Origin of the sequence: Nocardia abscessus NBRC 100374 (genome assembly GCF_000308455.1) — a bacterium.
GTDB lineage: Bacteria > Actinomycetota > Actinomycetes > Mycobacteriales > Mycobacteriaceae > Nocardia > Nocardia abscessus.
Genome location: NZ_BAFP01000044.1, coordinates 1 through 57,671, shown reverse-complemented (window position 1 = coordinate 57,671; position 57,671 = coordinate 1). Strand labels below are relative to the sequence as shown.

Genomic DNA, 57,671 nt, shown 5'->3' with positions numbered 1-57,671 from the left:
AGCGTCGCCATTAGCGTCGGATCCATGCCAGGGCTGTTATTGGGAGGCGCGACATTGGAGTTGGTAGGGGTAGGTGCCGGCTGAGTTCCGGAGGTGTTCTGCGGCGTCGGGGTCAGAGAGCTGAGATCCAGGCCTGATGGGCTTCCAGTACTACCGCTGGTACTGGTGTCCGAAATGGGCATGGTGCTGGTCGGGGATTCTGTGGGATCTGTAGTAGATCCCGGCAGGAGACCCTCCAACGTGGGGTTCGACTCCGGGGTGGGGAACATGTCCTCTGGCGTGGGGGTAGGAGTCGGCGTGGGAGTAGGAGTCGGCGTGGGAGTGGGCGTGGGGGTCGGCGTCGGCGTCGGCGTAGGAGTCGGCGTCGGCGTCTCGTCCTTACCCCCCGTGCCGTCCTTTTCCTTCTTGCCGTCGGAACCGTCACCGTCATTCTTGCCGTCGATGTCTTCGGCCTTTTTCTGGAACTCCTTGGTCGCTGCCGCGTACGCCGTGTCCCAATCCTCGGCGGCCACGTCGATGACACTGACGTAGTATCTCTGTTCCGCGTCCGGGGTCAGGAAATACTTGCCATAACCCTTACTATCCTTGTTGGTGTCCTTTTCGTATACCGTAACCTGCGTCTCATGGTTAGCAGGACCGCCGGAGCTCTCCGTGATCTTATAACCGGTATGCGTGGTGCCCGTCGGCTCGTAGTTGAGGCCCTTTACGAGCTCGTCCTTGATGGACACAAGCTTCTTGAAGGTCTCGTGGTTGACTACTTTGGTGTCGAAGGTGTCGAATTTAACGCCCTCGTTTTTAGTCTTGTAGTCATTCTGCCGCTTCTCCATCCGGCCGCTGAGATCCATATGCCCTTCTCGAACCTTGGACCAACCGCCCGCGCTCATGACACGATCGTCGTCGAGCACATTGGTGAAGTCGGGTGCCGAATCCGGATTTCGGATGCCGAGTGTGTCGAAGCCCTTCTGCATCGTGAATTCGGTGTCCTTGATCAGCGCTATCAGTTGCGCACTGGCACCCTTCGGTATCGGGAGAACGACCGACTCCGCGTGCTTACCCTTAGCCTCGCCTTCGCTCGGCAGATCACTTAAGTCCCAGTCTTCTTTCGCGAATTCCGGCGGCTTGCCAGTCTCCTCCGCCTCCCTCTTGGCCGCGAGATAGGCTTTCGGGTCGCCGGACTCGAGCGCGGCGATGAGATCTTTGTATTTGGGGTCGTCCTTGAGGTCGCCGGCATCTGCGACGAGCTGCTTCTTGACGTTGTCCTCGCCAAGCGGCCAGTCTTTCCACGAGGGGGTGAAAGTGAGTTTATCCCAGGCCTGCTGGAACTCGTCTGAATTCAATCCGGCCAGCGCGTCCAACGAGTTCTTGGCCTGATCGTCCTGGAAACCGATGCTATCCCAGGTCCCCGGCTCGTAGTCTTTTTTGATCTGACCAATGACGTCGTCTGCTTTGCCCATCAGGCGCTCCTCTGCTCGCCGGCGCCCTCAGGCCTCGCCCGGCTGGTCGGCAATTCGGCGATGGAGGGGGGAGCCCCGCCCAGGCCGACAGAACCGACAACGCGGGGCCCGGGTCCGACACTGGGGACTACCTCGCCATTCGGAACCGCGACACCTGGGCGGGTCGTCTCCGTCGCCACCACACGTGCCGCCGCCGGGAACAGCGGGTGCTCAGTGATCTGGCCGTAGCTGTAGAGCGTGTCGCGCAGAGTCTGCCGGTCGGGTTCGCCCGCGGCGAGCAACAACAGCAGTTCGTCGGCGCGGCGCTCGAAAACCATACCGCGCACCGCTTCGGTGCCGGGTACGTCCGTGCGGATCCCGACGGGTATACGGGACACATCGACCCTCCGCGACCGCGTTGCCGCTGCCATCATGCCATCGGCAGCGCGTAGTTGGTCCCACCAGCTCGCCGGGATGGGCAGGTCGGCGTGCAGCGCATCGAGGATCCGCTGCCGCCGGGCACGTTGTGTGGCGATCTCCGCGTCGACGCCGGACACGGCGGCACGAACCCGCGCATCCGCGTTTCGCGCCAGCTCGAGGCATTTGGCCCGAATCTCGGTTTCCGGCACCATCACCGCCTGTCGTAGCAGTTCACTGGAACCGCCGAGTGCGAGCCGGTCGACCAGCCCGACACCGGGGGAGGTGAAATCGACGGTGGACTCCGCGGCGGACACCGAGCCCTCGATGGCGACATCAGCCCCCAGGGCGGCACGCAGATCGTCAGGGATAGCCGCGGAGGACACCAAAGCGCTGAGGCGAACATTGCTGCGGCGCACCATCAAGCCGAACTCGGCGAGTATCCGGGCCGGGTCGGTAGTGCCTTCCAACGCCGCGATGGCCTTTCGAGCCGCGTTGCCGAGGACGGAGTCCCACGTCCACGGCACGGCGACCTCCGAAGGCAGGAACAGACCTGGTGGCAGCCAGCCACGGCCCTCAGTGGAGGTCAGCATGACGATCGGCCCCAAGGGGGTGCGCCCCACCACTACCGCCCATTCCACGCCGGGCGCCGAATCGGCCACGGCGGCAAGGGTTGCGGCGAGGAGGGTATGAGCGAGCACCCAGTCGTCGTCGACACGCTTACCCACCACGAACGACAGTGGCGCCTGCTTGTCCTTGGCCACGTGGGCAGCTGCCGCGAACGGGCCTGGCGCCAGTGGCTCAGGCGTCCTGGGGGCCAGGGCTACGGCGCCGGTGACGACCGGTGGCTGGAACGGGCCCGGCGTCGGTGGCATGGCCATGCCGCCGGTGCTGTCCACGTGGGGACCTGCGCCCGCGGCACCGTTCACGTCGAGATTCGCGACCGCGGCGCTGTTCGGGTCCGGGTTCGCACCCACGGGGGTGTTCGCTTCGAAGGCGGGAGCAACGGTGGCTCCGGGCTCGGCCGCGCCGACCGAGAATGGTGCCGCCCAGGTCGGTGCGGCGGCTCCGGGCTGACCAGCGTCGTAGGCTTGTGGTGTCGATGTCGATGGTGAGAGAGGTACCTGTGCGGAGCGGCCGGTCTCGTCCGGCGTGCCCGCGGCGTCGGGTAAGGCGGAAGGCCGACCAGGCTGGGCGCCGTCCATCATCGGCGTGTCCGGGCCGGTATCCGTCGGCGCCGCAGGAAACGTCGGCGTGCCGGGCGGCGGACCACCCGCAGGAGCTCTGGGGACGAAATCGCCTACTTGGGTGACCTGGCGCCCGTTGTCCTGATCGCCGTCCTCGAGTGCAGCCGCCGCCGCGAGCATTTCGTCTCGCGTGCGCTCATGCTTCTCGGCGAGGCGCTCCGCGTTGTCGTGGCGTCTCTGGTAATAGTCCTCCAGAGCGCCCCGCACCGGGTCTGCGATCGTGCCGTATTTGGATGGGAAGTCGGCGAGCCAGTCACGCGGGATTTCACCCCACTTCCGGATGTTAGCTGCGATCAGACCGTGTTGCTCGGCGACTCCACGCAGCTGATCCGGCTCGACATCCAGGTAATCGGGCATGCTCGGTCTATTCCTCCCGCCAGCTATCTCAAGTTGATTGTTCCGCCTTCCCAAAGTTGGGGACCTGCTCATCCGGCCTGGTCCCAGACTCCCGGTCCCGCATGACCTCCGAAAGCGGCCGCGCCAGATTGTCGGTGTCATTCATGGCGATGGTGTACTGCCGCCGCGCGTCCGCGGTGCTTTCGGTGATGGCTGCCATGATCTCGGCGGCCAGTTCTTGATCGCCGAACCGGGCGCAGGTTCCGGGCGCCAAGTAGAGGTCCCGCAGTCGTCCCCGGGCGTCGACCTCGGGAATGACCAAGCCGCTCGGAGACGGGCGACGCGCGACGATCTCGTCGGCTCGTTCGCGCACCTCGGCAATGCGGTGCCGCAACTCCCGCGTCATCGCGAGGGCGGCCCGTACATCAGGGTGGATGTCTCTCATAGATCCTCACTCATCCGGTGCCCGTGCAGCACGGACCAACGAGCCGCAACGCCGACACAGCCGTTGACGAGCCTCTCCCGTCCTAGAAGAATGCCGCTGACCCTGCACGATGCGTCGCCCTTCAGCACTGAACGACACCGCTCGACCCTACCTGTGCGCATTCCACAGGTAGCGAGCTGTTCCCCACGATGGGAAGAGGACATACTCGGTAGTCGCAGCCGAGACCATGAGTCCCCCCGAGGTTCCGATCGACGAGTTCGCCACCGATTTCGGCGGGCTACGGCGCGCCGTCCCACGGGCTGTGCACCGAATGCCTTCCGCCTTCCCGTCCGCACTGCTCGGCTCCGGTCGACAATTGACCCTGCGGGGCGCGGGTCATTCCTGTGACGGCCAGACTGTCACGGAGGGTGATCTGCTGGTCACCTATGTGCCGGGCACCGCAGACCGGCAAGTCCGAGACCTCGGTGACGGCTTGATCGAGGTTCCCGCCGGGATGAGCTGGTACGACTTGGAGCGATACCTGAACCGTCGAGGCAGAGCTTTCCCCGTGCTCACCGATTACCTGCACTTGTCGGTGGGCGGAACCATCTCCGTGGGAGGGGCCGGGATGAACTCTGCGCGGTACGGCATGCAGGTCGATCACGTGGAGCGGATCCAGCTGATCGACGGAACGGGAACCAGTCGCTGGTGTTCGCGAACCGACCATGCGGAGTTGTTCAGGTTCGCACTCGGTGGGCTCGGCACTGTCGGGCTGATCGAACGGGCAGTGCTGCGTACGGTGGCATACCATCGCTACACCCACGTGCACCGCACACAACATGCCACGCTGACCGAACTCATCGACCACACCGAACGGATCGCACAGCGCGACGATGTCGACGTTTTTTGCGCATACCCGCATCCCGGCGTGTCCTTCTCCATCACCGGCTGGAGCGGCAGCGTTCCGAAGCGATGCGGTGACAAGAATTGCAGAATCGTCTCCGATCTGCCGTTCATGGGCAGATACAACGCTACGCGGACGGCCGCCCCTCCCCCTGACCACGTGCGCCTGTGGACCGACTACGTCGTCCCCGCCGGACGACTCGCACCGATGCTCGCAGCCGTCGAGGCACAACGACAGCGAGCCCCACTGAGCCGTCACACGATGTTGTACCTCCTGATCCTGCGCCGCCCTTCCGACGCAACGGCATTCGCGTTCACCCCAGTCGGCAGTGCCCCCGTTTCGATCGGACTGGGCCTGTACACCTCGGTCCCCCGCGACCCAGCCACCACCGCTGCCACCCGTCGATTGTTTCGCGACCTCCTGGAGCTCTGTTGCGAGCTGGGCGGGCGTCCCTATCTTTACGGTGTCAACGACCTCGACGACCTGCTGGCCGCGCGACTCTATGGAACCGACCTGGATCGTCTCGCACAACTACGCTCCTCACACCAGTTGGAACATGTCAATGCCCACCTTCCGCTCGTTAGAGCTGCCCGACCTACCTGACGCCCCAACGGGCGGTTGAGACGTCGCGTGCAGTGGAAAGGCGTGTCCGAACCGCAACTCCGATTGCGCCGGTACCGGAGATGGAGGACGCCGTGTCGAGGCAGACATGGGCATACGCGCTGCCCCCAGGCGTGGGAATGCAAAGGGAATGGGGAAGCTGGTTCGGATGAGAAAGTCTCGATATGGGCAGGAATGTCGACCCGAAGGACGACGCCGACTTCGATGCATTCGACGTGGCTCCGAATCTTTTCGAACACAATCGGTCCGCCTCGACCACCGCAGGCGACCACGGTACGCAGACCACTCCCGTTGCCCCTGCCAATGCATCCGCCGCACCGGCTGCGCAGCACTCGAGGGCCGCCCTTCCCACCGGACAATCCGCCCAATGGTGACGACCGGAACCGCCGGAGGATTCTTGGTCGACTTGGCCGAGCGGTTGATGCCGCGTCACAACCCAGCATTCATCCGCGCCATGTTGGAACGCGCGTGTGCGGGACAGCTGGACGAACGAGCACCGGATGGATGCAGAGCAAGCACGTTGACAGCCACTGGTCTTCCGTTGGAAGCCAGTGTGTCCGGTGGCCGAGGAGAATTCGCGCCGGTCATTCGCTATGTCACCGAAACCGCGACGCAGGAGACGAGATTCGGCCCCCGCCTCGCCGCTCAACTCGCCGCGATCCGGGATCTCGCCACATGGTTGCCACACGGGGATGAGACGGTCGCCGACCTGATGCAGTCTTTCGTCACGATATTGTATCCCGAGCCCGCGAAAATTACGGCGCGCCACCGGTTCTCGATCTGGATCGGCGTCATTCATCATTCCGCAGCGCCACACCACGTAGCCCGCCTCAAGATATACGGCGATCCACTGATTGTGCCGGGGGCAGTGGACCGGTTGTCCAGCAAATGGCCCGGCTTCGCCGGATTGGCAGCCGTACCAGACAGTGAGAAGCTCATCAAGCCCGTCGGCGCCGCGATCGAGGTGGACGCGCACGGCGGCGTGCACCACAAGATCTATCTGAAAGCACGGTACAACGACGTCTCGGTGCCGATGAAACTAGTTCGCTACTTCGGCGATGCGGCATGGCAAGTGCTGTCCGAGCTGGTTCGGTGCGGCGCCGACGCGGCCGAGCTGCACCAGGATGACTTTTTCGTCTGCTGTGCACGCGGCGCAGGCGATCCTACCTTCAGTCTTCACATGGTCGCGAAGCAACGTAACGACCTGACCGGGCTCGTCCGCGAACTCGCGTCTCGGCACCACGGCACCACCCATGCCGTCGACGCCCTCTCTCTGGCAGCAAAATCGGTCGGGGCGACGTGGCGTTATACGGCAGTCGGACTGGGTTTCTCGGCCGAGCATGGCATCGACAAACTCAACGTCTACGGCACACCCACATGGAGTACCGCGTAGTCCGTGAGGCGTATCCACTTCCATCCGGTGCTTGCACCGAGGTGAGCCGGATCGAATAGGGTGCTCGCACCGGGTCGGGATGCGACCCCCAGAGTGCCTACCGCCGTCCTTCAGGTGGGATTCAGGTGGCCCGTGCCAGACTCCGCCGATGCGAACCGAATCAGTGCGTGTGACCGAGGTACGAGTGGGCGATGTCATCCGAGACCCCCGAGGCGGGGACCGCTGGAGGACGGTCGAGGAGTTCGGTTACGGCTCCTGTCCGAAGAACGACGGGTCAGGGCATTGCCGGGCAGTGTTCGCATTCATCGGCCCGGCGGTGGACCCTGCTGACGCTCGAGTCATCTCGGATACTCGTCCGGGCTTCGACCGGTTCCTCTTCCGCGAGGACGAACAAGTCATGCGGAGATTTATGGCGCAGCCCGAAAGCGGGTCGATTGCTGTGCTCGAACGCAGACAAGTCCACCTGCTTCGCGATCGTTGAAGGATCACGGAGCAGATGGACTCGTCGACTACCGCGGTTGGAGCACCTGGGCAGGTGCTCCATCACAGGAGCGAACCTACGACTTACACGTCGAAGTACAGCTCGAACTCGTACGGGTGCGGGCGGAGGTTGACCGGGGCGATTTCCTGGGTGCGCTTGATGTCGATCCAGGTCTCGATGAGGTCGGGGGTGAAGACGTTGCCTTCGGTGAGGTAGTCGTGGTCCTGCTCGAGGCGGTCGATGACCGACGCCAGGCTGGTGGGGGCCTGCGGGATGTTCTTGGCCTCCTCCGGCGGGAGCTCGTAGAGGTCCTTGTCGACCGGGGCCAGCGGCTCGATCTTCTTCTTGATGCCGTCCAGGCCGGCCATCAGCATGGCGGCGAAGGCCAGGTACGGGTTGCCCGAGGAGTCCGGTGCGCGGAACTCGATGCGCTTGGCCTTCGGGTTGTTGCCGGTGACCGGGATGCGGACCGCGGCGGAGCGGTTGCGCTGCGAGTACACCAGGTTGATGGGGGCCTCGTAGCCCGGCACCAGACGGTGGTAGGAGTTCACGGTCGGGTTGGTGAACGCCAGCAGCGAGGGCGCGTGGTGCAGGATGCCGCCGATGTAGTGGCGGGCGATATCGGACAGGCCACCGTAGCCGGCCTCGTCGTGGAACAGCGGCTTGCCGTCCTTCCACAGCGACTGGTGGGCGTGCATGCCCGAGCCGTTGTCACCGAAGAGCGGCTTCGGCATGAAGGTGACGGTCTTGCCCTCGGCCCACGCGGTGTTCTTCACGATGTACTTGAACAGCTGCAGGTCGTCGGCCGCACCGAGCAGGGTGTTGAACCGGTAGTTGATCTCGGCCTGACCGGCGGTGCCGACCTCGTGGTGGCCGCGCTCGAGCTCGAAGCCCGCGTTCTGCAGGTTGGTCGCGATCTTGTCGCGCAGGTCGACGTAGTGGTCGTACGGCGCGACGGGGAAGTAACCGCCCTTGTTGCGCACCTTGTAGCCACGGTTCAGAGTGCCGTCCGGGTTGAACTCGGCACCGGTGTTCCAGGAGCCGGAGACCGATTCGATCTCGTAGAAGGCGCCGTTCATGGCCGAGTCGTAGCGGATCGAGTCGAAGATGTAGAACTCCGCCTCGGCACCGAAGTACGCGGTGTCGGCGATACCGGTGGAGCGCAGGTACTCCTCCGCCTTGCGCGCGATGTTGCGCGGGTCGCGGCTGTAGGCCTCCCGGGTGAACGGGTCGTGCACGAAGAAGTTCAGGTTCAGCGTCTTGGCGGCGCGGAACGGGTCTACGCGCGCGGTGGAGAAGTCGGGCAGCAGCAGCATGTCCGACTCGTCGATGGACTGGAACCCACGAACGGAGGAGCCGTCGAACGCTAGCCCTTCCTCGGCGAGGTCGGTGGTGAAGGCCTTCCCGGGGATCGAGAAGTGCTGCTGCACACCGGGCAGGTCGCTGAACCGGATGTCGACGTACTCGATGTCCTCGTCAGCGATGAATTTGATGACCTCGTCGGCCGTGCTGAACGTCACTTGTTCTCCTTACGGATCGGTTCCCAGCCAGTGTCGCTTGCATGGGTTCGTCGCGACCAGACGCTATGGATGCCGTGTTTCCCTGCAGTCAAGGATGTGTTTCGCCGGTGTTACACGTGCGTCAGGCCGCGTGGTACTGACCACCCGGACTCGAATTGCATGGTAGTCCTGCCCCCGCCGCGGCGCGCGCCGACGCTGAACTCCGCTTATGCGGTACGGGACGCCGGTCCGGCCGCGCCTATTCTTGGGTGCATGGCACGCATCACCGGCTCCTGGCTCTCCGGACCCCCGGCCGACTCCGGCGGCCCGGCAACTCCCGAGTTCCCCGGTGAGCACCTCGGCCTCCCGCAGACGGGAGCGGGCTCGCTGGCCGGCATGGGCCGCCGGATCGCCGCCCTCTTCGTGGACTGGATGATCGCGCTCGGCATCGCGGCGCTCATCGCGCGTAGCACGTCTGCGTCGAGCCTGACGCTGCTGATCTGGTTCGTCATCGGCGTCGGCGCGGTAACCCTGTTCGGCTTCACCCCGGGGCAGTACTTCCTGCGGCTGCGGACGGTCCGCGTCGACGCGCCGGCGCCGGTCGGCTTCGTCCGCGCGCTGGCCAGACAGGTGCTGCTGTTGTTCGTGGTGCCCGCGCTGTTCACCGACGCCGACGGCCGCGGAATGCACGATCGTGCGACCGGTACCGCACTGGTGCATTCGCGCTGAGCCGCCCGGCATCGAGCCCACCGGCGCCGGGTCACACCACTAGGCTGCGCCGGTGTCGTTGAATCCGGTGATGCTCGTTGTCCGTTTTCTGCTCGAACTCGTTGCTATCGCTTCCTTCGGCGTCTTCGGCTGGCGCGCGTTCGAAGGGCCGTGGAAGTTTCTGCTGGTGGTGGCGCTGCCGGTACTCGCGGCAGTCGTGTGGGGCGCCTTCTCGGTGCCTGGCGACCCGAGCCGTAACGGGCAGCCGAAGGTCGCCGTGTCCGGCTCGGCGCGCCTGGTGATCGAACTCTCGGTACTCGGCGGCGGGGCGCTCGCGCTGCAGTCGGCTGGTCTGCCGAACTGGGGTTCGGCGCTCGCGGTGCTGGTGATCGTCTATCACGTGCTCGCCTACGATCGGGTCGTCTGGCTGCTCGGCCGCAATTGAGGCGGCGGCCGGACACGCGCGCCGTCGACCGTCGCGCCGGGATCTAGAGCATGTGCGAGGAGCCGGTCAGCGGCGGCGGATGGTTCGCTGCACGCCGCGCATCTTCGCGCCCGCGGGCATCGGACCCTTCGGCAGGGCGGGCCCGCCGCGCGCGCTGAGTGCGGCCAGCCGGCCTTCGATCAGGTCGATCCGCTTGGTGTCGATGTTGCGCGGCAGCTTGGTGAGGTAGCGCTGCAGGTCCTTGAGCGGAACCTGGCCTTCGTCGTTGCCGATGACGACGTCGTAGATCGGGGTGTCACCGATCAACCGGGCCGTGCGCTTCTTCTCCTGGGCGAGCAGCGACTTGACCCGCTGGGGGGAGCCTTCGGCGACCAGCACCACGCCGGGCAGGCCGATCACCCGGTGCACCGCGTCCAACTGCGTGGTCGCGGCGATGCCGTTGCTCACCCGCCACTTGCCCTGGAGGTTGTCCAGCACCCAGGCCGCGGCGCCTGCCTGGCCCTCGGCCTTGCGGTAGACGCTCTTCTGCACCCGCCGTCCGAAGATGATGAACGCCACCAGCGCGCCGAGCACCACGCCCAGCGGGACGAGGAACAAGGTCAGCCCGAAGATCAAGCCGATCACGACGAAGACGGCGGTGATGCCGACCAACGCGCCGATCATCAGTGGCAGCAGCAGCTTGTCTTCCTTGCGCTGCATCTGGAACGCCTGCCACAGCTGTTTGCGGCGTTCTCTCGACTGCTGCTTGCGGGCCGCTTTCGCCGCGGCCTTCGCTTCCTTGGTGGGCTTGCCTGCTGCCATGTCTCTCAGAATAGTGCCCAGGTAGTCGCGGCTATGCCGTGGGACAGCGGCCGGCGGCGGCGCTACCCGCGGCGGGCGATCGGGCCGAGCACGGTGAGATCCAGATCACCCGACGCCTCGGTCCAGCCCATCGCGCGCAACTCGACCGGCGCGGCCACACCGAGGGCGTCGCGCAAGCCCACGGCGACCGAGCGGGCGAACTCGACCATATTGTTCGGCGCGATGGGCCAGAAGAGGGTCCTGGTCCAGTTGTCCGCGTCGCGCCGCACCGCGGGCTCGAGCCAGCCCAGCGTCCGCAACTCCTGCGCGGCGGTCTCCGGGATCGGGTTGCTCAGGTAATGGTTCCCCGCCAGTTCAGCGGACAATTTGATGTCGTATTGGACGAATTGGACATAGCGATTTCCGGGTGCGGCGATGATGAGGGTCGCCCGGGACGGCAGCTCCGAAAGGCAGTGCGCCAGCGCTTGCACGAACTGTTCCCAGTCCGCGGTCGCCGGCTCGCTCATTCTTCCCCCGGGTATCGGCACTGGCCTGATCATACGCCGACCGGCCCGGGACGCCAGACGAAATTGATTGTGCCACCGTCCAGTTCAGCCCGGGTCATAGCCGTTTGCCATATCCGGCGTCTCATCCGTGCCGCACCGCCCCGACCTGCGGCGTCTCGGCCCGGTAATGCTCTTTCTGAACAGTCCCTGACTCGTCTTCGTCGCCGAAGCGATCCCGTGAATGCATTTCCTCGGATGACACGGCATCGCGACGTGCGTGAATTCCGCGAATCCCCTTTGATTCCGGCCAGTTCCGCTCGAGATACCGACATGCCCAAGCCCGAGGGCCGAGTGGGCGCGCTGTAGGGTCTGGGTTCGCGCTTCGAATCGCAGCATGGGTTTCATCTCGGCTTGATGAAGTCCGCATGAGTCGAGTGGGAGGGGTCTGGTGGGGAAGGGACGCAATTCGGTCGGTCCCGCGAACCTGGTTTGGGTACTCGTCGCCGGTGCGGGCGCGGTGTTCTTCGTCGCGGGGGTCGTCAGCCTCGGTGTGCGCCTCGGCATGCGATCGGGACTGGACGCGGCGGCGATTTTGGCGCTGCCGGTGAGCGTGGTGTTCGCAATGGTGTTGTGGACACAGGTGCTGGGTGCGGTCTGGCGTCTTCGGCGGGCGTACCTGCAGCGGTCGGGCACGACGGTTCCCGGGTCGGTGGTCGGTACCAGCTACCGGCGGTTGAACAGGGTCAACGGTTTCGATCAGCATCGGGTGCGGATCGAGGTGAGCTTCGGGCATCCGGAGACCGGTGTGGAGCACCGGTCGCGGAAGGAATTCGTGTTCTCGGAGTTCCGCCGGGGACGGGCGACCTCGTTGCAGGCCCGGTTTCCGGAGGGCGCCTCGGTGCCGATGCTGGTGCGCGGGCGGACCGCGGCGTTCGATCTGCCGGTGCGACCGGCCTGGGCAGATATCTGGTGACCGGCTGGACGCGAGGGAGCGGGGACACCTGACCCGAGGTGTCCGAGCGGGGCCGAAGGAACGCAGCTTTCAGAGGAGCGCAGTGCGCTGTTCAGTTCGCGGCCATCGGGCGGTGTTAGCTTCCACGACGTGTGTGCGCGGTTGGTGGTGAGCGTCCATGACGTCGCACCGGCGAGTGCGGCGGAGACGGCGCGCTGGTGCGCCGACGCCGATCGTTTCGGGATTCCCGTCTCGCTGCTGGTGATTCCCGGTCCGTGGCGAGGGAAGCGGTTGTCCGGCGATCCGGATTACGCCGCGTTCCTGCGGGAGCGCCGACGGGCCGGTGACGACATCCTGCTGCACGGGTGGTCGCACCGGGCGGGGCCCGAAGGCGGATGGCCGCGCCGGGCGGTAGGGCACGCGGTGGCGCGCGGTGCGGCCGAATTCGCCGCCTTGAACGTCGGCGAGGCCGCGGCCAAACTGCACGCCGCCACCGAGGTGATGGCCGAATCGGGGTTGTCCACCACCGGCTTCACTCCCCCCGGCTGGCTGGCCTCGCCCGGCGCGGAGCAGGCGCTGCGCACGGCGGGGTTCACCTACACCACCTCGCACTTCGGAGCCAAGGATCTCGGCAGCGGACGCCGGTATCTCGGATTCGCGCTCTCCCACCGTCCGGGCGGCGGGTGGTCCGAACGGTTCGGCGCGGCGATGGTCGACACCATGGCCCGCCGCATCGCCGAACGCGGCGGATTGGTCCGCCTGGCGCTGCATCCCGACGACCTGAGCAGACCGGGTCTGCGCGACACCACCCTGCGCGCCATCGACGCGGTACTGCGGACCGACGCACAGGCGACCACCTACGGCGAACTGGTCGGATCGGCGGTCGGCTGATGCGGATCGTGCAGATCGCCAACTTCTACACTCCCGCTTCCGGCGGTTTGCGCACCTGCGTCGACGAGATCGGGCGCGGCTATTCGGCGGCGGGTCACGATCGGGTGCTCGTCGTGCCCGGTCCCCACGACGACGACGAGCACACCACCGCCGGGCACCGGATCACCGTGCGCAGCCCGAAGTTCGGCGATGCCGGCTATCACGTGCTCACCGCCCGCCGTACCCGGCCCGTGCTCGATCGGCTGGCCCCGGACGTGCTCGAGTGCAGCGACAAACTCAGTGTCCGCTGGCTCGCGCCTTGGGCGCGCGGCGCGGGCGTCCCACTGGTGCTGTTCTCGCACGAACGCATCGACGCCATCCTGCGCTCGCGGGTGCCGCGCGGCTTCCCGCTCACCGCGGCGGCCGACCTGGCCAACCGGCGGCTCTGCGTGCGCGCCGAAAAAGTCGTCGTGACCTCGAATTTCGCGACTGCCGAGTTCGATCGGGTCGGCGCGCGCAACGTGCGCCGGGTTCCGCTCGGCGTCGACCTCACGACCTTCCGCCCGTCCGTCGAGGGACCGCGAGCCGGGCGCTCCGACGATTCGGTGCGGCTCGTCCTGGTGAGCAGGTTGTCGCGGGAGAAACGAGCCGAACGCGCCATCCAGGCGGTGCGCGTCCTGGTCGAATCCGGTCTGCGCTGCGCGCTGTCGGTGATCGGGGACGGCCCGCTGCGTTCTCGCCTGGAACACTTGGCGGCCGGGCTTCCGGTCGTGTTCCACGGCCACCTCACCGACCGGACCGCGATGGCCGCCCTGATCGCCGGCGCCGACATCGCCGTGTTCCCCTCTCCCGCCGAGACTTTCGGTCTCGCCGTCCTGGAAGCGCTCGCGTGCGGGACTCCGGTCGTCGTTCCCGCGGCGGGCGCCGCCCGCGAACTCGTCGGCGCCCCCGGCTCCGGCGTCGTGTGCGACGGCACTCCGCGCGGCCTGGCGGAGGGCGTCAACGAACTGCTCGCCATCCCGGCGGCCGACCGCAGGCGCGCGGCCCGTGCGGCGGCGGAACGCTTTCCGTGGTCGGCGACGGTCGAGCGCATGCTCGCCCTCTACACCGACTACGAGCGCCCGGCCCGCTCCGCCTGACGCGCGGCGGACATCTCCCGTTCGTCGTGCAGCGTCGGTGAGTTCGCCAGTACCGCGACGCCCACGATCACCGCGGTGGCGGCGCAAGCCAGCAGCGGCGGGCTCGGGTGGATCGTCGCGGTGAAGAGGGTGAGCCCGGCCAGGTAGCTGAGCACCGGGTCGGTGATCGTCATCGCGGTCAGCGCCGTGGGCAGCGAGCCGCGGGCGTACGCCTCCTGGGTCAGGATGCCGCCGAGCACCGTCGACACCGGGATGCCCAGCAGCGCCCAGTTCGGCTCCGGCAGGGTGTTCGTGGCCACCACCACCAGGACCGCGGTGCTGGCGAAACAGCAGCCCGCCGCCACGGCCACCAGCGCGGACCGCAGTTGCGTGGAGCGGGCCAGCCGGGACACACCGAACAGCACGACGATCACGACGACCACACCGGTGCCCGCGACGGGCAGCAGCTCGCTGCGCACCGCCGAATGCGGGGGAATCCCCTGGGCGACGAGCAGGATCAGCCCGGCGCACACCGCTGTCGTTCCGGCCCAGTCCCGCGCCGGCAGCGCGCGTCTTCGCCGCCGCGCGGCGAACGGCAGCGCGAACAACAGTTGCACGACCAGCAACGCCTGCACCACCGCGATGGCCCCGAAACGCAGCGCGAACGCGTGCACGACGAACCCGGCCACGTTCGCCGCCTGCCCGGCCAGCCAGCGCGGGTCGGTGAGCAAACGGCGCGCGATCGCGGCGAACACCAGGAACCGTCCCTGCCCGGATTCGGCGGCGGCCTGCCGTGCCGCGCCCTGTTGCAGAGCCGCGGACACCGCGAACAGGAACGCGCTCAGCAACGCCAAGGTGATCGTCGCCACCGCGTCGGCGGACCCGAAATCGCGCTCCGGCATAGCGCCGATGCTGGTCTGCCCGGATGAACACCGGATGGCGTGTGCCCGGCGACTGGACGACCACCCCGGTTCCGGGGTCTGGACGGCCGTCCGGGCAAACTCGATAGTCCTATGGTGACCGAACGAGCCGTCTTGTCGCGTGCCCTGTGCGGCCTGCTGTTGCTGCTGGCCGCGATCACCCCGGTGACCGCCGCCGCCGAACCGCTGCCGGTGCCTTACCAGTGGAAACAGACGTACATCGACGGCGAGGACGGCACCCGCCTGCACGCGGACATCCTGCGCCCGGCCGGTGTCCCCGACGACACCCGGACGCCCGTCATCCTCACCGTCAGCCCGTATCGCGCGCACCTGGCGTACTTGAGCGAGCCGCGCCTCACCGGCGGCCCGTCCACCGACAACCTCACCGCCGAGCTGTTCCTGAACGCCGGCTACACCTACGTCGTCGTGGACCTGCGCGGATTCGGCGGCTCCAACGGCTGCCCGGACTTCGGCGGACCCGGGGAGCGCGCGGACGTCACCGCGGCCGTGGAGTGGGCCGCGAGCCAGCCGTGGTCCACCGGCAAGGTGGGGCTGTTCGGTACCTCGTACGAAGCGTGGACCGGCCTGATGGGCTTGGCCACCGCACCGAAGGGCCTCGCCGCGGTGGGCGCGTTCGAGCCGGTGGTCGACCCGTACGCCTACCTGTACATGCAGGGCGTCTCGTGGAAGTTCTCCGGCAAGCCGATCACCGAGAGCGGTGTGCGCCCCGCCGACTTCGCGGGCCTGGAGCATCTGCTCATCGCCTCGACCCCGCCGCGTCCGGAGGACTCCGGCGAATACCAGGCGAACGCGACGCAGCTGCCGTGGCCGTGCTATCAGCAGTACCTGGCCGAGATCGGCGACCACAACGCGGACACCGCCTTCTGGCGCGACCGCGACCTGGTGGCGAGACTGCGCGGTAATACGATTCCGCTGTTCCTCGGTCAGGGCTTCGTGGACTACAACACCCGGGCCTACCGGGTGTTCGACCTGTGGAACGGCCTCGGCCCCGGCGACCACCGGGCCTGGTTCGGCCAGTGGGGACACCGCACCTGCCACGACAAGTGCGGCACACCGCACTTCGACACCGAGCTGCTCGCCTTCTTCGACAAGCACGTCGCGGGCCGGGACGTGCGGATTCCCGGCCCGCGGATCACCGTCGGCCAGTTCGACGGCCGCTGGCGCGCGGAGACCGCGTGGCCGCCCGCCGACGCCCAGCGGATCTCGGTCGCGCTGCGGCCCGGCGACTACACCGACCGCGGCCTGGTCCCCGGGCCGGACCGCGAAATCTGGTCGGTCTCCGCGCCGCTGGCCCAAGACCAGCACCTGTCCGGCATCCCGACGGCCACCCTCCGGCTCAGCGGCCCCACGAGCGCGACGGTCGCCGTCGAGCTCTACGACATCGCACCCGACTTGCGCGCGACCGTCATCACCCGAGGCATCGCCCCCGTCCGCGACACCGCCGAGGTGCGGTTGCTCGCGCAGGACTGGCCGATCGCGGCCGGCCACCGGATCGGTGTGCGGGTCACCGACGTGGTCGACGACGTGTGGTCGCACTCCCCCGCCTTCGCTCCCGTGACGGTGACCGCGGCGAGCGTCGAACTGCCGCTGCTGACCGCAACGCGTCGTCCCGAGTTGCCGGGCGGGCTCACCGAAGGCATCGTGAAGTGGCGAAACGAGAAGACGATCGCCCTCGATCCGAGTGTGTTGAACAATGCAACGGTGCCCATGAATCTGCCCGACCGCACCGGTGACCGATGACGGACCCGGTCGACGACCCGACCGCCGAGCGCCTCGCCGCCGCGCTGCGGTGTGCGACCGTGTCCGCCGACGACCCGCGCGACACCGACAGCGACGCGTTCGACCGCCTCGACGCGCACCTGCGAGCGTCCTTCCCCCGCGTGCACGCCGAGCTCGAGCTACAGCAGTTCGCGCACAGCCGGCTCTACCGCTGGCCCGGCACCGAACCGGACCGAGTGGCCGCGATCCTGCTCGCGCACCAGGACGTGGTGCCCGTGGACGACCCACAGCGCTGGACCCACCCGCCGTTCGCGGGAGTGGTGGACGACGAATTCATCTGGGGCCGTGGCGCGATCGATGACAAGAGCCGTGTGCTGGCCATCCTGGAGGCGGTCGAGTCGGCGCTCGCCGCGGGCCTGCGACCCCGGCACACCGTGTACCTGGCCTTCGGGCACGACGAGGAGGTTTTCGGCGGCGAGGGCGCCGAGCGGATGGCCGCACACCTGCGGCAGGCGGGCGTGTGCGCGGATCTGCTGCTGGACGAGGGCGGGGTGATCACCGCGGGGATCGTCGAGGGGGTGCGGCAGCCGGTGGCCACGATCATGCTCGGCGAGAAGGGCTACGCGACGGTCCGGCTGTCGGTGACCGAGGTGGGCGGCCATTCGTCCATGCCGGGCAAGCAGACGGCGGTCGGCCGGATCGCGCGGGCGGTGGGCCGCATCCAGGACCATCCGATGCCGCTGCGCCTGACCCCGGTGATCGCGGACATGCTGGCCAGGTTGCGCGAGGTCATGCCGGGACCGCGGCGACACCTGCTCGGTCTCGCGCGCATCGCGGGACCGGCGATCACCCGGGTGATGGCGACCCAGCCGCAGACCGAGGCGATGGTGCGCACCACCACGGCGCCCACGGTGATCCGCGGCGGTGCGCGGGCGAACGTGTTGCCCCAGCACGCCGAGGCGCTGGTGAACTTCCGCATCCTGCCGGGCGACACGGTTTCCTCGGTGCTGGCGCACTGCCGGAAAGTCGTGCGCGACAAGGGGATCGAATTCGAGCTGGTCGGCATGTCGTCGGAACCGTCGCGGATCACCGGGCCCGGCCCCACCTTCGAGCTGATCGCCGACCTCGCCCGCTCCGTCGCCCCCGGCATCGCGGTGACCACTGGCATCGTTCCCGGCGCGACCGATTCCAGGCACTACGACGACCTGGCGGCCACCCGCTGCAATTTCGCGCCGATCGTGCTGGACGGGCGCGACCTGGCCTCGATCCACGGAACCGACGAACGCCTCTCCCGGGTCAACTACGCTCGACTCATCGAGTTCAACCGGCGGCTGATCGAGCATTTCGCGACAATCGGCGCGCCATCGACGGCAGGAGCCGAGGCATGACGACCGAGCCGACGGCGGGCGACACCGCGCCCGCCGAGCCGCCCGCGATCCGCACCGAGACCGGGGAGTTCAACGGCATCGGCAGCGGAGTCGCCTGGCGCGCGTGGCTGCCCGATGGCGCTGCGCGGGGCGTGATCGTGCTGGTCCACGGCGTGGCCGAGCATTCGGGCCGCTACACCCACGTCGGGCAGCGCCTGGTCGCCGCCGGTTTCGCGGTCTACGCGCTCGACCACATCGGCCACGGGAAGTCCGCGGGCGGCAAGGCCAACATCGGCTCCATGGAAGGCGCCGCCGACAACGTCGCCGCCATGCTGGCCATCGCGAGCCGTGAGCAGCCGGACGTGCCGCGCTTCGTGGTCGCGCACTCGATGGGCAGCCTGATCACCCTGTATCTGGCCACCCGCGCGCCGATCGATGTCGCGGGCGTCGTGCTGTCCGCGCCGCCGCTGGACATCCCGGTGGGCAATCCGGTGCAGCGCATGCTCGCGCCGGTGTTGAGCAGGTTCACCCCGAATCTCGGTGTGCTGAAGCTGGATTCGTCGCAGATCAGCCGCGACCCCGCGGTGGTCGCGGCCTACGACAACGATCCGCTGGTCTACCGGGGCATGCTGCCCGCCCGCACCGGCGCCGAGATGCTGAACGCGACGAACACGGTCAAGCAGCGGCTGGCACGGCTCACCGTGCCGCTGCTGGTGCTGCACGGCACCGCCGACTCGATCGCCGCGCCGTCGAGCTCCGATCTCATCGAGCGCGGCGCCGGGTCGAAGGACCTCACCGTGATCCGCTACGAGGGCCTCTACCACGAGGTGTTCAACGAGCCCGAGCAGCAGAAAGTGCTCGACGATGTCGTCGGTTGGCTGGAAGCGCACCTTACCGAACCGTAGTATCCCGGCATGAGCAATACCGGATCCATCGCGTTCATCCGTGCCAGCTGGCACAGCTCGATCGTCGGCAAGGCGTACGAGGGGTTCCGCACCGAGTACGCCGACCTCGGCTTCGATCCCGCCACGATCGACGTCTTCGAGGTGCCGGGTGCCTTCGAGATCCCGCTGCACGCCAAGCGGCTCGCGCACTCCGGCCGGTACGCGGCGATCGTCGCGTCCGCGCTGGTGGTGGACGGCGGCATCTACCGGCACGACTTCGTGGCCTCGGCGGTGATCGACGGGCTGATGCGGGTCCAGCTGGACACCGACGTGCCGGTCTTCTCGGTCGTGCTCACCCCGCATCACTTCCACGAGCACAGCGAGCACGTCACGTATTTCACCGAGCACTTCGTGACCAAGGGCGCCGAGGCCGCACGCGCGCTGGCGAGCACGCTCAGCTCGTTGCGATCGCTGCCGGTGTGAGTCCGGCTACCGGAACTCGGTCAGGCAGGCGCTCTCGCCGTCCAGAACGCCGGTGCGGAACGCCTCCAACCGCTGGTAGCCGCTCGCCACGACCTTGCCGTTGACGTCCGCGGCCGCCGACCCGTCGGCGAGCAGGCCGGAGACCGCTTCGTCCAGGTCACCCGCGGACAGGTGCGGGTCGCTGCCCGGCTAGCTCAGCTTCGTGGTCAGCGCGCCGCTGAGGCAGGCGGTGCGCAGGCCCGCCGTCTCGGCGCCGGTCAGCGACAGCTTGCGATCCTGTTGCACGGCGAGCACGTACCGAGACACGAAGACGACGAACGCGTTGTAGTCGCCGTCCACGACCGCCGAGAGCGGATCCTCGCCCGCCATCGGTCCGCCACGGCGGGCCATCGCAGGGACATCGGTGCCGATCCGGTTCCCGCTCGGGCAGTACGACACCGGCCGGGTGAGGGTGACTTCCGAGCAGCCGCGGCCCACCCCGGAGTAGTCGAATTGCGGCGGCCGCGCGATCGGGAAGATCTCGGCCAGCGCCTTGCTCAGGCTGGTCAGCGCGGCCGCGCCCACCGGCGGCTGCGCCTGCTCCTCACCGGGTTCGAAGGTGGTGGGCAGGTTGCCGCGGCGCTGGGCGATCTCCTTCCTGGTGATCTTCTTGCAGCCGTCCGCGCCGTCGGTGTAACCGATCCGCACCGCGGTCACCCGCTCGAAGGCCGACCCGTGCACGTTGTCCGGATCGTTCGGATCACGCAGAGGCTGCCTCGCCGTAGGCACAGTCAGATGATGAGCAGCCCAGGCGTTCAGTTCGTTTCCAGAGAGCGCTTGATCTTCGCATCCACGTAGGCGATGAGGCATTGCAGCGGCCAGCGGCCGTCGTCCATCGGCCCGAAAGTGTCGATACGGTCGCGCAACTCCCATAAGAGGCTGTCGATCTCTTCGATGTCGTGGTCGGTCAGGCCACCGCGCTGAGTTTCGGCCAGCGCCGCCAACAGTTCTCGATCGATCTCCGCCAGCTCGCCGTGAAACCATTGGGTTCGGCCCAGGACGGCATCATGGCTCTTCAGCTCGAGGTAGTCGAACAGGTTTCGTAACGGCGTCTGCTCGATGGTGTCCGGCGGCGGGAAAGGAACGCGATTGCGAACGGCGTCGAGCTGGCGCCGGACCTCGCGGGCACTGTCTATCGAAAAGTGCTCGCTCAGATAGGCCGACAGACGGAGAAGCAGGCGCTCGATATCACTCACTTTGCGGGCTCCCCTCTTTCGATACCCGGCAGGCCCAGCGCTGAGGCGGCCACCCACGGACGCTGCGGTATCAGCAACACCGGAACCTGCGCATCATAGCGGAGCGCCGTTCAGTGCAGCCGGATTCGAGCGATGAGGGCTCGGTGGTCGGAGCCGGGGATGGTGAGGCTGTGCAGGTCTTCGGCGGTGGCGTCGGCCAGCAGGATGTGGTCGATGCCGATGACCGGGCCCCAGCTGCGGTCCTCCGGGTAGGTGGGCAGCAGACCGGCCCCGGTTTGGTCGGCGGCCGAGGCGAAGCGGCCACGCAACAGATCGCGATAGGCGGTGTGGTCGCGGGTCGCGTTGAAGTCGGCGCCGACGATAGCGGAGCCCTGGTGCGCGTCGAGGATTTCGCGGGTCTTACGCATCTCCGCGGTCCAGGCGGGGAAATTGAAAGGCGGCGGGACCGGATGGAACGCGAAGACGGTGATCGGTCCGCGTTCCGGGTGATCCATCGTCGCGGAGATGTTGTGCAGGATGTAGCCGTCGTACTTCCTGGTGTCCCGCAACGGGTACCGGCTGTAGATTCCGGTGCCGCCCCCGCCGTCGCGGGTGGGCTCGGTGTAGCGATGGGGCAGTTCGCCGAGCAGGCCCGCGCCCGCCAGCCGCTCGATCGCGGCCTCGGTCAGTTCGTCGACGGTCAGCACGTCGACGTGGTCGTCCCGCACCGCGCGCACCACGGCGGCCGGATCGGCGCCGCCGAACAGCAGATTCGACTGCATGACGGTCAACTGCGGACCGCTCGCGGCGCGGCTCTCCGGCACGAACACGGGCACCAGCGTCCACAACACCGCCGCGGCCAGCACCCCGGCGACGGCCGCGCTGCGCCACCCGCGCGCGATCAGCAGCAGCACCACGCCGGCGATCGCGCCGAGCATCAAGTACGACGCCCCCGAGGCGAGCAGCACCAGCCCGCGCTGCTGCCACGCGCCGAAATGCAGCACGATCCCGACGGCGCCCACAGCGACAGCGCACCACCCCACACCGAGCAATGCCCGGCCCATCCATTTACGCATGCGGTCGAGCCTAGGCAATGTCTTCGAAGACGCGGTGGAGCGCAGGTGTGGGTTCTGTGTGGCTCGAGTGAGATCCGCGCCGTGTCTACACTGGCTCACTACTGTCGGCGACGTGACGAGGTCGAGGATGTACGTCGAGGAATTTCCCGCGAAGGGGCCGCTCACGGCGGAGATCGCCGAAGACCTGGCCTTCGTTCCGGGCGTATCCCGTTCGTCCGTCACGATCAGCAGTAACGGGCGCAGCGTGCACGCGCCCGTCCTGCCGGTGGCCTGGGACATCCTGCGGATCGACTCCGGCACCATGGTCACCGTCACCGCCGCGAACGGGCTCGGTGACGAAGACCGGCTGGCCATACGCCAGTTCGTCGACCGCTTCCAAGCTTTGACCGACACTCCGAGCACTCGGTCGGCGGCACGCGCGGCCGATGCACCGGACGGGATCGGCAAGCGCACGTTCCGACTGCGAGGCTGCGGTGGGAGGACCGCCACCCCGCGCGGGTCGCGGCCCTCCTGAGCATCACCGGCTCGGTTGTCGGCGCGATGCGGGTGCGGCGGAGTACCGGCGCAGGGTGTTCGAGCTTTCGCGCGATGGCGGCCCGGCCGAACACTGGATGGATCGCGTCGCGTGCATCACGGTGTGCGGCGACTCATCAGATCGCTCAGTGCGGCCGTGCCGGTGGTCAGCGATCCTCCCGCGAATTGCAGAGTGGCGTAGGACCTTTCGGCGGCTTCCGGGTGGCCCGCCCCGCAGGCGTCGGGGACGATGATCGGCAGATAGCCCAGATCCAGGCTGTGCCGGACCGTCGGCTCGATGCCCACTTCCATGGCGATGCCAGCGACGGCGTAGGTATCGATGCCGCTGTCGCGAAGGGCGAAGTCCAGCGGCGTCGACGCGAACGCCGACATGGTGATCTTGTCGAACACCACCTCGTCCGGTCCGGGCGTCAACTCGGGCACCAACTGGAACTGCGGTGAGCCCTGCGGAAAGCTGGAGCGCAGGGCGGCTGGGTCGTCCACCCGCTGCCAGGACATCGCGGAGCGCAGCTGCGCGACACCCGAGGCCGCGACCGGCAGCGACATGTGCCGGGTATAGAACACCCGGAAACCACCCGCCCGCGCGGCGTCGCGCAACCGCACGCACGCGCGGACGATCTGCTCCCCCTCCGGGATCTGCCGCACGATGCCGACCTGCATGTCGTAGATGAGCAGCGCCATCCGCGCGGGATCGCAGGCGTCGGATACGGTCTGCGGGATGCTCAGGCCGAAAGCGTGTCGCATGCTCACGCGGTCCGGTCGTAGGGCTCGGCGACATCGACGGCCGGGTCCATCAGCGCTTCCAGCGGCAACGGCGCCTGCACCGGGACGTAAGTCCACTCCAGGTACCCGGCCTTGGTGAGCGGGAAGTCGGCGACGTACTTCTGCGCCTCCTCGACGCTGTCGACCTCGAACACGATGACCACGCCGGGCTCGTCGGCTCGGGCGTAGTTCTCCCGGACGATGCCCGCCTTCCACAGCCGCCACACGTTGGCGACCTCCTCGGGCAGGTACGGGTTGATCGTCTCCAGGGTGACGCCGGGCTTGAATCGGTCGAAAACGATGACCTTCATTGCTGTTTCGCTCCATGTTTGCGGTTGTCGATTTGAACGGCATCCATGGAATCGTGATGATTACAGTGTTACAAGAACGCACTTTTCGGTGAGTAGGTAGCCAGGAGGTCCGCCGCGTGCCCGACAAGCGCTACCAGTGCGCCGTGGAGGTGACCGTCGACCTGATCGGCGGCAAGTGGAAGCCGGTGATCCTGGCCCACCTCAAGGAGGGCGTGCACCGCTACGGCGAGCTGCGCAGGCGGATGCCGACCACCAGCGAGAAGATGCTGGTCCAGCAACTGCGCGAACTGGAATCCGACGGCCTGGTCCGCCGCACCGTCTTCGACACGGTGCCTCCGCAGGTCGAGTACACCCTCACCGACGAAGGCCGCACCCTCGTCCCCGTCCTCACCGCGCTCTACGACTGGGGTGAACAGCGGGCGGCTCGCACCGGCCTCACCCTCGGCTCGTGAATCCGTCCGTGCGCAGACGCAGGACCTGGTGCGAGCGGAACCGTCACGCGCCGAAGACTCGCTCGACGACAGCTTTGGCGCGCCGCGTGACGCGCATGTAGTGGTCGAGGAATTCGCTGCCGTCGTCGTTGGGCCACCCCGCGACGCGCGCGACGGCGGACAGGAGGCGGCCCGGGCCCGGGAGCTGGTCGCTCGGCTTGCCGCGCACCAGGACCAGGGCATTGCGCGCGTTGGTGGCGGTCAGCCACGCGTCGCGCAGCAGCGCCACGTCGTGGGCGTCCAGCAGCTCGGTCTGCTCGATCACGTCCAGCGCTTGCAGCGTGGAGGTGTTGTGCAGGCCGGGCACCTCGTGGGCGTGGCGCAGCTGCATCAGCTGGACGGTCCACTCGATGTCGGCCAGGCCACCGCGTCCGAGCTTGGTGTGCGTGGCCGGATCCGCGCCGCGGGGCAGTCGCTCCGCGTCCACCCTGGCCTTGATCCGCCGGATCTCGCGCACCGCGTCGGCCGACACACCGCCCTCCGGGTACCGCACCTTGTCGATGACGTGCAGAAAGCGCACCCCGAGCGCCTCGTCACCGGCCACCTGGTGGGCGCGCAGCAACGCCTGCACCTCCCAGGGTTGCGCCCATTGCTCGTAGTACGCGGCGTAGGCGGCCAGCGTGCGCACCAGCGGGCCGTTGCGCCCCTCCGGACGCAGCCCGGCGTCGACGTGCAGCGGCGGGTCGGTGCTCGGCGCTCCGAGCAGCTGCTGCACCCGGTCGGCCATCCCGGTGGCCCATCTCACGGCCTTGGTCTCGTCCTCGCCCGGCCGCGGGGCGCAGACGAACAGCACGTCCGCGTCGGAGCCGTAGCCGAGCTCCATGCCGCCGAGCCGGCCCATGCCGATCACCGCGATGTCGGCGGGCGCGGGCGCACCCCGCTCCGCCTCACTCGCCCGGATCACCGCCAGCAACGACGCTTCGAGTACCGCGACCCACACCGACGACAGCGCCCGGCACACCTGCGGCACCTCGAGCATGCCGAGCAGATCGGCCGACGCCACCCGCGCCAGTTCGTGCCTGCGCAACGAACGAGCCGCGGCCACAGCGCGTTTCGAGTCATCGTAGCGAGCGGCGGCGGTGAGGATGCCCCGGGCCACCTCGTCGGGCTGCGGGCCCAGCAGCAGCGGGCCACCGGGTCCGTCGGCGTACATCCGGATGGTCTCGGGCGCGTTGATCAGCAGATCGGGCAGATACTCCGAGGAGCCGAGCACGATCATGAGCCGCTGCGCGATGGCCCCCTCGTCGCGCAGTTCGCGCAGGAACCAGATCTGGTCGGCGAGCCCCTCCGACACCCGGCGGTAGGCCAGCAGGCCCGCATCGGGATTCGGTGTGTCGCTGAGCCATTCGAGCAGCGTCGGCAGCAGCAGGGCTTGAATGCGGCCCTTGCGGGACACTCCCCCGGTCAGCGCCTTCAAATGACCGAGCGCGTGCTCCGGCGCCGCGTAGCCCAGAGCGGCCAGCTGCCGAATCGCGGCCTGAGGGCTCAGGCGCAACGCGTCGGAGTCCAGGCGCGCCACCGATTCCAGCAGCGGCCGGTAGAACAACTTCGCGTGCAATCGCCGCACTCGCACCGCGTTCCGGCGGATCTCGCTGCTGAGCACACCGACCGCGTCCTGTCTGCCGTCGGGCCGGATGTGCGCGGCACGGGCCAGCCACCGCATACCTTCCTCGTCGTCGGCGGCGGGCAGCGTATGGGTGCGGCGTAGTCGCTGCAGCTGGAGCCGGTGTTCCAGCAACCGCAGGAATTCGTAAGACGCCGTGAGGTTGGCCGCGTCGTCGCGACCGACGTACCCGCCCGCGGCCAGCGCGGTCAGCGCCTCGACCGTGCCCTGCACGTGCAACGTCTCGTCCACCCGCCCGTGCACCAACTGCAACAGCTGCACGGCGAATTCGACATCGCGGAGGCTGCCGTGCCCGAGTTTGAGCTCACGCTCGCGCAGGTCGGCGGGGACCAGATCCTCCACCCGCCGGCGCATCGCCTGGACGTCGGCGACGAAGTCGGGACGTTCCGACGCCTGCCAGACCATCGGCATCAGCGCGGCTCGGTACTGCTCGCCGAGCGCGAGATCACCGGTCGCCGGGCGGTTCTTCAACAGCGCCTGGAACTCCCAGGTCCGTGCCCACCGCTTGTAGTAGGCGACGTGCGAATCCAGCGTCCGCACCAGCGCCCCGGCTTTGCCCTCCGGCCGCAGCGCCGCGTCGACCTCGAAGAAGGCCTGGCTCGCCACGCTCATCATCTCCGCGGCCAGGCGCGTGGCGGTGGCGTCGGCGGGTTCGGCGACGAAAACCACGTCGACGTCGCTGACATAGTTCAGCTCGCGCGCGCCGCACTTGCCCATCGCGAGCACGCCCAGCCGCACCGAAACCGGGGCGTCCTTGCAGACTCGCGCCACGGCGACCGCCAGCGCCGCGGTCAGGGCGGCGTCGGCCAGGTCGGTGAGCTGCCTGCCGACCACCTGGTAGGGCAGCACGGGCTCGTTCTCCACGGTGGCCGCCAGATCCAGCGCGGCCAGCAGCATCAATTGGTCCCGGTACCGTCGGCGCAGCAAGGCCACCACTTCGGGGCCGGAGATCCCGGCGCGCAGCAGCAGCGGCGCCGCGTTCGGCCCCCGCTCGGGTTCCGCCTCGACCACCGCGAGCAGATCGGCGATCAGCTCGTCGCGTTCGGGCAACTCCTTGCGGCGCAGAACCTCCCAGGCCGACGGTTCGGCGACGAGGTGATCGCCCAGCGCGCTGGACGAGCCGAGCAGCGCGAACAGCCTGCCGCGCAGCGACGTATCCGCGCGGATCGCCGAATCGATTGCGTCCCAACCGTTTCCGATGCTCTCGCGCAGCCGCATGAGCGTGCTCAGCGCGAGGTCGGCGTCCGGTGCGCGGGACAGCGCCCACAGCACGGGGATGCTCTCGACGTTGTCCCAGCCAAGTTCGCGCAGCGACGCGGCAGCGGACGGCTCGAGCAATCCGAGCCGGCCGACACCGGGGACGGCGGAGCGCGCAGACGGTGGCCGGACCATGGTTCTCAAATTACATGGCCGGGACCGGGGGCACGCCGCCCACGGACATCGCCCGGGTTACAACCCCAGGTATTCCTTGAGCTCGAACGGCGTGACCTGGCTGCGGTAGTCCGCCCACTCCCGGCGCTTGTTGCGCAGGAAGAAGTCGAACACGTGCTCACCGAGGGTCTCGGCGACCAGTTCGGAGCGCTCCATCGCCTGTAGCGCCTCGTCCAGCGTGCCGGGCAGCTCACGGAAGCCCATCGCGCGCCGCTCCGCGACGGTCAGCGCGAACACGTCGTCCTCCGCCTCCGGCGGCAGCGTGTAGCCCTTCTCGATGCCCCGCAAACCCGCCGCGAGCAGGACGGCGAAGGTCAGGTAGGGGTTGCACGCGGAATCTGGGCTGCGAATCTCGACACGGCGCGAGGACGACTTGTTCGGCGTGTACATCGGCACGCGGACCAGCGCGGAACGGTTGGACCGGCCCCACGAGGCGGCCGTGGGCGCCTCGCCGCCGTGGATGAGGCGCTTGTAGGAGTTCACCCACTGGTTGGTGACCGCGCTGATCTCCGGGGCGTGCTCGAGGATGCCCGCGATGAACGCGCGCGCCGTCTCCGACAGGTTCTGCGGGTCGTCGGGGTCGTGGAAGGCGTTGGTCTCGCCTTCGAACAGGCTCATGTGCGTGTGCATCGCCGAACCCGGGTACTGGGCGAACGGCTTGGGCATGAAGGTCGCGCGCACGCCCTCGTCGATGGCCACTTCCTTGATCAGGTAGCGGAAGGTCATCACGTTGTCGGCCATGGACAGCGCGTCGGCGTAGCGCAGGTCGATCTCCTGCTGGCCCGGTGCGCCCTCGTGGTGGCTGAACTCCACGGAGATGCCCATGGACTCCAGCGCGTCGATGGCGTGGCGGCGGAAGTTCGGCGCCGAATCGTGCACGGCCTGGTCGAAGAAGCCGCCGCTGTCCGCGGGTACCGGCGCGCCGCCCTGCGGGCCGTTCTCCAGCAGGAAGAACTCGATCTCCGGGTGCACGTAGCAGCTGAAGCCGACATCGCCCGCCTTGTTCAGCTGGCGGCGTAGCACGTGGCGCGGGTCGGCCCAGGACGGCGAACCCTCGGGCATGGTGATGTCGCAGAACATGCGCGCGGAGTGCTGGTGGCCCTTGCTGGTGGCCCACGGCAGCACCTGGAAGGTCGACGGATCCGGCCTGGCGACCATGTCGGCCTCCGAGACGCGGGCGAAGCCCTCGATGGCCGAGCCGTCGAAACCGATACCCTCTTCGAACGCGCCTTCCAGCTCGGCGGGGGCGATAGCGACTGACTTCAGGTAACCCAAGACGTCGGTGAACCAGAGACGTACGAAGCGGATGTCCCGCTCTTCGAGCGTCCGCAGCACGAATTCCTTCTGGCGATCCATGCCCGCGAGCGTAAGCATCCGGCGTTAAATCTGTGTTACATACACGCTTAAGATTGCTGACCTGGATTTTTTCGAAAGACTCCGCACAGCCGGATCGTCCGGTTTGTGAGATTTTTCCGCTGCGAACCGTGCGGCGTCACCCGTCAGCAACCGCCGCCGAGGTCAGCAGGTGAGGCCGGGAGCGGGTTCGGTCAGGTCGATCAGATAGGCGGTGACCGCGTCGTCCACACACGGCACGCCGCCCGCCAGCGCCACCGTGTGCCGGTTGCCCTGGTAGGTGATCAGCGCGGCGCCCAGCTGCGCGGCCAGGTCGACGCCGGCCTGGTACGGCGTGGCCGGATCCTCGGTCGTGGACACCACCACTGTCTTCGGCAGGCCCGTCACGGAGATACGGTGCGGTTCACTCGTGTTCGGCACCGGCCACGCGGTGCACAGCTCCAGCGGCGCCGCCCCGGTGGCGCGGCCGTCGTCCAGGAACGGTGCCGCCTTGCGGTACTCCGCGTCCTGGCGGGCGGTGACCTCACGATCGCTGATGCGCGGGTCGTCGACGCACCGGATGGCGTTGAACGCGTCGGTGGTGTTGGAGTAGCTGCCGTCGTCGCGGCGGCCGTCGTAGATGTCGGCCAGCGCCAGCAGCGTGTCGCCGCGTCCGTCCCGCAGCTCGGACAACCCCAGCGTGAGCACCTTCCACAGCTCGTCGGTGTAGAGCGCCTGGCGCACGCCGGTGAGCGCGTCACCGTAGGTCAGCCCGCGCGGATCGGTAGTCGGGGCAGGCTTGTCCCACAGCGGGTTCACCAGCGCGCGGAAGCGCGGCACCGCCTGCGCCGGATCGGCGCCGAGCGGGCAGTCCGGCTGCTTCGCGCAGTCCGCGGCGTAGGCGTCGAACACCTTCTGGAAGCCCGCCGCCTGCCGCAGCGACTCCTGCACCGGGTCCTGCGAGGAGTCGATGGCGCCGTCGAGCACCATGGCGCGCACCCGGTCCGGGAACTTCTCCGCGTACGCCGAGCCGATCTTCGTGCCGTAGGAGTACCCGATGTAGGTCAGCTTCGCGTCGCCCAGCACGGCACGCATGACGTCCATGTCCTGCACCACTTCGCGGGTGCCGACGTGCGCGAGGAAATCCTTCCCGGTGCGCTCGGCGCAGCGGTCGGCGTACTGGCGATTGTCGGCCTCGGCGTCGGCGATGCCCTCCCCGGTGTAGTCCTCCTGGGGCTCGGCGCGCTCGGCGTCCTGTTCCCGCGGGGTCTGGCAAACGATCAGCGGTGTGGAGGAGCCGACGCCGCGCGGGTCGAAACCGACCCGGTCGAAGCGCTCGGCCAGCGGCGTCTTGTTACCGAGCGAGGACATCGCGAGCCCGGACTCCCCCGGCCCGCCCGGGTTCATCAGCAGCGAACCGACGCGCCGTCCGGTCGCCTGGACCCGGGACACCGCGATCTGCGCGGTCGGGCCGTCCGGCGCCGCGTAGTCCACCGGCACGGTGATCCGCGCGCACTGGGTACTCGGGGGCAGCCGGTCGTCGGGTCCGCCGAAGTCGGCGCAGTCTCCCCACTGCACGGCCTGGCCGTAGAACTTCTCCAGTCCGGTGGGCGCGGCCGGCATCGGCTGACCCGATTCGGTGCGGGTGACGGCGCATCCCGAGACCAGGACAGCGACCAAGGCCGGCACCGCCATCACGAGCGCACCGCGCCTACTCCGCACCGTCGACATGTCTCGATATTGCCATCGAGCGAACCTGGACGCCGACCCGGGCGAGCCCACGCGCCGCTGTGACCAATTGCACCGGTCATCGGCCTTAATCCGGCGCCGTGGCGGGTGGCACACTGAATCTCGTCAGACAATCCCGGGGACCCGGACGGGCCCCGAGGCGACACAGACGAAAGGGACGATGATGTCCGTATCCGATTCGGAAACCCCTGCCTACGGTGCGGCGCCCGCGGAGCCCAAGAAGGTCGCGCGCAAGACCCGGGTGCACCACCTGCAGCAGATGAAAGCCGACGGCGAGCGCTGGGCGATGCTGACCGCCTACGACTACTCCTCGGCGCGGCTGTTCGAAGAGGCAGGCATTCCCGTGCTGCTGGTCGGCGACTCCGCGGCCAACGTCGTCTACGGCTACGACACGACCGTACCGATCACCGTGGACGAGCTCATCCCGCTGGTGCGCGGCGTGGTGCGCGGCGCACCACACGCGTTGGTGGTGGCCGACCTGCCGTTCGGCACCTACGAGTCCTCCCCGCAGCAGGCCCTGGCCACCGCGACCCGGTTCATGAAGGAGGGCGGGGCGCACGCGGTGAAGCTGGAGGGCGGCGAGCGCGTCGCCGAGCAGATCGCGGTGATCACCGCGGCGGGCATCCCGGTCATGGCGCATATCGGCTTCACTCCGCAGAGCGTGAACACGCTGGGCGGATTCCGGGTGCAAGGCCGCGGCGACGGTGCCGAGCAGCTGATCGCCGACGCCATCGCGGTCCAGGAGGCGGGCGCGTTCTCGGTGGTCATGGAGATGGTTCCGGCCGAGCTGGCCGGGCAGGTCACCCGCAAGCTGACCATTCCGACGGTCGGCATCGGCGCGGGCGCCGACACCGACGCGCAGGTGCTGGTCTGGCAGGACATGGCCGGCTACACCAGCGGCAAGACCGCGAAGTTCGTCAAGCGCTTCGGCAACATCGGCGACGAGTTGCGCACTGCCGCCGCCGCGTACGCCGACGAAGTGCGCCGGGGCACCTTCCCCGGCCCGGAGCACAGCTTCTGACCGACGGCTCCGAGGAGACGACGACCGGCCGGGCAGCGCGCACCCGTCACGCGGCTCGGCCGACCGCCGCAACCGTTCGTGGACCGGGCGCCACACCCACGACATCGAAATCAACAGCCCCGCCGTGGAAAGCAATCGCCGAGCCTGGTCCTTATCGGCCCGCATCTCCACCGAGCCGGGCCGATGTGGGTGCAGGCGAACGCGCGCGCCTTCACCGTGCTTCGCAGCCCCAGGATCTGCTCGACGAGCTGCGCGGGCACTTCCGCTGCACTATTCCCAGCGAAATCGGCGGGTTCGGGCCGGTCGGTGAAATCAATGGCAGACTCGATGCCGACAATACCGACACGACCAGAGGTACCGATGCCGTACAGCCGTTGGATTTCACGCAGCACCCTGCTGGTGGCGGGCGCTCTCGCCGCCGCGGCGTTGACCGCTTGCGGCAGCGAGACGAGCCCGGACCCCACCGGCAGCTCGAGTTCGACCACGGCGTCGGCCACCGCCACGCCCGGCAAGACCTCCGGCAGCGTCACGCCCGCCAGCCCGGAGATCTCCGACGCGGCCGCGGCCCAGCTGTGCGACATGATCCGGCCGGAGCTGTCCAACTGGCGCATCCAGGGCGGGACCCTCGGCAAGATCGGGCTGAACGCGCTGGTGCACGAATGGGCGCTGCGCAACGGCGGCATCAACGCCGCGGTGCTGGGCGACAAGCCGATCGTGGACCGCGTCACCACGAAGAGCTGCGCTGACGTGCGTCAGCAGGCCATCGAGGCGCTGGGCATCCCGGATCTGGCCTCCGGTCTGGCGTTCTGATCCGGCCGGCCCGATGCGCACCCTCTATCCCGCGATCGAGCCCCACGAGTCCGGCATGCTGGCGGTCGGCGACGGTCAGTCGGTGTACTGGGAGGTCAGCGGCAACCCGGACGGCAAGCCCGTGGTGTTCCTGCACGGCGGCCCCGGTGGCGGCACCGCGCCGTTCCACCGGCGATTCTTCGATCCGGCCGCCTACCGCATCGTGCTGTTCGACCAGCGGGGCTGTGGCCGCTCCACCCCGCATCTGGCCGACGGCGCGAGTCTGGAGCACAACACCACCGGGCACCTGATCGCCGACATCGAGGCGCTGCGCGAGCATCTGGCCGTCGAACGCTGGCAGGTATTCGGCGGCTCCTGGGGTTCCACGCTCGCGCTGGCGTACGCGCAGCGGCACCCCGAACGCGTGACCGAACTGGTGCTGCGCGGAATCTTCCTGTTGCGCCGCAAGGAAATCGACTGGTACTACAACGGCGCCGCGGGTTACGTCTACCCGGACGAGTGGGAGAAGTTCCTCGCGCCGGTACCCGAGGACGAACGCGACCAGGACCTGGTCGAGGTCTACCACCGGCTGCTGCACTCGCCCGACGAAGATCTCGCCCGCGCGGCCGCGATCGCCTGGTCCACCTGGGAGGGCGCGACGAGTTCGCTGCTGCCGCAGCCGGATCGAGTGGCCGAAACGGCCGAGCCCCGGTTCGCGCTGGCTTTCGCCAGAATCGAGAACCATTACTTCCGCCACGGCGGGTTCCTCGACGAGGGCCAGCTGCTGCGCGATATCGCCGCCATCAGGCACATTCCCGCCGTGATCGTGCAGGGCCGCCACGACATCGTCTGTCCGGCGGTCAGCGCGTGGGAACTGCATCGGGCCTGGCCCGGGTCGGTCCTGCACATCGTCGACGACGCCGGGCACGCGGCGAACGAGCCCGGAATCACCCATCACCTCGTGGAAGCGACCGACCGATTCGCGAAAGTGGGAGTGAGCACGGTGACCACGGCCGCAGACGCGCTGATCGGCGCACTTCGAGACGACATCGACCGGCTCTCGGCCGCCGAGCCCGACGTCCGGGCCGACGCGGAGGATTCGGTTCATCAGATGCGGGTGGCCACCCGCAGGCTGCGCAGCGTGCTGCGGTCCTACGGCACACTGCTGGTCAAGAAACCGGCCGCAGCGATGAACGCCGAACTCAAGTGGCTGGCCGGCTTGCTCGGCGAGGCGCGGGACGCGGAGGTGCGCGCCGATCGCTTCGCCGCGCTGCTGGCCGAGCACGGCGAGCAGGCCGAGCCCGCCGATCTCGACGCGGTCACCGCACGTCTGGTGAACGCCGAGCGGGATCGCTATCGCGCGGCTCACGACGAGGTCCTGGCCGCGTTGGACGGCAAACGCTACCGCAAGCTGCATGACGAACTGGCCCGGTGGCGCACCGCCCCGCCGCTGCGTCACTCCCGCGCCGAGGCGCCCGCGACGGAGGTCTTCGGGGAGGTGCTGCGGCGTGATCTCGACCGGGTGGCGTCCCTCGTCCGCGCCGAGCCCACCGTGGACCCACACGAACGGGTCGAGCTGCTGCACGATATCCGCAAGAGCGCCAAGCGTTTACGTTATTCCTGTGAAGCGGCGGAGCAGGTGATCGGGGACGAAGCCGCCGAGCGAGGCCGCCGAGCCAAGAAGCTACAGACGGTGCTCGGCGACCATCGCGACGCGGTGGAGTCGCACAGCGCGATCGTGCACCGGGCGGCCGAAGCCGCGGCGGCGGACGAGGATGCGGGCCTCTACGACATTCTCGCGGCCGCGGAGGACGCGGCGGCCGGTCGTGAACTGAGCCGCTACCCGGCCACCGCCGCCGCGCTGTTGGGATGAGTCACCTCGGGTGACCGCACCGGTTCACGCCGGGTAGGCGAAAGACACCTTCCGTTCCCTCGGGTCCGCCGTCACCAACCGCACCCGTACCGTCTCCCCTTCCGGCGGACGGCCCGCGCACGGCCCCAGCACCGGCGGATCCGCGATGAAGACCACGGCCGGGCGATTCCCGTTGGCCTCGCGTACCACGACGGCGTCGAACTCCGCGCCGGCCCGCCGCGCCAGCAGGGTGGACTCGGTCAGGTCGATACAGGCGCGTTCGATCTTGCCCGCTACGCCGTCGCTGCGCCGCATGGCCTCGGCGGCGCCCGCCAGCCCGTCCCGCACCCAGCTCGGCACCTCGGCGCCCGCGCACCTGGCCAGGCAGATCTCGGTCGCGAACCGGTCCGACAACCGCCGCAGCGGGGCGGTGACGTGCGCGTACGGAGCGCCGATCGCACTGTGGCGCAGCACTGCCGGTGCGGACGGCTCGCCCGCCGCGCCGTCGACGACGGTGTAGGAGGCTCCGCGCAGCAGGGTCGTCGCCTCGGACATCAGCACCAGCGCGGCGGGCGTGTTCGGGTCCAGCCGGGCCAGCATCCGCCCGACCGCTTCGTCGGCGGGCCAGGCCACGTCCAGCGCCTGCGCGGTCCGGCGCATCGAATCGATCGCGGAATCCGACGGCGGCGGCATGGTGCGCAGCAGCGCGACCCGCTCGCCCGCGGGCGCGTCCGCGTTCAGCATGATCTGCGCCGCGCACATACCGGTCAGCAGCGAGACCTGCTCGTTCCAGTCGTCGGCGGCGGTGCGCGGTTCGACCACCAGCCGCCAGTGCCCGTCGGCGCGCTCGTCCTTGACGACGGCTTGCGCAGGCAGCCGCAGTCCGATCGCACCGCGCGCCAGCCCCGCCTCCATGCGCCGCGTGCCGAATTCCGGCAGGGCGGCGATGGACGGATGCAGCCGACCGGCCTCGGCGTCGGCCTGCACGCGCGAGTAGTCGAGCCGGGCCCGGGAGCGCGCCAGCGCCCGCACCACGGTGAACCGCACCGGTTCGGCCTGCTCGTCGAGTTCGATGGTCCACAGCGCGACCGGACGCGTCCGGTCGGGAAGCAAGCTCGCGGACCCTTCCGACAGCTCGCGCGGGTGCAGCGGCACCGTGCCGTCGGGTAGATAGAAAGTTTGGCCCCTGGCGCCGGACTCTTTGGCGAGTGCGCCGTCGGGCGGGATCACGGCACCCACATCGGCGATGGCGTAGTGCACGGTGAAGCCGCTGGGGGTGCGATCGATGTGCAGGGCCTGGTCCAGATCCATGGCCCCGGGTGGGTCGATCGTCACGAACGGGATGTCCGTGCGATCGACCCGGGAGCCCGCGAACGCGTCCACCGCGTCGCGGGCCTCCGCGCCGGCCTCGGCGGGATACGCCGAGGCCAGCCCGAACTCGGACCGTATGGCACCGAAATCGACCGGTGCCGAGACGATCCGCTGGTGGAGTTCCACGCTTCGGCGCCGGTCCTACTGCAGCGCCAGCATGGTGCCGTTCAACTGGTCGAACGGCCCGTAGACGGTGAAGGTGACCCGGCCACCCGGCACCGAGGACGACACCTCGGCCGCCGCGTCCAGCGCCTGACCGAACGAGGCGGCGGACGGGTGCGGCAGCCCGGCGAGGGCCAGGCCGAGGTTGTTCTGGTGCACGAATACCGTGTCGGCGGGACTGAGGTCGACCTGAACCCCACCCGGCAGCGGGGTCACCGCGACCGCGCCGGCGGAACCCGCACCCAGCGCCGCGAAAATCGAAGCGGCGCCGGCGACCAATGCGCCGGCGACTATGGAGCGAACTACTCGCATATGTGTTGAGACCTGCTTTCCCGCGATAGAAGTATGAATGGCCCGGTACTGCCCCGCACCGCGCCTTGCCAACGGCGACTACTTTATGACGTCGATCACGATCTGGGCCAGTTCCGCACGAATCGGACAGACCGGAATCTCGCCTGACGGCGCGAGCGCGCCCGCGCTGCTAACGTGGCCCGCCGTGACGGGCGTCGCGTTCGCCCGCGCCTCAGGAAAATGTCCCGCACGTCAACAAATGGGAGTTCCACACCTATGTCATCGATTTTGTTCGACTACCTGCTGCCTCTGCTCGGCCCCGAGCAGGCCGCGTATTGGGCCCAGGTTTTCGTGATCAACCCGGTCTGACCGCGCGATTGTTCTCCCACTACTCGTCGCCTCCCGTTCACCTGACGGGAGGCGACGGTGGTTGTCGGCCGCTAGCATCCCGCTGCGTGACCAGAACTACCGCCGCGCTCGCGGCCAGCGCCACCCTCTTCGCCCTGCTCCTCACCGGTTGCGGGGACGACAAGACCAGCGACGCCACCTCCCCCGCCACCACGACGGCGGCGCAGGCCACCGCCCAGATCGACAGTGTCAAGGCGGGCGCGTTCGTCGTCAGCTTCCGCGGCGCGTTCCCCAAGCTGGCCGACGGCAAGGACGACGCGAAGATCGCGAGCATCCTGTCCGAAACCTGCGGCGACATCAAAGCGGGCAAATCCGAGGACGAGGTCGTCGCGAACATCACCAAGCGCGCGGGCGGCACCACCCAACCCAGCGCCGAGGAAGCCAAAGCGATCTACCAAATGGCCAAACTCATGTGCTGACCTCCGCTCCTCCCAGGCGTGCTTCGCACACCCGCCGATTCCTCGCAGCGCGCTCGGCGTGAGGAATCGAGCCGGTGTGCGAAGCAGGCCGTAGCGGGCGGACGAGTTGGTCTGTAAGCCGGATCCTGTCCCCGGCCATGTGGCCAGGGGGCGACCATCCATCTGGACACTCCGTTGCCGGGTGCCTCGAGCGGTCCACCCGCAGGCTCGGGCGAGCAGCCCTCGAGCGCCTGCGCAGCCGCACCGCGAGCGGTGCGACCTTCGACCTTGCTCCGGGCGGGGTTTACCTAGCCGCCCCGGTCACCCGGGGCGCTGGTGCGCTCTTACCGCACCGTTTCACCCTCACCGCACGGCCCGCGAAGGCCGTGGGCGGTCTGTTTTCTGTGGCACTGTCCCGCGGGTCACCCCGGGTTGCCGTTAGCAACCGCCCTGCTCTGTGGAGTCCGGACTTTCCTCGGCACCGGGCGGCGGCACTACCGTGCCCGTTCCCAGCGCCGCGGCCGCCCGACCAACTCGTCCGCCAGAACAGGATACTGGGTACGGTTGGTGGCCATGGAACGTGTCGAGGTCGGCTTCCCTTCCGGAAGCGAGCAGTGCGCGGCGTGGCTATATCGCCCGGATGGCGCACCCAAACCCCGCCCGCTAGTGGTGATGGGACACGGCCTGGGGGCCAATCGGGAAATGGGACTTGATCGGTACGCGCGGCGTTTCGCTGCCGCGGGGATGGCGGTCCTGGTGTTCGACTATCGGCATTTCGGCGCCAGCCAGGGCACACCGCGCCAGTTGCTGAGCATCGCACGGCAGCGCGAAGACTGGCATGCCGCCATCGCGTTCGCGCGCACGCTGCGCGGCATCGACGCGACTCGGATCGCGTTGTGGGGCACGTCGTTCGGCGGCGGGCACGTGCTGTCGGTGGCGCCGGACGACGCCTACATCGCGGCCGTGGTCGCGCAGGTACCGTTCACCAGCGGCCTGTCCTCGGCGCTGGCGAAGGGGCCGATCAGCCTGATCAAGGTCTCCACCATCGCGGCCACCGACCTGCTGCTCGGGCCGATCCGGCGCAAGCCGGTCGGCATCCGGCTCGCGGGACGTCGGCGTTCGGCGGCACTGATGAGCGCGCCGGACGTGCCGGAAGGGTTCCGCAGGCTCACCGACGAGAGCGAGACCTACGAGCCGAAAGTGGCCGCGCGCGTGGCATTCTCCGCACTCTTCGACGCGCCGGGGCGACGCGCGAAGGCGCTCAAGATGCCGGTGCTCTACGCGCTGTGCGACGACGACTCCGTGGCGCCGGTGAAATCGGCGCTGCGTGCCGCCGAACGCACCAAGCACGCGGTGGTGAAGCGTTATCCGGCCGGGCATTTCGACATCTATTTCGATGAGGTCTTCGAGAAGACCGTCTACGACCAGACGGAATTCCTGGTGTCGGTGCTGCGGCCCTAGGTGATCGTGGCCCGGCCTTGTCGCCGGGCCACATTTTCGGTGGCGCATGGTGAACCGAGTCGATCCCGAGCATTCCGCCCGCGACGATCGCCCCGCCGCGCCGCGAAACATCGCCTCGATGAATTTCATTCCTCGCCGGAGGCATTTCCATCTCCGCATTGCCGCCCCCGCGGCGGCGAATCCGCACGCGACTGCGGCTCGCCGGATCGCGTCGAGTTCGCGGCGCCCATAGCCGCGCTGGACCGTGCCGCGACGCACACCACTCAGTTCGAACCTGTCGTGCCGGCTGGAGTGTCGGTGCCCGGCGCTACGGTCCGTGCCATGCATCCCGCCACCGCCGCGGTCGCCGAGATCGTGAATCGAATCGAGCCGCTCGACTCGTTGGAGCAAAGGCACATCGACGCGACGCGGGCTTGGCTCGCGTCGACCGACGACATCTTCCGGCGGGTCAAACCGGCCACACCACCACGGCACCTGGTTTCCTATGTCGTGCTGGTCGATCCGGAGGCGCGGGCAGTGTTGCTGGGCAGGCACCGCCTCGCCGGGCTGTGGCTGCCGACCGGGGGGCATGTCGATCCCGGCGAGCATCCGCTCGAGACCGCGCGGCGCGAAGCGGCCGAGGAGATCGGCATCGAGGCACGGTTCGACGTGGTCGGGCCTGTTCCGCTGTTCCTCACCGTCACCACCACCGTCGGCTCGGGCACCGCGCACGAAGACGTCAGCCTCTGGTACGTCATCCGAGGTGACCGCACCGGCGGCCACACCCTGGATCCACGGGAGTTCGACGGTGAGCGCTGGTGGGATGTCGGCGAATTCGCCCTGCCGGACGCCGATCCACACTTCGGACGTTTCCTCACCAAACTCGACCTTGCTCTGCGGCTCACCGCCAACTGAGGCCGCCTCGAGTCGACGGCGTCGGCCGATGATGTCACCATGGCGCGAATGATTGTCAGGCTTGCGCGAGAGGACGACCTCGCCGGATTCCTCGAACTGGCGGGGCAGGTCGAGCACTGGTTCGGTGCGGCGGCCGACGACGCCGACTTCCGTGCCGCAGTGCTGCGGCACGTCCAGCGCGGTACGGCGCTCGTCGCCCGGTCCGCGGGAGCGGAGGTGCTCGGCGGCATCATGTTCGGCGCGAAGCCGCCGGTCTATAGGGTGCACTGGCTGGTGGTCGCGGAGCAGGCGCGCGGGCACGGCATCGGCCGGGCGTTGACCGCGGATGCGATCCGCCGATACGTGCTCCGCCCGGGAACGCTCGAAGCGGTCACCTTCGGGCCCGATCATCCCGGCGCGGTGTCGAGCGGTGCGCGGGCGTTCTACCAGAAATTGGGCTTCCACCCCGCCGAGGACGCGGCTGCCGGGCCCGAGGGCGGGTCCCGGCAGGTCTATCGACGTCGCGTGTGACGCGGTTCAGCGCCCGCGGAACGCGCGCCAGAAGATGAAAGCGAGGACCGAGGCGGGTATCGCGGCGAGGATGGGCTTGTCGCGAAGCGTTTCCAACAGTGTGCGGCCCGGGCGGCTCACCGGGCCGGGAAGTCCCGCCGCACCACGTTCGGCCGCGGTGGCGGCGTCCGCCTGCACCTGCTCGGCGCGCTCGGTAGCGCGTCGCACGGACTCCGCGATCGGCGTGTCGTGCCAGCTGTCGTCCGCGGCCGACGGCAGCGCGGATTCCTGCTTCGCATTTCCCGCCGCGCCAGGGGTGTGGCCCTTCTTCGCGGCCGGAGCCTCGGGAATCTGCGCCGAGGTCACCGTCTCCGGCTCCCCCGCCGCACTCGCGGCACCGCCTGGCTTCGCTGCCGGGACATCAGGAATCTGCGCCGAGGTCACCGTCTCCGGCTCTCCACCCGCGGCACGGCCCGTCTCCGGAATCTGTGCCGCATCACCTGCGCTCGGCTCGGCTTCCGGTACCCCGGCATCGGCACTGCTGGCAGGCTCATCCGCCGTTCCCCGTACCGCGCCGGGCTCCGCGTCCCCGCTCGCTCCGGCGGCCACGCCGTTGGACGGCTGCACCGCATCGGGCGACGTGCCGGAGACCTCCGGAGTGCCCGGTGCCTCGTCGGTCCCCTTGTCCGCGGGCTTGCGATCGTTCATCGCTGTCTCCTGTCCTCGGCGTCGCGATGCGGGACGGATGTCTCGGTTGCCGTCGAGGCCCGGATACCCGGGGGACGGTCGGGCAAACCGGGCTCGATCGGCCGCCACTCCATCTCGAATTCCGTTCGCGGGTCGCCTGGGCCGACCGGCCCACTCACCCCGGTCCGCACGAAGCCGTGGCGCAGGTACAGCCGCTCGGCGAAGGCATTGTGCTCGGCGAATTCCAAACGGACCACCTGGTGCCCGCCCGTCACCGCCCAATCCAGCACCGTGCGAACCAGCCGGTCGGACACACCGGTTCCCCGCGCCCGTGGCGCCACCCACATCGAGATCAGGTGAACGCCACCGCGTTCCGGATCGAGTATGCCCGCGACGGTACCCACCTCGGTACCGCCCGACTCGGCCAGGAACTGCGCCCGATCCGTCAGCGCGTGCCGCCAATCGCTCTCGGTGCGGGCCTGCGCCTCGGCCAGCGTGCTACCGAAGAACTGCGGTGCGTCGGTCAGCGCCGCGAGCCGGACGCGCCGGAACACCGCCCAGTCGTCGGGAACGAGCAACCTGATCGCGGGTGTGGAGACGTCCATCGGGACTTCTCTACGTGCTCGGCGTCGGCGTGCGCAACGGATTTCCGGCGCGCCGACGAGACCGGAGTCGCCGTCCGGTCACCCCGCGGTGGGAACGATTCCGGGTTCCTCGAGCCTGCACAGCCCGGCGAATTCCAGCCCGGCGAAGCTCGCGACCGTGGCCGCGCCGACCAGCAAAAACGCGACGCCGAGACCGGTCAGGGCGAGCACATCCGCGCCGGCCAGGCCGAGCATCCCCACGGCCGACAGCGCGTTGACGGCGACGACCGCCTGCGCTCGACGCACGGAGATCGCCGGACGACGGGCGATCGACAGCAACGCGAGCGCGCCGCCCACCATGACGACGCCGAACACGATGCTCCAGCCGATCGGCAGTCCGAGTGGGTCGCGCAGCAATCCGGCTCCGGCGAGCAGCACACCGCCGAAGACTCCGGTGCTCCAGCCGTCCACACGCAGCGCGGCGCGCAGGAACGCGGCGCTGCTGCCGCGGTCGGCCAGGGACGTGGTGCTCATTCGTACTCCTGTCGGTAGATCTGCCGGGGCCGATCGGCTCCCGGCACAAACCCTGCTGACCGAAGGTGGGTGTCTCAATAACCTCGGAGGTCATGGCCGCACCGCGCGACCGGGTGCTTAGCTGGTCGAGTGACATCAGTGCAGACCCCATCGAGAGCGGGCATCCTGCTGCGCGAATGGCGGCAACGGCGCAGGCTGAGCCAGCTGGATCTGGCGCTGGCGGCGGACACCTCCGCACGGCACCTGTCGTACGTCGAGACCGGCCGGGCCGCCCCCAGCCGCGCGATGGTGCTGCGGCTGTGCGACACGCTGGAGGTGCCGCTGCGCGAACGCAACACCCTGCTGGTGGCGGCCGGTTTCGCGCCCGCCTACCGGGAGAGCAGCCTGGACGACGCCCATCTCACCTCGGTCCGCGCCGCGCTGGACACCATGCTGACCGCGCACGAACCGTACCCGGCGGTGGTCATCGATCGGCTGTGGAACGTGGTGGCGGGCAACGCGGCGATGAGTGTGCTGATGGACGGCGTCCCCGAGCACGTGCGGACGCCGCGGCCCAACGTGTACCGGCTGGTGCTGCACCCGGAGGGCCTCTCGGCCCGCCTGGCCAACCTCGCCCAGGTGCGCGAACTGTTCCTGGAGCGGCTGGGCAGGCAGGTCAGCGCGAGCGGCGACGCGGAGCTGGCCGCGCTGTACGACGAGGTGTCCCGCTACCCCGACCCACCGGAGGCGGCGGAGCACGGCGCGCCGCCTGGCCCGTTCGAGGTGCCGATCCGGATCCGCACCCCGGCGGGCGAACTGTCGATGTTCAGCACGATGGCCACCTTCGGCGCTCCGGCCGACGTCACCCTGTCGGAGCTGGCCATCGAATTGTTCTATCCCCTGGACGACTTCACCGCGACCGTGCTGCGCGCAGCGGCGGCCGCGGTGAAGCCCTGAGCGGACCTCAGGCGTCCAGCATGGATTCGTCCCACTCCCGGTCCAGATCGGGATCGGCGGCCGAGAGCACCTCGTCCAGCCGCAGCCCCAGCTCGCCGATGTTCGGCTCGGTCATCATGTTCAAGTGATCGCCCGGCACGTCGATCACGGTGAACCGGCGCGCCGCGTACTGTTTCCAGCCGTTGTCGGCGCTGTCGAACATGCTGCCGACGGTCTTGTGCGCCAGGTCGACGCCCGGCGGCAGGCCCTCGGTGGCGCGCAACAGGGTGATGTCACGGTCGTACGGCTCGAGCTTGTAGTCCAGCATCGCGGAGTAGTTGGCGAAGAACACCTCGTAGAGCCGCCGGATCGCCTGCGGCGAGCTGTCGGCGGGCAGGATGCCCGACCGCACCGACTCCTCCAGCATCGCCGCGAACAACTCCTCGGAATTGTGCACGCCGGGCTCGAAATCGACCAGGGCGGACTGGCTTCCCCGCGCGTACCAGAGCAGTTCGAGGAAGAACCACCGGATCAGTTTCTCCTCCGGGATCGGCGTTCGGGTGCGGGCGCGCAGCGCCATGGTGTCCAGCAGCGTCACGCTGGACACCTCGTGCTCGGGAAGCTGGCGGGCCATCTCCAAAGCGACATAACCGCCGAACGACCAGCCGGCCAGGTGGTACGGACCGTCCGGATGCACCCGCCGCACCGCCTCCAGGTACGACTCGGTCATCGCCGCGATGGACTTCTCCGGCGCGCTGCCCGAATCCGCCCCGGCCGCCTGCAACCCGTACACCGGACGGTCCGGGTCCAGGTACCGCGCGAGAGCCAGGTAGCACAGCACGTTGCCGCCGATCGGATGCACCAGGAACAGCGGTGGCTTGGTGCCGCCGACGCTGATCGGCACCAGCGGGTCGAACGTGCGCTGGACGTCGCCCGACCGCACCAGCGCGGCGAGCCCGGCGGCGGTGGGCGCGCCGATGAACGCGTCCAGCGGCACCTCGACTCCCCAGCGGCGCGACAGCGCCATCACCACGCGCATCGCCCCGATCGAAGTGCCGCCCGCCGCGAAGAAGTCGTCGTCCACGCCGATCGCGCGCAGCCCCGCGTACTCGGCCAGCAAGCCGACCGCCGACCGCTCGTACTCGTCGGCCGGTTCCCGCTGCGCCGCCACCGAGTCCGTGGCGTCCTCCCCGTAGGCGCGCAGCGTGGCGTCGTCACGTTTGCCGCTCGGTGTGCGAGGCAGTTCGTCGAGCCAGACGAACCGCGACGGCACCATGTGCGCGGGCAGGACCGAGCGCAGGTCGTGCCGCAGCGCGGCGAGATCGGTCTGTTCGGCCGCGCCGACCAGGAACGCGATCAGCGAACCGTCGATACCGCCGAAACCGCGGGCCACCACGGCGGCCTCGGTGATGCCGGGGAACTTCTCGGCCAGACCTAGGATGCACAGCTCCACCTCCGCCGGCTCCACCCGGAACCCGCGGATCTTGACCTGGCTGTCGCTGCGGCCCAGGCAGACGATGTCGCCGGAGAACAGTCGGACACCGAGATCACCGGTGCGGTAGCGGATTCCGCCCGCGTGCGTGGCGACGAACCGCTGCGCGGTGAGCGCGGGCCTGCCCTCGTAGCCGCGGGCGATGCTGCGGCCGCCGAGATAGATCTCGCCGATCACACCGTTCGGCACGGGGCGCAGCGCGCTGTCGAGCAGTTCCACGGTGTCACCGTCGACGGCGCGGCCGATGGGCGGCAGAGCGGGGAATTCGTCGGCGGGCCCGGTCAGCGTGAACTTCGTCGCGACGTGTGATTCGGTCGGGCCGTACTGGTTTTCCAGCACCAGGCCGGGAACCACCTTGCACAGCGCGCGGATCTCGTCGGTGATGCGCAGCTGTTCGCCGGAGGAGATCAGCACCTTCAGCTCGGTCGGGAACATCCGCCGCCCCACGGCGGCCTCGGCGAACGCCTGCAGGGCCACGTACGGCAGGAACAGCCGCTCGATTCCCTCCTCCACCACCGTGTTCAGCAGTTGCTCGACATTCGATCGCAGGTCGGCCGAACTCACCCGCAGGGTGGACCCGGCCGCGAGAGTGGTGAAGATCTCCTGGAACGACACGTCGAAGCTTAACGGCGCCAACTGCAGTGTGCTGAGCAGCCCGGTACCGGTGGACGCGCGATTCTGCCAGTCCACCAGGGAGGTCAGGCCGCGGTGCGGCATCGCGACCCCCTTGGGCTCGCCGGTCGACCCGGAAGTGAACAGTACGTAGGCCACCGCGTCGGGCGAGACATGGTCGGGCAGCAGCACGTCCGCGTCAGGCGCGGAGTCGTCGAATAGCTCGGCGGTGTCCAGGACCAAAGCGGCGTCGTCCACGATGTCGCGATAGGCGGCGTCGGCGATCACCCGGTGCGGGCGGGCACGGTCGATCATGAGATTCAGCCGGGCCCGCGGGTAGCTGACATCCAGCGGAACGCACGCGGCCCCGATCCTGGTCAGTGTCAGCACGAGCAGCACCAGTTGCGGACGGCGCCCCATCAGGATGCCGACCCGGTCGCCGGGCGCCACCCCGAGTCCGACCAGGCGGCGCGCCAGCCGATCGGAGCGTTCGATCATCTCGTCGTAGGTGACCGATTCGTCGTCACCGGCCAGGGCGACGCGGGCGGGGTTGAGCGCGGCGGCCTCGGCCACCAGCGTGCCCACGTCGCGGGCGGTGGCCGGGCCGACGCCGCGGTCGATCACCGCGTCGGGGTCGGCGACGATGCCTGCCAGCATGCGCAGCTGGGTGAGCGCCACCGTCTCGCACTGCTCGGCGGTCAGGGTGTGGTCTCCGTTGACCCGCAACCACATCCGGCCGTCGCGCGGGTCGGTCGCCGCGGTCACCAGCAGCTGGAAGTTGGTCTCCTCGCGGACGTCGAAGTCCAGCAGGCGCACGCCGTCCAGCACGAGCATGGGCTGGAAGACGTGATAGTTGACGAAATTGAACGCCGTCTCGAAGACCGGCCCGCCGTCGGCGAGGATCGACCGCAGCGGGTAGCGGCGGAACGGATAGGCCTCGCGTTCCCGGCGCGCGATCTGTTCCACCGCCGCGCGCCAGGTGGTCGCGGTGCTGTCCAACCGGATCGGCAGCGTGTTGAGGAACAGCCCCGCCACTCGCTCGGCGCCCGCACGGTCCGGTCGGCCGTGGCTCACCACGCCGGTGGTGACGTCCGTGCGCCCGGTGAGCGCCCGCAACGCCAGGCAGTGCGCGGCCAGGTAGACCGATTTCTCCGGGACCTGGTGGCGCGCGGCGAACGCCGAGACCCGCTCGGCCAGCCTGCGCGGCACCAGCGCCCGCGCTTGCGGCACGCCGGCGACCACCGGCTGGTGCACGCCGAGCGCGGTGAGCGCGGTGGGTTCGGCTCCGGCGAGGGCGGTCAGCCAGTACTCGCGGGCCGCGGTGTCGTGCGCGGCGCCCTGCTCGGCCTGCGCGTATTCGGCGAGCACGGTGGCCGGATGCGGCGTGGCCTCGATCCGGGTCCTGGTCATGCCGAGGTGGTTCAGGTAGTCCAGCAGCAGTTCCAGCACCGACGTGGCGACGCTCCAGCCGTCGAGGATGGCGTGGTGGAAGCTCAGCACCAGGTCCACGGCGCCGACCGGGTCCCGCGCACCGGGGCGGACGAACACCCGGATGGCGAACAGCGCGGCGACCGAGATGTCGTACTGGGCGTGCGTCCGCTCCTGGAGATAGATCTCGATCAGGTCTTCGCCGGTCGCCTCGTCCATATCGCCGAGATCCACGATCTCCAGCTCGTAGGGCGGCGCGACGTGCACGACCTGCAACGGAACCGAGTGCCTGCTCAGTTCGAACGACGAACGCAGCGCGGGCTGGCGCCGCACCAGCCGGTCCACCGCTTCCCGGAATTGCTCCGCTTCCCAGGGGATTTCGAGCCGATAGCGGAACGCGTCCTTATAGGTGACCGAGTCGGCGCGCTCGATGCTGTGATACAGCATGCCCAGTTGCAGGGCTGTAGCCGGGAACGCGTCCTCGACCTGGTGCAGTGCGGCGCGGTCGATCAGCGGCACCGTCTCCAGGGCCGTCCCGATGTGCCCGCGGTCACCGTGCCGGTCGTCGCGCACCACACGGGCCAGCTCGGCGATGGTCGGCGCCTGGTAGAAGACGTCCACGTCGAAGTAGAGCCCGGCGCGTTCGGCGGCGGTGCGCACGGCCAGCGCGAGGATGGAATCGCCGCCGTGGGTGAAGAAGTTGTCGTGTACGCCGATCGACTCGACGCCCAGCACCGTGCGCCAGACCCGCGCGAGCCGCGTTTCGACCTCGGTGCGCGGATCGCCGCCGCCGGCGAACGACTCGGCGCCGTGGCCGAGGACGAGTTGCGCGGCGAGCGCGCGGCGATCCAGTTTCCCGTTGCGGGTCAGCGGGATCCGGTCCACCCGGATCAGCCGGGACGGCACCATGTAGCGGGGCAGCGTGGCCGCGAGCTGATCGGCGATCTCCTCGCCGGAGACGTCGGCTCCGACGAAATAGCCGACCAGTTGGACGCCGTGCGCCTCCGAGACCTCGTCCACCACGGCCGCCGCGCGCACTCCGGCGCAGCCGAGCATGGCGTTGTGCACCTCGCCGAGCGTGATCCGGTTACCGCGGATCTTCACCTGATCGTCGAACCGGCCCAGGTACTCGAGGTTGCCGTCCGGCAGCCACCGCGCCAGGTCGCCGGTGCGGTAGCGGCGGCGTCCGGGCACCGCGCGATCGTCGACGAACGCCGCGGCGGTCAGCTCGGGCCTGCCTCGGTAGCCGCGAGCCACGCCCACGCCCGCGATGTTCAGCTCCCCCGGCACACCGACCGGCACGCGGCGGCCCGTGTCGTCGAGCACGAGCAGATCTATGTTGTCGATGGGGCGGCCGATCGGCACCACGTCGAGCGGGTCGTCGGCCGGGCAGTCGAAATAGGAGACGTCCACGGTGGCTTCGGTGGGGCCGTAGAGATTGACCAGCTGCGGCGCTGTGGCACCGGCCGCGGCGAAGACCGCGTGGAACCGGCGCACCAGCGCCGGCGGTAACGCCTCGCCACTGCAGAACACCCGCCGCACGCTGCCGATCCGCGCGACCGTCGCCGGATCGGCCGCCAGCTCGTCGACGAACGCGGCCAGCATGGACGGCACGAAGTGCAGCACGGTCACGGCGTGCGCGGCGATCGCCTCGGCGATGCGGCGCGGATCGCGCTCCCCGCCCGGTTCCAGCAGCGCCAGCCGGGCGCCGGTGATCGCCCACCAGAACAGTTCCCACACCGACACGTCGAAGGTGACCGGCGTCTTCTGCAGGATCACGTCCGTGGCGTGCAGGGGGTAGCGCCGCTGCATCCAGGTCAGGCGGTTCACCACCGACCGGTGCTCGATCATCACGCCTTTGGGCACGCCCGTGGAGCCCGAGGTGTAGATGAGATAGCTGAGATCCGCCGGGTGCGAGACGTGTTCCACGCCGCGCGCCGGGCCGATGTCGGCCACCGCGATCCGGGTGACGCCCAGTTTGTCGAAGACCGCTCGATGCCGCGGCCCCGCCGCGACGAAGCGCGCCCCGCAGTCGGCGAGCACCGTTTCGATGCGGGCGGCCGGGAAGTCCGGGTCCAGCGGCACGTACGCGCAGCCCGCGCGCAGCACGCCGAAGATCGCGACGAGCATCTCCGTCGAGCGGGTCAGCACCACCGGCACGCATTCGTTGCCGGTCGCGCCCAGCGCGCGCAACTCGGCGGCGAATCCGTCGGCCAGCGCCGACAGTTCGCCATAGCGCAGCGGCTGCTCCCCCGAGCCCGCGACCGGTTCGATCGCGACTCGATCCGGATGCCCGGCCGCCGCCTCGGCGAAGAGCCGGTCGATCGTGGTGTACGGGAACTGTTCGCGCGGACCGGATTCGAACGCCGCGATGGCGGCCAGCTCGCGAGCGGGCATCAGCGGCAGCGCCGAGATCGGCGCGCCGGGCCGGTCCAGCGCCGCCACCAGCAGGGCGCCGATGCCGCGCACCACCGACTCGAACGGGAAGTTCGCGTCGAAGACGTCTCGGTCGTAGTAGAGCTGGAGGTTCAGCGAGCCGTCGCGGGCATGCTCGACGCCGAGGATGTTCAGCGCCTCGAGCACCGTGCCCGGATTGACGATGTCGAGGGTGCCGAGGATCTTGTCGAGGTGATCCGACGGCGGCATCTTGATGTAGGAGTACGCCACGTCGAACAGCGGCGGCGCCGTCGGATCACTGTTGAGCGCACGGGCCAGGTCACCGTACGGAAAACGCTCGTAGCGCTTGAGTTCCCGGATCTGCGCGGCCACCTCGGTCGCGACCGCCGACAGCGGCTCGGCCGGGTCGACCCGGATGCGCAGCGGCACCACGTTCGTCCGGTGCCCGGAGGTGCGGAAGGTCTCCGCGCTGTTCCGGTTGAGCATCGGGACCCCGATCACCACCTCCTCGGAGCGGTGGATGGTGGTCAGGTAGGCGGCCAGCGCCGAGACGGTGAACGCGAAGACGGAGAAGCCGGTGGCCCGAATCCGATCCAGGAACGCGGGTGCCACGACGACGCGTCGGCGTCCCCGGTTCACGTTCGGGGTGCTCGCACGGCCGGAGAACAGCGCGGGGACCACGCCTTCGAAACGGCGCACCAGCGCGTCCCGGTCCGCCACCCACTGCGGAGAGGACAGGTATTGCTCGTGCTCGGCGGCGATCTTGCGGTAGGTGGCGGCGCCGCGGTCGGTCTGCTCGGTCGCCGGGTCCGGTTCGGCGAGCAGTTCCAGCGGCAGATCCGTGCGGCTGTAGTTGTCCACCAGCGCGCTCCACAGCGCGTTCACGCCCCAGCCGTCGATCATGGCGTGGTGCATCGCCACGTAGAGATGGAAGTGGTCGGGGCCGTCGACCAGCGCGGCGATCCGGAACGGCTGCCGCGGCGGGGACGGTGTCACGTTGGCGCGGTTCACCCAGTCCCGGCGCGCGGCGGCTGGGTCGGACGCCCAGCTGAGATCGACCAGTTCGACCTCCGGTAGCTCGTCGGACACCCACTGCCAGAAACGGCCGTCGGAGAATTCGAACCTCAGCCGCAGTGCGTCGTCACCCAGCAGGGCCTTGCGCACCACGGCCCGCAACCTGGCCATATCGAAAGACTCGTCCAGGAACGCGCAGTAGGCGTTCCTGGTGACCGGCGCCGGGGCATACCGGTAGGCGACCGACAACACGTCTCGCTGGTACGCGCTGACCGGCCAGGCCTCGGGAGGTCTTTCGGAAGTAGCACTCGGTTCGGATGTCACAGTCACTCCTATCGCGACAGTCGCGGCACCGGCCGTGCGCGGATCTACCCAAGCCCACCCTGATCGCTGACACGCAAAGCTGCTACCACACTTATCCAGTTATCGATATCGCGAATCACGGCATCGGCTGTGCCGATGCCGCGACTCTGCTGTTGTATCGCGGTGTATGCGGGCAGGTCAGCAAGCCGACAGCAACGCGCGCACGCTTTCGTCGGCGAGACGGTCGGCTCGATCGCGCGAGACCGCGGGCTCGACGTAGCCGATGTTGAAGGACAACTCGTCGTGCGTCGCGTTGGCGGTGGCCATGATGAAACCGCTGACGGACATGCCGGAGACGAACTGCGCCCCCTCCAGCTGCCAGGAGCCGACCTTGTCCGGGAAGGGATAGCTGCCCAGGTAGGTCATACAGAGATGACCCGGGCCGCGGGTGTCCATGAGTTTCACCGTGGACGCGCTGGCGGCCACCGACTTCGGTGCGGCCACCTTCAGCAGGTTCAGCGCGGACAGGTGATCGCGTCGATCCATCCGCGCGCCGTACTCGCGCTCGATGTCGGCGGCGATCTCCCACAGCGAGGCCCACGGCGCGTACTTCGCCGGGGTGGCGATCATGCCCTGGTACGTGCCGACCTCGGTGTCGGCGGCGGCGCCGTCGAGATGGTCGCGGAAGTTGACCGAGCTGCCGACGGTGAACCAGGCGGCCTTCTCGGTGCCCGCTTCCCTGGCCGCCGCGATCAGCAGCGCCGCGGACAGCGCCGCCTGCAGGCCGACGCCGTGGCGGGCGCAGCCTGCCGTGGGCGCGTCGAGCCGGTCGGTGTCGAGGCTGCGGTGCACGACCCGGCTGCGCCGCTGCGCGGGGGGAACCAGCGAGGTGGGCTCGAGCCTGCGCGGCTTGCGCAGCTGCGACTTCTGGTCGCGCAGGAAAGAACCCGCGGTGCGCAGCGCACCCCCTGCTCCCTGGAAACGCGGCGGGAACAGCTCCTCCGGCCCCGGCCGCACCGGCGCGGGCGCGAAGTCGGCCGCTTCCCCGGCGGCCACCTGGAGCACCTGCTTGGCCACAGACAGCGCGCTCTCCCCGTCGGCGATGGCGTAGTGCAGCGTGACGATCAGCTCGTTCGTGCCGTCGGTCTCCTTGATCAGCACCGCCCTGGCCAGCGGGCCGGTACGCCAGTCGAACGGCTCGCGCAGTTCCACCTCGTCGGCCTCGGTCAGCCAGTTCGTGCTGTCCTCGGATTCGATCACGCGCAGCGGAATCGGCGCCTGCACCGGCACGAAACGCGGTGCGGTGCCGTCCGGTTCGGCGGCGACGGCGACCCGCAGGAGCGGATGTCGGCGCTGCACCTCGTCCAAGCCGGCCCGGATCTGCTCGACCTCGACGTGTCCGCGGATCCGCACGCGCGACAGGATGTGCAGCGGCGCGAGCTGATCGGCGATCCAATGCCAGCGCTCGACCGGCGACAGCGGGCGCGGCAGCCGGGCGGTCGGCCCGTCCGGCGGCGGGAAGGACATCGGCTTGCCGAGCTCACGCAAGAAGAACTCGGTGGGCGCGTGCCGGAAGTAGGTGTCGCGCACCCGCACCAGACGCGGGTCGGTGGTCTGCTCGATCTTGGCCAGCGAGGCCGACCCGTTGACGAACATGGCGGTGCGGTCGGCGCGCAGCTTCTCGTAACGGCGCAGACCCGCAACCGGATCCAGGGAGTTGCGCAGCACGCTCGCCAGCACCACCGCGTCCTCGATGGCCGCGTTGGCGCCCTGGCCGAGGCTGGGCAGCATCGGGTGCGCCGCGTCGCCGAGCAGCGTCACCCGGCCGCGGCCCCATTGCGCGAGCGGCGGACGGTCCTGCGCGGGCACGGCCAGGATCGCCGATTCGTCGGTCTGCTCGATGCAGGCGCGCACCTCCGGCGCCCAATCGGCATACAGGCGCAGCAAATCCTCCTTGCCGCCCTGCCAGTTCGCGGCCTCGTCGGCGGGCAGCGTCTTGGTGCCCCACCAGTACACCCGGCCGTGGCCGATGTCGTGGATGCCGAAACGCATTCCGGTGCCCCAGAAGTGCGCCGAAAGCCCGCGAGCCACATTGGGATGCACGAACGGGATGCAGGCCAGCCAGCATACGAAATTGCCCGGGCGCGGCTCGGCGCGACCGTGCAGCTGGGCGCGCACCACCGAGTGGATGCCGTCGGCGGCGACGAGCAGATCACCCTCGGCGATCCGGCCGTCGGCGAACTCGACGCGGACGTGCTCGCCCTCGTCCACGAAACGAGTGGCTTGCGCGCCAACGTGAGTCGGCGTGTCGCCGATCGCGCGCAGCAGTACGTCATGGAGGTCGGTGCGGTGCAGCGCCACAGCGGGGGCGCCGAGCTGGGCATCGAGCCGGTGCACCGGAAGCACCCGGATCGGGCTGCCGTCGGGGTTGCAGAAACGGAAGGTCTCGACCCGGCCGCCGCGTTCGAGCAGTTGCTCGTCGATGCCGAGGCCGAGGGTGCGCAGCGCGTTGATCCCGTTGGCCTGCACCGAAAGTCCGAATCCCTGGGCCCTCAGCTCGGGCCCCGCTTCGTATAGTTCGACGCCGAAACCCGCATGCCGCAGGGCAGCCGCAGTGGTGAGCCCTCCGATCCCCGCCCCGAGAACGACAACCTTGATCGGACTGCTCATCGAACCTGCACTCTCATCGAACCACTCGACGGCACAGGAGCTTCCTACGACGCGGCCTGCGGGCGTCACTGCCCGCGAGCCATCGTCCCCTGAACAGCACTGACCGAGGACGCTGCGTCGACCCCGACCAGGCAACCCGGTAGGACGCCTGTGCCTGACCGTCCGGAAGCCTACCGCTACTCGGCGCGCAAGGCAGAGTTGAAGTGAGATTCACCGCATCGCGCGAATGTGAAACGCAAATGTGTTGCAATAGGGCATAATTCGCGCTCCGCGCACCGCATAAGCCCTCGATTCGGGCTCGGCGGCGTCCTCAGAGGTAGGACGTATCGTTCACCAGACGCACCGAAGACCCGCCGTCGGGATAGAACTCCGCTATCGATAGCGACGCCAGATCCAGATGCAATCGGTACAGCAGCGCAGGGCCGACATCGAGGGCCAGCCGCAGCAGCGTCTTGATCGGGGTCACATGACTGACCACCACCAGGTTGGCGCCGGGATACCGTTCGAGCAGGTCGCGACGAGCCGCGTCCACCCGCCCCGTGACCTCCTCGAAGCTCTCCCCTCCGGGCGCGGCGACAGCGGGATCACCGAGCCAGCGCGCGTGCAGATCGGGGTCGCGCTGCATGGCCTCCGCGAAGGTCAGTCCCTCCCACACGCCGAAGTCGGTCTCGATCAACCCGTCGTGGACCTCGACCGGAACCCCGAGCGCGGCAGCCGCCGCCTCGGCGGTCTCCCTGGCCCGGCCGAGCGGAGAACTGACCACGGCCGTGATACCGCCTTTGGCGGCGAGCATCTTCGCGGCACGGGCGGCCTGCTCCCGGCCCAGCGGGGTGAGCGGTGGGTTGCCGCGACCGGAATAGCGGCGCTGCACCGACAACTCGGTCTGGCCGTGGCGAAGCAGCAGCAAACGGGTGGGACGGCCGGTGGCGCCGGTCCAGCCCGGGCTGTACTGCGCGGGTTTCGTCTGCTCGGCGTTCGCGTCCCTGACTTCGTCGATCCAGCTCGGCCGGTCGTGCTCGGTCACCACGAGGGCCGGATCCGCGGCCTCGGTCGACTTCGTGTCCGCGGCGAGCGCACGGCCGTCACCGGCGCCGGTGCCCTCGTCCATGGCCTCGTTCGCCAGGCGGTCGGCGGCGGAGTTCTCCGCGCGGGGAATCCAGGTGTAGGTCACCCGCGCGAACCCGGCGGCGATCCTGCGGGCGCGGTCGGCGAGCGGGATCAGGGCCGCGTGCTTGATCTTCCAGCGGCCGGACATCTGTTCGACGACCAGCTTGGAATCCATACGCACCACGACCGACTCGGCGCCCAGTTCCGCCGCCGCCTCCAATCCGGCGATCATTCCGCGATATTCGGCGACGTTGTTGGTCGCGATGCCGAGGAATTCCCGCCGCTCGGCGAGCACCCGGATGTGGTCGCCGTCGTAGACCACCGCGCCGTATCCGGCCGGACCGGGATTGCCCCGCGAACCACCGTCGGCTTCGACGATCACTTCGGAAAAGCTCATCGCCGGGCTTCCCCGGCGCCCGCTCGCGGTGAACTCACAGCCCCGATTCCTTGGTCCGGACCAGAATCGCGCCGCACTCCGGGCAGCGCACGACCACGTCGGGTGCGGTCTTGGCGATGCGCGCGATCTCACCGCGATCGAGCTCGATACGGCACGCGCCGCAGCGGCGAGCCTGCAACAGCGCGGCGCCGACGCCGTGCTGTTCGCGCTGACGGTCGTAGATCGCGAGCACTTCACCGGGCAGCTTGGCCACCACGACGGCACGGTCGTTGTCACAGCGGGTCTGCGCCACGTCCAGATCCGCCAGCGCCTCGTCGCGATGCCGCTGCGCGGCCGCGAGTTCGTCCTCGGTCTTGCTCAGCCGGGCGCCCGCGTGCTCGTGGTCGGCGGCGGAGGCCTCCCGCCGCTCCATCACCTCGAGCAGTTCGTCCTCCAGAACCGAGCGGCGGCGCTCCAGACTGCCCAGCTCGTGCTGGATCTCCGAAAGCTGTTTGGCGTTCACCGTTCCCGCGGTGAGCATGCCTTTGTCGCGGTCCTCGCGCTTGCGCACCGCGTCGACCTCGCCCTCCAGCTTGCGGATGTCGCGGTCGAGGTCGTCCAGCACGATCTCCACCGCCACCGCGGCGTCTTTGTGCGCGTTGCGCTCGGCCTCCAGCCGGGCCACCTCCTGCTGCTCGGGCAGCACGGTGCGCCGGTGCGCGATCCGGGTCAGCTCGGCGTCGACGGAGGCGAGCCGCAGCAGCGCGGCCTGGATCGTGGGTTCGACATTCAACGCGGACAAACTCCTGGAGGGGGTGGACGGGACTGGTGTTCAACCGTACCCCGCCGGACCGGTGGACCTGCGTCAGCCGCCGACGGTGCGAGTCTTGATGGCGTCCCGGGAGATGTAGACGTCGTATTCGCCGGGCACCGCGATCACCGCGTTGCCGTAGGCGGAGCGCACGAACGGCTGGGTCCACCAGCGGCCCTCGCGCATGTCGGCGAAGAAGTCCTGGTCGCCCTCGTTGAGGAAGATCTGGTTCTGCGTGGTCGCGACGCCGTCGAGGCGCTGGCCGTACAGGCGGCTGATCCGGTAGCCGGAATGGAAGCCCAGGGCGTTCACCCACGGTTCCAGCTCGACGATGCCCGATTGCAGTACCCACATATCGCCCTCGACCCGGTAGGTCTTGCGCTGTTCGGGGTGGTCGCCGTCGCCGTACAGGGTGAGGTCGACGTCGAGCTGGTGTTCCTGCCCCGGCACCGGCTTCGCCACCACATGGGCCGCCTTGATCTCGCCGGTCAGTCCGAGATAGGTCTGCAGCAGGGTCGCGATCCACAGCAACACCACAGCGACCAGCAGCAGCGCGAGCCCGCCCGTGCCGCGCGCGAGCAGCGCCCGCATACCCACCCGGCGCGCGGCGATCAGACCGGAGACGATCAGCGCCACACCGACGACCAGCAGCAGGATCAGCCCGATCTGCACGAGCCCGAAATCGACCGGGAAGTTCATGCGGTAGTTGTACCCCGCACGAACTACTCGATTCACCCGAAACGCCCAACCCGTTCCGGCCCCGGCGGGACACGCCCCGACACGCCGTCGTCAGTTCGTCGCCGGGACAACGGCATCCGACGCAGGCGCTCGGTGCTCAGCTGGGAGAACGCACCGTCCACGGGTCGGTGCGCAACGTGGACACCCTGGTCTCCAGGCCGGGCAGTGCGCTCCGGACGAGCGCTTCCGCCTGCACGCACCAAGGGAATTCGGTGGCCCAGTGCGCGGCGTCGACCAACGCGGGACCACCCGCGCGCAGGTGCTCGTCGACCGGATGGTGGCGCAGGTCGGAGGTGACGTACACGTCGACGCCGAGCCTGGTGGCCCTGTTCAGGTAGGAGTCGCCCGCTCCCCCGCACACGGCCACGGTGTAGACACTGCGGTCCGGGTCGCCCGCGGCGCGAACGCCCCACGCGGTGTGCGGGAGAGAACGGGCCACGCGATCGGTGAACGCGCGCAACGTTTCCGGTTCGGGCAGCGTGCCGACCCGGCCGATGCCGAGCGACGACGGCAACTGTGCGCGTTCACTGATGTGGTAGGCCGGGTCTTCGTAGGGATGCGCGGCGCGCAGCGCGGCGAGCACGGCCGAGCGCACCGCGGGCGGGGCGACCACCTCGATCCGGTCCTCTTCGACGTGCTGGAGTTCGCCCAGCGTGCCCTGCGCCGGAGCCGCGTCGCCAACCGGACGGAACTGCCCCGTGGCGGGCACCCGCAGCGCACAGTCGCAATAGTTCCCACTCCCGCCCGCACCGGCGGCGAACAGCGCGGCGAGCACGGCCTCGGTGTGCGTGCGTGGTACCTGGACCACCCAGTTGTCCACGGCGGACTCGGGTTTCGCGTCCAGCGGTCCGGTCACCGTGAGACCGAGGGCCGCGGCGAGCGCGTCGGAGACGCCAGGGGCGGCGGAGTCGGCGTTGGTGTGCGCGGTGAACAGCGCGCAGCCGGAACGGATCAGCCGGTGCAGCAGTGCGCCTTTCGGCGTGCTCGCCGCGACGGTGTCGACCCCGCGCAGCAGGAGCGGGTGATGCACCACCAGGGCCTGCGCGCGCCAGTCGATCGCCTCGTCGACGACCGCCGCGGTCGCGTCGACCGCGAACAGCACCCGGGTCAGCTCCTCGGCCGGGTCACCGCAGACCAGGCCGACCGAGTCCCACGACTCGGCCAGCGCGGGCGGGTAGGCCGCGTCGAGCACCCCGATGAGATCCGCGAGCGTGGTCATCGTCCACCTTCCTTCACATCGCTCCTGCACTGCTTCGCCTGGCTCGTTTCCCGACCACACCGGTGGGGATGCGAGCGCTGCCCCACCTCCCGCGCACCGGACGTCCGAGATCGCGCGGCGCCTGCGTCCGCGCGACGCTCGGCATCGGATCCGCGACCCGCCTCGCACAGCCGAAATGCGCTCATCGGACATCCGCCGACCGGATCGCGGCGACCAGCCGATCGACCTGCTCGCCGCCGCGGACCGCGACGCGCAGATGATCCGGGCCGAGACCGGGGAAGGTGTCCGCGCGACGAACCGCGATGCCCTCGGCGGCCAGATGTTTGCGTAGCAATTCGCCGTCCGCCACGCGCAGCAGCAGGAACGGGCCCTCCGCTGGTGTGTGGACGTAGACGCCGACGCCGGTCAGGCGCTCGATCATGGCGGCGCGATGCACGGCGAGCGTCTCTGCGCCGCGCCCGGCCTCGGCGACGGCCGCCGGGCTCGCGGTGGCGGTGATCGCCTCCAATTGCAGGGTGCCCAGCGGCCAGTGCGGCCGCCCGTGGTCCAGACGCGCGAGCACGTCGGGCGCCCCGAGGAAATAGCCGCAGCGCAGACCGGCCAGCGCCCAGGTCTTGGTGAGACTGCGCAGCACCAGCAGGTCGGGCGCGGAGTCGGCCGCGAGGGATTCCGGCTCGCCCGCCACCGCGTCGGCGAAGGCTTCGTCGACCACGATGACGCGCCCCGGCCTGCGCAGGGCGCGGATGGTGTCGGCAGGGTGCAGCACCGAAGTCGGGTTGGTCGGGTTTCCCAGCACCACCAGATCGGCCTCGGCGGGCACCGCGGCGGGATCCAGCCGGTAGGGCGGCCGCAATACCACCCTGGTCACGGGGACGCCGGCCTCGCGCAGCGCGAGTTCGGGCTCGGTGAACGACGGGTGCAGCACCGCGGCCGAGCGCGGGGCGAGGCGGGGCAGCATCGCGAAGCCTTCGGCGGCGCCCGCCAGCAGCAGCACCTCGCCGGGAGCGCGGCCGTGCCGGGCCGCGACCGCGCGGCGGGCGGCTTCGGCGTCCTCGGCGCTCGGATAGCGGCCCAGATCCGACAGCCGCGCGGCCAGACGCCGCCGCAGCCACTCGGGCGGCGCGATCCCTTGCACGTTCACCGCGAAATCGAGCATGCCCGCACGCGCGTCCACGTCGCCGTGGTGACGCAGTTTCGCGCGATCGACGGTGTCCTCGGCCACGAGATCACACCCTACGTGGCGGTCGGATAGCAGGACCGGCCAGAATGGCAGGCGTGGGTCAGCTGCACGTCTCGTTCGTCTGTACCGGCAACATCTGCCGCTCTCCGATGGCGGAAAAGATCTTCGCGTCGCACCTGTACCGGGCCGGACTGGCCAATCGGGTACGGGTCAGCAGCGCGGGCACCGGTTCGTGGCACGTCGGCGCCGACGCCGACCCGCGCACCAGCGCGACCCTGCGCAGGTACGGGTACCCGACCGGCCACATCGCCGCCGCGTTCGGCGCCGCGCACAGCGACGCCGACCTGGTGATCGCCTTGGACCGCTCGCACCGACGCGACCTGGCGCGCCTGGGCATCCCGGCCGAGCGGCTGCGG

At 69.2% G+C, this 57,671-nt stretch carries 49 protein-coding genes, 1 other RNA gene and 1 pseudogene (1 of these 51 running past the window's edge); 23 read left to right on the top strand and 28 right to left on the bottom strand.

Annotated elements, in window-relative coordinates:
• The 3 genes in view from ON19_RS43105 to ON19_RS09370 are tightly spaced (at most 28 nt apart) and all read right to left on the bottom strand, a layout consistent with a single transcriptional unit that may run on beyond the window.
• A protein-coding gene (locus ON19_RS43105; RefSeq protein ID WP_043689105.1) for a hypothetical protein crosses the window boundary here: on the bottom strand, positions 1–1,454 show its 5' portion. Its footprint begins 664 nt before the window's first position; only the first 1,454 of its 2,118 coding nucleotides appear in the window; its start codon is at positions 1,452–1,454; its stop codon lies off the left edge, out of view.
• Complete coding sequence (locus ON19_RS09375) at positions 1,454–3,454, bottom strand: type VII secretion target (protein WP_043689102.1); 2,001 nt, start codon at positions 3,452–3,454, stop codon at positions 1,454–1,456. The genes ON19_RS43105 and ON19_RS09375 overlap by 1 nt, the downstream gene beginning before the upstream one ends.
• Positions 3,455–3,482: 28 nt before the next feature.
• Positions 3,483–3,839, bottom strand: a complete 357-nt coding sequence (locus ON19_RS09370; RefSeq protein ID WP_174377680.1) for a hypothetical protein — start codon at positions 3,837–3,839, stop codon at positions 3,483–3,485.
• Positions 3,840–4,104: 265 nt separating this feature from the next.
• On the opposite strand from ON19_RS09370, the gene ON19_RS38800 reads away from it, so the two are divergent.
• On the top strand, positions 4,105–5,364 hold the full coding sequence (locus ON19_RS38800) for an FAD-binding protein (RefSeq protein WP_051168681.1): 1,260 nt from the start codon (positions 4,105–4,107) through the stop codon (positions 5,362–5,364).
• 385 nt (positions 5,365–5,749) lie between these two features.
• Positions 5,750–6,775, top strand: a complete 1,026-nt coding sequence (locus ON19_RS09355; protein WP_043689098.1) for a hypothetical protein — start codon at positions 5,750–5,752, stop codon at positions 6,773–6,775.
• Positions 6,776–7,339: 564 nt separating this feature from the next.
• Here ON19_RS09355 and glnA read toward each other — a convergent pair.
• Positions 7,340–8,776, bottom strand: coding sequence for a type I glutamate--ammonia ligase (gene glnA, locus ON19_RS09345; RefSeq protein ID WP_043689092.1), 1,437 nt, complete (start codon positions 8,774–8,776; stop codon positions 7,340–7,342).
• A 252-nt stretch (positions 8,777–9,028) separates the two neighbouring features.
• On the opposite strand from glnA, the gene ON19_RS09340 reads away from it, so the two are divergent.
• Positions 9,029–9,484, top strand: coding sequence for an RDD family protein (locus ON19_RS09340; RefSeq protein WP_043689090.1), 456 nt, complete (start codon positions 9,029–9,031; stop codon positions 9,482–9,484).
• 52 nt (positions 9,485–9,536) lie between these two features.
• Positions 9,537–9,908, top strand: a complete 372-nt coding sequence (locus ON19_RS09335) for a YrdB family protein (protein WP_227954929.1) — start codon at positions 9,537–9,539, stop codon at positions 9,906–9,908.
• A gap of 66 nt (positions 9,909–9,974) precedes the next feature.
• Here the strand turns inward: ON19_RS09335 and ON19_RS09330 are convergent, their stop codons facing one another.
• Positions 9,975–10,709, bottom strand: a complete 735-nt coding sequence (locus ON19_RS09330) for a DUF4191 domain-containing protein (protein WP_043689086.1) — start codon at positions 10,707–10,709, stop codon at positions 9,975–9,977.
• 62 nt (positions 10,710–10,771) lie between these two features.
• Positions 10,772–11,215, bottom strand: coding sequence for a TY-Chap domain-containing protein (locus ON19_RS09325; protein WP_043689083.1), 444 nt, complete (start codon positions 11,213–11,215; stop codon positions 10,772–10,774).
• A 427-nt stretch (positions 11,216–11,642) separates the two neighbouring features.
• Here ON19_RS09325 and ON19_RS09320 point away from each other — a divergent pair, with 427 nt between their 5' ends.
• The 3 genes from ON19_RS09320 to ON19_RS09310 all read left to right on the top strand — a co-directional run bounded on the left by ON19_RS09320 (position 11,643) and on the right by ON19_RS09310 (position 14,155).
• Positions 11,643–12,167: a hypothetical protein gene (locus ON19_RS09320; protein WP_043689079.1), complete on the top strand. Its 525-nt coding sequence runs from the start codon at positions 11,643–11,645 to the stop codon at positions 12,165–12,167.
• A gap of 129 nt (positions 12,168–12,296) precedes the next feature.
• Positions 12,297–13,037 carry a DUF2334 domain-containing protein gene (locus ON19_RS09315; RefSeq protein ID WP_043689075.1) on the top strand — a complete coding sequence of 247 codons (741 nt, stop codon included), beginning with the start codon at positions 12,297–12,299 and terminating at the stop codon, positions 13,035–13,037.
• Positions 13,037–14,155: a glycosyltransferase gene (locus ON19_RS09310; protein ID WP_043689072.1), complete on the top strand. Its 1,119-nt coding sequence runs from the start codon at positions 13,037–13,039 to the stop codon at positions 14,153–14,155. Before ON19_RS09315 ends, ON19_RS09310 begins: the two co-directional genes overlap by 1 nt.
• On the opposite strand, the gene ON19_RS09305 is transcribed toward ON19_RS09310, so the two are convergent.
• On the bottom strand, positions 14,128–15,036 hold the full coding sequence (locus ON19_RS09305) for a DMT family transporter (protein WP_043689070.1): 909 nt from the start codon (positions 15,034–15,036) through the stop codon (positions 14,128–14,130). The two genes, ON19_RS09310 and ON19_RS09305, sit on opposite strands and share 28 nt — an antisense overlap.
• Positions 15,037–15,147: 111 nt before the next feature.
• Here ON19_RS09305 and ON19_RS09300 point away from each other — a divergent pair, with 111 nt between their 5' ends.
• The 4 genes from ON19_RS09300 to ON19_RS09285 are packed head-to-tail and all read left to right on the top strand — an operon-like array spanning position 15,148 to position 19,528.
• A complete protein-coding gene (locus ON19_RS09300; RefSeq protein WP_043689067.1) occupies positions 15,148–16,815 on the top strand; it encodes a CocE/NonD family hydrolase in 1,668 nt (555 codons plus the stop codon).
• Positions 16,812–18,182 carry a M20 family peptidase gene (locus ON19_RS09295; protein WP_043689065.1) on the top strand — a complete coding sequence of 457 codons (1,371 nt, stop codon included), beginning with the start codon at positions 16,812–16,814 and terminating at the stop codon, positions 18,180–18,182. The genes ON19_RS09300 and ON19_RS09295 overlap by 4 nt, the downstream gene beginning before the upstream one ends.
• A complete protein-coding gene (locus tag ON19_RS09290) occupies positions 18,179–19,066 on the top strand; it encodes an alpha/beta hydrolase (RefSeq protein ID WP_051168680.1) in 888 nt (295 codons plus the stop codon). The genes ON19_RS09295 and ON19_RS09290 overlap by 4 nt, the downstream gene beginning before the upstream one ends.
• 9 nt (positions 19,067–19,075) lie before the next feature.
• The gene (locus ON19_RS09285; protein ID WP_043689062.1) at positions 19,076–19,528 is read left to right on the top strand and encodes a 6,7-dimethyl-8-ribityllumazine synthase; all 453 of its coding nucleotides are present in this window, start codon (positions 19,076–19,078) and stop codon (positions 19,526–19,528) included.
• A gap of 189 nt (positions 19,529–19,717) precedes the next feature.
• On the opposite strand, the gene ON19_RS09280 is transcribed toward ON19_RS09285, so the two are convergent.
• The 3 genes from ON19_RS09280 to ON19_RS09270 all read right to left on the bottom strand — a co-directional run bounded on the left by ON19_RS09280 (position 19,718) and on the right by ON19_RS09270 (position 21,818).
• On the bottom strand, positions 19,718–20,296 hold the full coding sequence (locus tag ON19_RS09280) for a hypothetical protein (protein WP_051168679.1): 579 nt from the start codon (positions 20,294–20,296) through the stop codon (positions 19,718–19,720).
• A 26-nt stretch (positions 20,297–20,322) separates the two neighbouring features.
• The gene (locus ON19_RS09275) at positions 20,323–20,763 is read right to left on the bottom strand and encodes a hypothetical protein (RefSeq protein ID WP_043689060.1); all 441 of its coding nucleotides are present in this window, start codon (positions 20,761–20,763) and stop codon (positions 20,323–20,325) included.
• Positions 20,764–20,873: 110 nt separating this feature from the next.
• Positions 20,874–21,818, bottom strand: a complete 945-nt coding sequence (locus ON19_RS09270) for an endonuclease/exonuclease/phosphatase family protein (RefSeq protein ID WP_043689057.1) — start codon at positions 21,816–21,818, stop codon at positions 20,874–20,876.
• A gap of 112 nt (positions 21,819–21,930) precedes the next feature.
• Between ON19_RS09270 and ON19_RS09265 the strand changes: the two genes are divergently transcribed.
• The gene (locus ON19_RS09265; RefSeq protein WP_157229636.1) at positions 21,931–22,332 is read left to right on the top strand and encodes a hypothetical protein; all 402 of its coding nucleotides are present in this window, start codon (positions 21,931–21,933) and stop codon (positions 22,330–22,332) included.
• A 116-nt stretch (positions 22,333–22,448) separates the two neighbouring features.
• Here ON19_RS09265 and ON19_RS09260 read toward each other — a convergent pair whose 3' ends face one another.
• Positions 22,449–23,096, bottom strand: a complete 648-nt coding sequence (locus tag ON19_RS09260; protein WP_043689053.1) for a cysteine hydrolase family protein — start codon at positions 23,094–23,096, stop codon at positions 22,449–22,451.
• 2 nt (positions 23,097–23,098) lie between these two features.
• Positions 23,099–23,425: a YciI family protein gene (locus tag ON19_RS09255; protein WP_043689051.1), complete on the bottom strand. Its 327-nt coding sequence runs from the start codon at positions 23,423–23,425 to the stop codon at positions 23,099–23,101.
• Positions 23,426–23,541: 116 nt separating this feature from the next.
• On the opposite strand from ON19_RS09255, the gene ON19_RS09250 reads away from it, so the two are divergent.
• Positions 23,542–23,877: a winged helix-turn-helix transcriptional regulator gene (locus ON19_RS09250; RefSeq protein ID WP_043689049.1), complete on the top strand. Its 336-nt coding sequence runs from the start codon at positions 23,542–23,544 to the stop codon at positions 23,875–23,877.
• Positions 23,878–23,920: 43 nt separating this feature from the next.
• Here ON19_RS09250 and ON19_RS09245 read toward each other — a convergent pair whose 3' ends face one another.
• From ON19_RS09245 to ON19_RS09235, 3 genes are all read right to left on the bottom strand, one after another.
• Positions 23,921–26,932, bottom strand: coding sequence for a bifunctional [glutamine synthetase] adenylyltransferase/[glutamine synthetase]-adenylyl-L-tyrosine phosphorylase (locus ON19_RS09245; protein ID WP_043689046.1), 3,012 nt, complete (start codon positions 26,930–26,932; stop codon positions 23,921–23,923).
• Between the two features lie 57 nt (positions 26,933–26,989).
• Entirely contained in the window at positions 26,990–28,327 is a 1,338-nt protein-coding gene (locus ON19_RS09240; protein WP_043689044.1) for a glutamine synthetase family protein, read from the bottom strand.
• A gap of 162 nt (positions 28,328–28,489) precedes the next feature.
• Positions 28,490–30,034, bottom strand: coding sequence for an alpha/beta hydrolase (locus tag ON19_RS09235; RefSeq protein ID WP_051168677.1), 1,545 nt, complete (start codon positions 30,032–30,034; stop codon positions 28,490–28,492).
• 181 nt (positions 30,035–30,215) lie between these two features.
• Between ON19_RS09235 and panB the strand changes: the two genes are divergently transcribed.
• From panB to ON19_RS43650, 4 genes and pseudogenes are all read left to right on the top strand, one after another.
• Positions 30,216–31,073, top strand: coding sequence for a 3-methyl-2-oxobutanoate hydroxymethyltransferase (panB, locus tag ON19_RS09230; protein ID WP_043689151.1), 858 nt, complete (start codon positions 30,216–30,218; stop codon positions 31,071–31,073).
• 360 nt (positions 31,074–31,433) lie between these two features.
• On the top strand, positions 31,434–31,883 hold the full coding sequence (locus ON19_RS09225; protein ID WP_043689042.1) for a hypothetical protein: 450 nt from the start codon (positions 31,434–31,436) through the stop codon (positions 31,881–31,883).
• A 13-nt stretch (positions 31,884–31,896) separates the two neighbouring features.
• Positions 31,897–32,844, top strand: a pseudogene (gene pip / locus ON19_RS43655) (prolyl aminopeptidase); the annotation flags it as partial.
• Entirely contained in the window at positions 32,824–33,735 is a 912-nt protein-coding gene (locus tag ON19_RS43650; RefSeq protein WP_255218375.1) for a CHAD domain-containing protein, read from the top strand. The pseudogene pip and the gene ON19_RS43650, both read left to right, overlap by 21 nt.
• A gap of 24 nt (positions 33,736–33,759) precedes the next feature.
• Here the strand turns inward: ON19_RS43650 and ON19_RS09215 are convergent, their stop codons facing one another.
• Both ON19_RS09215 and ON19_RS09210 read right to left on the bottom strand, forming a co-directional pair.
• Positions 33,760–35,211, bottom strand: a complete 1,452-nt coding sequence (locus ON19_RS09215; RefSeq protein ID WP_043689040.1) for an RNB domain-containing ribonuclease — start codon at positions 35,209–35,211, stop codon at positions 33,760–33,762.
• Between the two features lie 15 nt (positions 35,212–35,226).
• Positions 35,227–35,559, bottom strand: a complete 333-nt coding sequence (locus ON19_RS09210; protein ID WP_043689036.1) for a hypothetical protein — start codon at positions 35,557–35,559, stop codon at positions 35,227–35,229.
• A 434-nt stretch (positions 35,560–35,993) separates the two neighbouring features.
• Here ON19_RS09210 and ON19_RS09205 point away from each other — a divergent pair, with 434 nt between their 5' ends.
• Positions 35,994–36,365 carry a hypothetical protein gene (locus tag ON19_RS09205; RefSeq protein ID WP_043689034.1) on the top strand — a complete coding sequence of 124 codons (372 nt, stop codon included), beginning with the start codon at positions 35,994–35,996 and terminating at the stop codon, positions 36,363–36,365.
• 98 nt (positions 36,366–36,463) lie between these two features.
• Here the strand turns inward: ON19_RS09205 and rnpB are convergent.
• Positions 36,464–36,881, bottom strand: an RNA gene (rnpB, locus tag ON19_RS38805) — RNase P RNA component class A.
• Positions 36,882–36,917: 36 nt separating this feature from the next.
• Here rnpB and ON19_RS09200 point away from each other — a divergent pair.
• The 3 genes from ON19_RS09200 to ON19_RS09190 all read left to right on the top strand — a co-directional run bounded on the left by ON19_RS09200 (position 36,918) and on the right by ON19_RS09190 (position 39,209).
• Positions 36,918–37,805, top strand: a complete 888-nt coding sequence (locus tag ON19_RS09200; RefSeq protein ID WP_043689031.1) for an alpha/beta hydrolase — start codon at positions 36,918–36,920, stop codon at positions 37,803–37,805.
• Positions 37,806–38,126: 321 nt separating this feature from the next.
• Positions 38,127–38,699, top strand: a complete 573-nt coding sequence (locus tag ON19_RS09195; protein WP_043689147.1) for an NUDIX hydrolase — start codon at positions 38,127–38,129, stop codon at positions 38,697–38,699.
• 48 nt (positions 38,700–38,747) lie between these two features.
• The gene (locus ON19_RS09190; RefSeq protein ID WP_043689029.1) at positions 38,748–39,209 is read left to right on the top strand and encodes a GNAT family N-acetyltransferase; all 462 of its coding nucleotides are present in this window, start codon (positions 38,748–38,750) and stop codon (positions 39,207–39,209) included.
• 6 nt (positions 39,210–39,215) lie between these two features.
• On the opposite strand, the gene ON19_RS09185 is transcribed toward ON19_RS09190, so the two are convergent.
• From ON19_RS09185 to ON19_RS09175, 3 genes are all read right to left on the bottom strand, one after another.
• Positions 39,216–39,896 (bottom strand): hypothetical protein, encoded by a 681-nt coding sequence (locus ON19_RS09185; protein WP_043689028.1) that lies wholly within the window; start codon positions 39,894–39,896, stop codon positions 39,216–39,218.
• Entirely contained in the window at positions 39,893–40,480 is a 588-nt protein-coding gene (locus ON19_RS09180; protein WP_063709409.1) for a GNAT family N-acetyltransferase, read from the bottom strand. The genes ON19_RS09185 and ON19_RS09180 overlap by 4 nt, the downstream gene beginning before the upstream one ends.
• 78 nt (positions 40,481–40,558) lie before the next feature.
• Positions 40,559–40,993, bottom strand: coding sequence for a hypothetical protein (locus tag ON19_RS09175; RefSeq protein ID WP_043689026.1), 435 nt, complete (start codon positions 40,991–40,993; stop codon positions 40,559–40,561).
• Positions 40,994–41,122: 129 nt separating this feature from the next.
• On the opposite strand from ON19_RS09175, the gene ON19_RS09170 reads away from it, so the two are divergent.
• A complete protein-coding gene (locus ON19_RS09170) occupies positions 41,123–41,929 on the top strand; it encodes a helix-turn-helix domain-containing protein (protein ID WP_043689024.1) in 807 nt (268 codons plus the stop codon).
• Positions 41,930–41,936: 7 nt separating this feature from the next.
• On the opposite strand, the gene ON19_RS09165 is transcribed toward ON19_RS09170, so the two are convergent.
• The 7 genes from ON19_RS09165 to cobC form a co-directional block, all read right to left on the bottom strand.
• Complete coding sequence (locus ON19_RS09165) at positions 41,937–49,175, bottom strand: non-ribosomal peptide synthetase (protein ID WP_063709408.1); 7,239 nt, start codon at positions 49,173–49,175, stop codon at positions 41,937–41,939.
• A gap of 177 nt (positions 49,176–49,352) precedes the next feature.
• Positions 49,353–51,824, bottom strand: coding sequence for an FAD-dependent monooxygenase (locus ON19_RS09160; RefSeq protein WP_043689021.1), 2,472 nt, complete (start codon positions 51,822–51,824; stop codon positions 49,353–49,355).
• Positions 51,825–52,134: 310 nt separating this feature from the next.
• Positions 52,135–53,328 (bottom strand): bifunctional RNase H/acid phosphatase, encoded by a 1,194-nt coding sequence (locus ON19_RS09155; protein WP_043689017.1) that lies wholly within the window; start codon positions 53,326–53,328, stop codon positions 52,135–52,137.
• 34 nt (positions 53,329–53,362) lie between these two features.
• Positions 53,363–54,100 (bottom strand): zinc ribbon domain-containing protein, encoded by a 738-nt coding sequence (locus tag ON19_RS09150; protein WP_043689140.1) that lies wholly within the window; start codon positions 54,098–54,100, stop codon positions 53,363–53,365.
• A 72-nt stretch (positions 54,101–54,172) separates the two neighbouring features.
• Positions 54,173–54,817 carry a hypothetical protein gene (locus ON19_RS09145; RefSeq protein WP_043689015.1) on the bottom strand — a complete coding sequence of 215 codons (645 nt, stop codon included), beginning with the start codon at positions 54,815–54,817 and terminating at the stop codon, positions 54,173–54,175.
• A gap of 136 nt (positions 54,818–54,953) precedes the next feature.
• A complete protein-coding gene (locus tag ON19_RS09140; RefSeq protein ID WP_043689012.1) occupies positions 54,954–56,075 on the bottom strand; it encodes a Nif3-like dinuclear metal center hexameric protein in 1,122 nt (373 codons plus the stop codon).
• A gap of 181 nt (positions 56,076–56,256) precedes the next feature.
• Positions 56,257–57,297 (bottom strand): Rv2231c family histidinol phosphate aminotransferase CobC, encoded by a 1,041-nt coding sequence (gene cobC / locus ON19_RS09135; RefSeq protein ID WP_043689009.1) that lies wholly within the window; start codon positions 57,295–57,297, stop codon positions 56,257–56,259.
• Between the two features lie 44 nt (positions 57,298–57,341).
• Here cobC and ON19_RS09130 point away from each other — a divergent pair.
• Positions 57,342–57,671: arsenate reductase/protein-tyrosine-phosphatase family protein (locus ON19_RS09130; RefSeq protein ID WP_043689137.1), on the top strand; the 330-nt coding region annotated here is incomplete at its 3' end.

Bases quoted from the DNA above. Each gene is read 5' to 3' on its own strand.
- ON19_RS09375 (WP_043689102.1), bottom strand. From the start codon at position 3,454: ATGCCCGATTACCTGGATGTCGAGCCGGATCAGCTGCGTGGAGTCGCC.
- ON19_RS09370 (WP_174377680.1), bottom strand. From the start codon at position 3,839: ATGACGCGGGAGTTGCGGCACCGCATTGCCGAGGTGCGCGAACGAGCC.
- ON19_RS38800 (WP_051168681.1), top strand. From the start codon at position 4,105: ATGAGTCCCCCCGAGGTTCCGATCGACGAGTTCGCCACCGATTTCGGC.
- ON19_RS09355 (WP_043689098.1), top strand. From the start codon at position 5,750: ATGGTGACGACCGGAACCGCCGGAGGATTCTTGGTCGACTTGGCCGAG.
- ON19_RS09340 (WP_043689090.1), top strand. From the start codon at position 9,029: ATGGCACGCATCACCGGCTCCTGGCTCTCCGGACCCCCGGCCGACTCC.
- ON19_RS09330 (WP_043689086.1), bottom strand. From the start codon at position 10,709: ATGGCAGCAGGCAAGCCCACCAAGGAAGCGAAGGCCGCGGCGAAAGCG.
- ON19_RS09325 (WP_043689083.1), bottom strand. From the start codon at position 11,215: ATGAGCGAGCCGGCGACCGCGGACTGGGAACAGTTCGTGCAAGCGCTG.
- ON19_RS09310 (WP_043689072.1), top strand. From the start codon at position 13,037: ATGCGGATCGTGCAGATCGCCAACTTCTACACTCCCGCTTCCGGCGGT.
- ON19_RS09305 (WP_043689070.1), bottom strand. From the start codon at position 15,036: ATGCCGGAGCGCGATTTCGGGTCCGCCGACGCGGTGGCGACGATCACC.
- ON19_RS09300 (WP_043689067.1), top strand. From the start codon at position 15,148: ATGGTGACCGAACGAGCCGTCTTGTCGCGTGCCCTGTGCGGCCTGCTG.
- ON19_RS09295 (WP_043689065.1), top strand. From the start codon at position 16,812: ATGACGGACCCGGTCGACGACCCGACCGCCGAGCGCCTCGCCGCCGCG.
- ON19_RS09290 (WP_051168680.1), top strand. From the start codon at position 18,179: ATGACGACCGAGCCGACGGCGGGCGACACCGCGCCCGCCGAGCCGCCC.
- ON19_RS09285 (WP_043689062.1), top strand. From the start codon at position 19,076: ATGAGCAATACCGGATCCATCGCGTTCATCCGTGCCAGCTGGCACAGC.
- ON19_RS09270 (WP_043689057.1), bottom strand. From the start codon at position 21,818: ATGCGTAAATGGATGGGCCGGGCATTGCTCGGTGTGGGGTGGTGCGCT.
- ON19_RS09260 (WP_043689053.1), bottom strand. From the start codon at position 23,096: ATGCGACACGCTTTCGGCCTGAGCATCCCGCAGACCGTATCCGACGCC.
- ON19_RS09255 (WP_043689051.1), bottom strand. From the start codon at position 23,425: ATGAAGGTCATCGTTTTCGACCGATTCAAGCCCGGCGTCACCCTGGAG.
- ON19_RS09245 (WP_043689046.1), bottom strand. From the start codon at position 26,932: ATGGTCCGGCCACCGTCTGCGCGCTCCGCCGTCCCCGGTGTCGGCCGG.
- ON19_RS09240 (WP_043689044.1), bottom strand. From the start codon at position 28,327: ATGGATCGCCAGAAGGAATTCGTGCTGCGGACGCTCGAAGAGCGGGAC.
- ON19_RS09235 (WP_051168677.1), bottom strand. From the start codon at position 30,034: ATGTCGACGGTGCGGAGTAGGCGCGGTGCGCTCGTGATGGCGGTGCCG.
- panB (WP_043689151.1), top strand. From the start codon at position 30,216: ATGTCCGTATCCGATTCGGAAACCCCTGCCTACGGTGCGGCGCCCGCG.
- ON19_RS09225 (WP_043689042.1), top strand. From the start codon at position 31,434: ATGCCGTACAGCCGTTGGATTTCACGCAGCACCCTGCTGGTGGCGGGC.
- ON19_RS09210 (WP_043689036.1), bottom strand. From the start codon at position 35,559: ATGCGAGTAGTTCGCTCCATAGTCGCCGGCGCATTGGTCGCCGGCGCC.
- ON19_RS09200 (WP_043689031.1), top strand. From the start codon at position 36,918: ATGGAACGTGTCGAGGTCGGCTTCCCTTCCGGAAGCGAGCAGTGCGCG.
- ON19_RS09195 (WP_043689147.1), top strand. From the start codon at position 38,127: ATGCATCCCGCCACCGCCGCGGTCGCCGAGATCGTGAATCGAATCGAG.
- ON19_RS09190 (WP_043689029.1), top strand. From the start codon at position 38,748: ATGATTGTCAGGCTTGCGCGAGAGGACGACCTCGCCGGATTCCTCGAA.
- ON19_RS09185 (WP_043689028.1), bottom strand. From the start codon at position 39,896: ATGAACGATCGCAAGCCCGCGGACAAGGGGACCGACGAGGCACCGGGC.
- ON19_RS09180 (WP_063709409.1), bottom strand. From the start codon at position 40,480: ATGGACGTCTCCACACCCGCGATCAGGTTGCTCGTTCCCGACGACTGG.
- ON19_RS09175 (WP_043689026.1), bottom strand. From the start codon at position 40,993: ATGAGCACCACGTCCCTGGCCGACCGCGGCAGCAGCGCCGCGTTCCTG.
- ON19_RS09160 (WP_043689021.1), bottom strand. From the start codon at position 51,824: ATGAGCAGTCCGATCAAGGTTGTCGTTCTCGGGGCGGGGATCGGAGGG.
- ON19_RS09155 (WP_043689017.1), bottom strand. From the start codon at position 53,328: ATGAGCTTTTCCGAAGTGATCGTCGAAGCCGACGGTGGTTCGCGGGGC.
- ON19_RS09145 (WP_043689015.1), bottom strand. From the start codon at position 54,817: ATGAACTTCCCGGTCGATTTCGGGCTCGTGCAGATCGGGCTGATCCTG.
- ON19_RS09140 (WP_043689012.1), bottom strand. From the start codon at position 56,075: ATGACCACGCTCGCGGATCTCATCGGGGTGCTCGACGCGGCCTACCCG.